The sequence below is a fragment of the Streptomyces sp. NPDC052040 genome (genome assembly GCF_044548405.1).
GTDB lineage: Bacteria > Actinomycetota > Actinomycetes > Streptomycetales > Streptomycetaceae > Streptomyces.
Window position 1 is genome coordinate 1 of sequence record NZ_JBIUBV010000008.1, and the last position, 55,197, is coordinate 55,197.

The window sequence follows — 55,197 nt, forward strand, 5'->3', positions numbered from 1 at the left end:
CATCGGCCAGGTCCGCTTCCCCGCCATCGGCGAACTCCCCTACCTCCTCACCCTCGCAGGCCACGGCTTCTACTGGTTCCGACTCCGCAAGGACGTCCCCCAGGCCACCAAGGTGAACCTGGTCGTGGCCCGTTGACCCATGGCCGCTGATCCCTCGGCCGCCCCGGACGGAAAGGACGCGACGCCATGACGAAGACCGGGACCGCAACGCTCCGCGCGGACCGCCTCGGCCCTGCCTCGCTGCTGCCCTCGCTGTCCGGTCTGCTGCGCGGCTGGCTGCCGCGGCAGCGCTGGTTCGCGGGCAAGGGACGCCCCGTCACGGACCTGGCACTGCTCTCGGTGACGCAACTGCGCCCCGGCTGCCTGCACCTGCTGGTCCGCGCCGAGTACCCGGAGCTGTCGGCGGGCGGCACCGCTCGCCCGGCCCCGGTCCGCGACTGCTACCAACTGTTGCTCGGGTTCGGTGAGTTCATACCCCGCAATCCCGCGGCCGTCCTCGGGCGCATCGCCGAAGGCCCCCTGGCCGGAATGCTGGTGTACGACGCCCTCCACGACCCCCGTTCCGCCTCCCTGCTGCTGGAACGGCTGCGCACACCGGGCACCGCGGGCGCCCTGCGCTTCGAACGCGACGGACGGGTGACCATCCCCCTCGACCTCGCGCCGCGCCTCCTCGAAGCCGAGCAGTCCAACTCCTCCCTGGTCTACGGGGACGCGTACATCCTCAAACTGTTCCGCCGGGTGCGGCCCGGCATCAATCCGGACCTGGAAGTGCCCTGGGCGCTGGCCCGGAAGGGCTGCACCCGGGTGCTCGCGCCGGTCGCCTGGTTCCGCACCTCCAGCCCGTGGGCCGCGACCCTCGGCGTGCTCCAGCCCTTTCTGCACGGCGCCGACGACGGCTGGACCCAGGCGCTGGCCGCGCTCACGGCCGGGCGGGAGTTCACCGAGGAAGCCCATGAGATGGGGCGGTCCACGGCCGAGGTGCATCTGGCCCTCGCCGCCGCGTTCCCCGTCGAGTCCCAGGGGCCACCGCACACTGAGCGCCTCGCTGCCGGGATGGTGGAGCGGCTGAGGAGCGCCCTGCACGCCGTACCGGAACTGCTGCCGTACGCCTCCGGGCTCCGGTCCGCCTTCACCGGTCTCGCGGCCCTGGACTCCCCCCGGCCCGCGCAGCGTATCCACGGGGATCTGCACCTGGGCCAGGTGCTGCGGGCCGAACGGCAGTGGCATCTCATCGACTTCGAGGGGGAGCCGACCCGTCCGCTGCCCGAACGGCGCCGGGTCCAGTCCCCGGTGCGCGATGTGGCGGGCATGCTCCGCTCCTTCGACTACGCCGCACACGCCCGCCGCCCCTGGAGTCCCGAGTGGGCGCACGGCTGCCGGGAGGCCTACTGCGCGGGCTACGCCGAGGCGGCGGGCTGGGACCCCCGCTCGGAACCGGAGCTGCTGCGCGCCTATGAGACCGACCGTGCCGTGTACGAGGTGCTGTACGAGGCCCGGCACCGCCCCGACTGGCTGCCCGTGCCGATGGCGGCGATCGCCCGACTCGCCGAACGCCCCGCCCTGAGGAGGCTGCCGTGACCGCCCCCACCGCATCCCCGCCGCCCGCCTGTTCACCGCAGCTGGGAGCGCCGGGCGCCGCACCGGCGGACCCCGGCGACCGGGAGCGCCTGCTCGCGGGCGCCCACCACGATCCGCACGCGGTACTGGGCGCCCACCCGGCCCCCGGCGGGATCGCCCTGCGGGTCCTCAAGCCCTCGGCGCTCTCGGTGACCGTGCTCCTCGACGGCGCCTGGGCGGAGCTGCACGACGACGGGGACGGCTTCTTCTCGGCACTGCTGCCACTGCCGGACCTCCCGGAGTACCGGCTCCTCGTGGCCTACGAGGACTCCGTGCTGGAGACCGACGACCCCTACCGCTTTCTGCCCGCGCTGGGCGAGCTGGATCTCCACCTCATCGGCGAAGGACGCCATGAACAGCTGTGGCGGGCCCTCGGCGCCCGTCCCCTGACACACGCGGGCGTCCAGGGCACCCGGTTCACGGTGTGGGCGCCGAACGCGCGCGGGGTGCGGGTCTGCGGGGACTTCTGCCACTGGAACGGCACGGCCCATCCGATGCGCTCGCTCGGCTCCTCCGGAGTGTGGGAGCTGTTCGTGCCGGGCGTCGGACCCGGAACGCCGTACAAGTTCGACATCACCCGCCCCGACGGAAGCCACACCGTCCGCGCCGACCCCATGGCCCGCCGCACGGAGGTGCCGCCCGCGACCGCCTCGATCGTCACCGAGTCCGCCTACCGCTGGGGCGACCGGGAGTGGATGGACCGGCGCGGTGACCGCCCGGTCCACGAGGCGCCGTTCTCGGTGTACGAGGTCCATCTGCCGTCCTGGCGGCCGGGCCTGACGTACCGTGAGCTGGCCCAGCAACTCCCGGCGTATGTGCAGGACCTGGGCTTCACCCATGTCGAGCTGATGCCGCTGGCCGAGCATCCCTTCGGCGGCTCCTGGGGGTACCAGGTCACCGGCTTCTACGCCCCCACGGCCCGGCTGGGCAGCCCCGACGACTTCAAGTACCTGGTCGACGCCCTGCACCAGGCGGGTATCGGGGTGCTGATGGACTGGGTCCCGGCGCACTTCCCGCGCGACGAGTGGGCCCTTGCCGAGTTCGACGGACGGCCGCTGTACGAGCCCGCGGACCCGCTGCGGGCGGCCCATCCGGACTGGGGCACCCTGGAGTTCGACTACGGGCGCCGCGAGGTGCGCAACTTCCTCGTCGCCAACGCCGTCTACTGGTGCGAGGAGTTCCACATCGACGGCCTGCGCGTGGACGCCGTAGCCTCCATGCTCTACCTCGACTACTCCCGCGAACCGGGCCAGTGGCGGCCCAACGAGCAGGGTGGGAACGAGAATCCGGACGCGGTCGCCTTCCTCCAGGAGATGAACGCCACCGTCTACCGCCGCTGCCCCGGAGTGGTCACGGTCGCCGAGGAGTCCACTGCCTGGGACGGCGTCACCCGGCCCACCGACCATGGCGGCCTGGGCTTCGGACTGAAGTGGAACATGGGCTGGATGCACGACTCCCTGGTCTATGTCTCCAAGGACCCCGTGCACCGCAGACACCACCACAACGAGATGACCTTCTCCATGGTGTACGCCTACAGCGAGAACTACATCCTGCCCATCTCCCACGACGAAGTGGTGCACGGCAAGCGGTCGCTGGTGTCGAAGATGCCCGGCGACTGGTGGCAGCAGCGCGCCAACCACCGCGCCTATCTGGCCTTCATGTGGTCCCACCCCGGCAAGCAACTCCTCTTCATGGGACAGGAGTTCGCCCAGGGCGACGAATGGTCCCAGGCCCACGGTCCCGACTGGTGGCTGCTGGAGCGGGGCTACGGCGCCGAGGCCGACCACCGGGGCGTGCGCGACCTGGTCCGGGACCTGAACACCCTCTATCTGCAAAACCCGGCCCTGTGGCAGTGCGACACCCGGCCCTCCGGCTTCCGCTGGGTGGTCTCCCATGCCGCCGACGACAATGTCTTCGCGTTCCTGCGCTTCGACGCCTCGGGCACCCCCCTGCTGGCCGTGTCCAACTTCTCGCCGGTCGTCCGCCACCACTACCGCCTGGACGTACCCGAGGACGTACCGGCCTGGGAGGAGGTCCTCAACACCGACGCGGCCCGTTACGGCGGCGGGGACGTCGGAAACTCCGACCCCGTGACACCCGGGACCGGCCCCGGTCACGGCATCCGCCTCACACTTCCCCCGCTCGCCACCCTCTGGCTGCGCCCGCTCGCCCATTCCGGGGCGGTTCCGCCGAATTCCCCGCCGCCCTTTCGGTGACGTTCCGAATTCATGGGGTTTCCATGAGTGACCTGCCAACCACGAAATGATTCTCGTGAATTGTTTGACGTCCGGAAAGTCGGGAATGGCTGGTATTGAGTGCTTCGGACAGGAGGCACCTCCGTGGAAACTGGCCCAGCAGATCCCGGGACGGTGACTCCCCGCGTGGTCCGTGAGTGCGGCCTCCCACGGTGACTGCCCAGTCAGCCCCTTGAGGGAGTTGAAAGCACGATGCCCATCACGGCCAAGACGAAGCAGCACCCCCACGACGACGCCCCCGACACCACCGACGCGTTCGCGCGGCTGCGCCGACTGCCCGAGGGGCCCGAACGCCACACGCTCCGCGACGACATCGTCCGGTCCTGGCTGCCGATGGCCGACCGGATCGCCCGGCGGTACCGGGGGAGGGGCGAGTCCGTCGAGGATCTCTGCCAGGTCGCGGCCCTGGGCCTGGTCAAGGCGGTCGACCGCTACGACCCGGCCCGCGGATACGCCTTCGAGAGCTACGCCATCCCCACCATCACCGGGGAGATCAAACGGCACTTCCGCGACCACATGTGGGTCCTGCACGTGCCCCGCCGGGTCCAGGACCTGCGCAACCGGGTCCGTACGGCCGTCAAGGAGATCTCCCAGGAGACACCCGGGCACGGCCCGACCGTCGCCGAGATCGCCGAACACGCCCATCTCGCCGAGGAGGACGTCCGGGTGGGCCTGGAGGCCATGGACAGCTTCACCGCCCTGTCCCTGGACGCGGAAGTGGCCGGCAGCGACGACGGATACGCGCTGGGTGACGCCCTCGGGGAGGCCGACTCCGGATACGACCTGATCGTCGACCGGGAGGCCGTCAAACCCTGTCTGCGGTCGCTTCCCGAACGTGAGCGCACCATTCTGTATCTGCGTTACTTCCGCGGAATGACCCAGAGTCGCATAGCGGACCAACTCGGCATTTCCCAGATGCATGTCTCACGTCTGCTCAGCGGATGCTGCGCCCGCGTTCGTGAAGAAGCACTCACCGATATCGCCTGACGCTCCGCCCTCCGCGGCGGAATCGCATCCGGCCGCCCGGCTCGGCGACTCGTCGACCGGACGGCCGTTTGCGGGCGGGCTCACTGCCGAACCCTCCCGGGAACGGCTTGGCAGTGCACCGCTCCTTCCGGACTATCCGTGAGGGGGCTTTTGAAACACGCGGCCCACAGGGGCGGCGAAGGGAGCGGACCCGGGCGGAAGCGGTCCCACGAGCGGCACCGATGGCTGCAACGGACGCGCCGCACCCCGTACGGGCCCCCACGACCTGCGCCTCTCCCCGCCCGCCGGATGCAATGGACCTGTGACCGCGCCCCCCGACGACTGTCTCGTCCGCAACGAGTGGATCTGCGGCGCCTATGTGCGCAGCCGCCGCCACATCCTGCTCGACGCGGTGGCCCAGCATCTGGAGCTGACCGCGGCCTCCGTGCTCATCGGTCTCGCCATCGCCCTGCCCCTGGCCCTGCTGGCGCGCCGCTGGGGCGGGATCGCCGGGCCCGTACTCGTCGGCACCACGATCCTCTACACCATTCCGTCCCTGGCGATGTTCTCACTGCTGCTGCCGCTGTACGGGCTGTCGCCCACCCTGGTGGTCGCCGGTCTCGTCCTCTACTCGCTCACCCTGCTCGTCCGCAACATCGTCGCCGGGCTGCGCGCCGTCCCCGAGGAGACCCGGCAGGCCGCCCACGGCATGGGATACGGGCCGGTCCGGCTGCTGCTCACGGTGGAACTCCCGCTCGCCCTGCCCACCGCCCTGGCCGGGCTCCGGATCGCCGCGGTCTCCGCCGTCTCCCTGGTCACCCTCGGCGCGATCGTGGGCTTCGGCGGCCTGGGGAACCTCATCTACGCGGGCATGAACACCTACTTCAAGGCCCAGGTGCTGACCGCGTCCGTGCTGTGCGTGCTGATCGCCGTGGCCGTCGATCTGCTGCTGCTCGGTGTGCAGCGGCTGATCACCCCCTGGGCCAGGGCGGCCCGCGGATGAGCGTCCCCGGCCAGGCCTGGCACTGGCTCACCGACCCGGCGCACTGGGCGGGCGACAACGGCATCGGGCACCGGCTGGTCCAACATGTCCTGCTCACCGTCTGCTGTCTCGTCATCAGCTGCGCCGTCGCCCTGCCGATCGCACTGGTCCTCGGCCATCTCGGCCGCGGCGGCGCCCTCGCCGTCAACATCTCCAACGCCGGACGCGCCGTCCCCACCTTCGCCGTCCTGGTGCTCCTGCTGCTCACCCCGCTCGGCCGCTGGGGAGAGGGACCCACCGTGGTGGCCCTCGTCCTGTTCGCCGTACCGCCCCTGATCACCAACGCCTACGTCGGTGTACGGGAAGTCGACCGCGGCGTGGTGCGGGCGGCGCGGGGCATGGGAATGACCGGGCGGCAGACGCTGCTCCGGGTGGAACTGCCCCTGTCCCTCCCGATGGTGCTCGGCGGGGTGCGGATCGCCGCCGTCCAACTCGTGGCGACCGCGACCATCGCCGCGCTCGCGGGCGGCGGGGGACTCGGCCGCATCATCACCGCCGGATTCAACCTGGCGAGCACCCCGCAGGTGGTGGCCGGGGCCATCCTGGTGGCGGCGCTGGCCCTGGCCGTGGAGGCGGTCTTCGAGGCCGTCGAACGACTGGTGCCGCGCCGGGCCGGAGGCACCCGATGAGGCGGTGGGCGGTGGCCGCGGCCCTGCTGCTGCTCGCCGGCTGCGCCACCGGCCCCTCTCTGGAGACCCGCGGCCGGGTCACCGCCTCGCCCGGCGACAGCAGACAACTCACCATCGGCTCGGCCGGCTTCACCGAGGGCGACCTGCTGTCCCAGATGTACGCGCTGCTGCTGAACCGGGCCGGGTACCGGACCTCCCTGATCGTCGTCGCCGACCGCGAACTGTACGAACCCGCCCTGGAGTCGGGGCAGATCGACGTCGTCCCCGAGTACGCGGCCACCTTCGCGGACTGGCTCAACGCCCGCGCCCACGGCCCCGACGCCCCTCCCGTCGGCTCCCCGGACCTCGACACCACCATGCGGGCCCTGCGGCGCCTCGCCGCGCCCCGCGGGCTCACCGTGCTCGCCCCCGGCCGGGCCGTCGTCCAGAACGCCTTCGCCGTGAGCGCCGCCTACGCCCGCGCACACCGCCTCCGCACGCTCAGCGACCTCGGCAGGTCCGGGCTGAAGGTCCGGCTCGCGGCGGGCGACGAGTGCGTACGGCGGCCGTACTGCGCGCCGGGGCTGCGCTCGGTGTACGGCATCGACGTCGTCGGCGTCGACCCCAAGGGCGTCGGCACCACCCAGGCCAAGCGGGCCGTGCAGAACGGGCAGGACCAGATGGTGCTGACCACCACCACGGACGCCATGCTCGGCACCTTCGGACTGGTGCTGCTGGAGGACGACCGGCACCTCCAGAACGCGGACGCCGTCGTCCCGGTCGTCAACCGCTCCCGCGCGGGCGGACCGCGCGTCGCCCGGGCTCTCGACGCTCTGGGCTCCGTACTGACCACCCGGGACCTGGCGTCGCTGAACGAGCAGGTCGACAGCTGGCGGCGGCTCCCCCAGGACGTGGCCCGCACCTACCTTCGGGACAAGGGGCTGCTGAAGTAGCCGGGGCCGCCCGAAGCCCCGCCCCCGGCCGCCCGGCGCGGGTGCTTCCGCCCGGGTCCCTTCCGCTCAGGCGTCGGCCACCGAGTCGTACGGCACCTCCCGGCGCGGAACGCCCCGCGCGTCCGCGTCCACCGAGCGGCGCAGGGCCTCATGGAGCCCGGCCGGGGTCAGCACCCCCAGAAAGCGGGTCCCGTCCAGCACCGCGACCCAGCCCGCGTCGTGCTGGAGCATCACCCCGAACGCCTGCTTGAGCGGAGCGCCCACCGGCACCCATGACGTCATCCGGTGCGCATGGTCGCGGACCAGTCCGCCCCCGGCCAGCTCCTCGACACCGGCCCAGCCGTGCAGATCGCCCGCCGAGTCGAGCACCACCGCCCAGCGGACGCCGTCCGCACGCAGCCGTGCCGCCGCCCGCCCGGCGGCGTCGTCGAGCCGGGCGACCGGCGGCTGCTCCAGATCACCCGGCTGGATCTCCGTCACCGACAGCCGCTTCAGCCCCCGGTCGGCGCCCACGAACTCGGCCACACACGGTGTGGCGGGCGCCCCCAGCACCGCCCCCGGCGTGTCGAACTGCTCGATGCGCCCCTGCCCGTACACCGCGATCCGGTCGCCGAGCCGGACCGCCTCCTCGATGTCATGGGTGACCAGCAGGACCGTCTTGCGGACGGCCGTCTGCATCCGCAGGAACTCCTCCTGCAACTGCTCCCGCACCACGGGGTCGACCGCCCCGAAGGGCTCGTCCATCAGCAGCACCGGCGGATCGGCGGCCAGGGCCCGCGCCACCCCCACCCGCTGCCGCTGGCCGCCGGACAGCTGCTCCGGATAGCGGGACCCGTAGGTCGTCGGGTCCAGGCCCACCAGGTCGAGCAGTTCGGCCGCGCGCGCCCGGGCCCGGGACCGCGTCCAGCCGAGCAGGCGGGGCACCGTCGCCGTGTTGTCGAGCACGGTCCGGTGCGGGAACAGCCCGACCTGCTGGATGACGTAGCCGATACGCCGCCGCAGCCGCACCGGATCGACGGTCGCGACATCCTCGCCGTCCACGAAGACCCGGCCCGAGGTGGGCTCGATCAGCCGGTTGACCATCATCATGGTGGTCGTCTTGCCGCAGCCGGACGGCCCCACGAGGGTGACCAGCTCACCCTCGCCGACCTCGAAGGACAGGCCGTGGACGGCCGTCGTGCCGTCCGGGTAGCGCTTGGTGACCTGATCGAACCGGATCATTCCCTCACGCTAGCGGCGCCGGTCACTCACCGCTCATCAGCACCACCTCCAGGGTGCGCGGACCGTGCACCCCCTCGACCCGGTCCAGTTCGATGTCACTGGTCGCGGACGGGCCGGAGATCCAGGTCAGCGGACGCCGGGGGTCGAGCCGCCGCAGGGCCTCGGGCACGGAGGACACCACCTGCTCCGGGACGCGTACGACACAGATGTGGTGGTCGGGCACGAGGGTGACACGGCGGCGGCCCTGGTCCGGCGAGCCGTCCAGCACCAGGGTCCCGGTCTCGGCGATCGCGACCGCGCAGCCGGTGACCACGCTGTCCACCCGGTCGAGGTCCCGCGCAGTGCTCTCCGCCCGGTCCGGAACCTGCTCGACCCCGGTGACCCAGTGCGAGGGCAGCCCCGGGGGCACCACCGCGGTCCGCGCGCCCCGTGCCGCGAGAAGCCGGGCCAGGAGCGCGGGCAGCCCCGCGGTGTCCGTGCGGTGCACGACCGCCCGGTAGTCCGCGAGGTTCTCCGCGAGCAGCTCCACCGTCTGCGCCGGGGTCCGCTCGCCGTGCCGCTCCCGGTAGTCCCGGGGCACGGACCGCTCATACGGTGTGTCGTCCGCGGGCACGTCCGCCAGCGCTCGCCGCACCCGGCCCAGGATCAGATCCCTGCTGCTCATGTCGTCTCCGTCCCTCCGTGCGTGCGCTGCCACCAGTCCCGGAACGGCTCGGGGGGCACCGTCGGCAGGTCCCGGCTCGCGCTCCACGCCCTCCCCGGGCCCGGCAGCGTCCGCGGCAGGAAGCGGCGTGAGCGCGACGCCAGGCGCTGGCCCGCACGCAGGACGCCGGGGTGCCCGAAGGCCCAGCCCGCCGCCCGCATCGCCGCCCGCTCCGCCGCGTGCCCCCGGGCGGGTTTGAGCACCACCTTGTTGCCCTCCCGGGTGGCGGGGCCGCCCTCGACCACCCGCTCCCGCAGATGCACCAGCACCTCGGGGATGTCGATGGCGACCGGGCAGACGTCGTAGCAGGCGCCGCACAGGGAGGAGGCGTAGGGCAGCGAGGCGTCGACCGGGTTGCCGGTGCCGCGGAGCTGGGGGCTGAGGACGGCGCCGATCGGTCCCGGGTAGACCGAGCCGTAGGCATGACCGCCCGCGCGCTCGTAGACCGGGCAGACGTTGAGGCACGCCGAGCAGCGGATGCAGCGCAGCACCTGGCGGCCGACGCGGTCGGCCAGGCTGTCGGTGCGCCCGTTGTCCAGCAGGACCAGATGGAAGGTCCGGGGGCCGTCCGCCGTGGCCGCGTCGGTGGTGCCCGTCCACATGCTCGTGTACGGGTTCATGCGCTCGGCGGTGGAGGAGCGGGGGAGTGTCTGGAGGAAGACCTCCAGGTCCCGCCAGGTCGGCACCAGCTTCTCGATGCCGACGACCGAGATCAGGGTCTCGGGGAGGGTGAGGCACATCCGGCCGTTGCCCTCGGACTCGACCACCACCAGGGTGCCCGTCTCCGCGACCATGAAGTTCGCCCCGGAGACGGCGACCTTGGCGCGCAGGAACTTCTCCCGCAGATGCAGCCGGGCCGCCTCGGCGAGTTCGGCGGGCGAGTCGGTGAGGTTCCCGGGGGCCGGACGGCCCCACGCCCCCATCTCGGAGCGGAAGATGTCCCGGATCTCCCCGCGGTTGCGATGGATCGCCGGGACCAGGATGTGCGAGGGCCGGTCCCGTCCCAACTGCACGATCAGTTCGGCGAGATCGGTCTCGTACGCCCGGATCCCCTCGGCCTCCAGGGCCTCGTTGAGGCCGATCTCCTGGGTGGCCATGGACTTGACCTTGACCACCTCCGACTCGCCGGTCTCCTTGACCAGTCGGGCGACGATCCGGTTGGCCTCCGCCGCGTCCGCCGCCCAGTGGACGGTGCCCCCGGCCGCGGTGACCGCCTCCTCCAACTGCACCAGATAGCGGTCGAGGTGACGCAGTGTGTGGTCCTTGATGCGGCGGCCCGCCTCCCGCAGCTCCGCCCAGTCGGACATCTCCGCGACGGCCTGGGCGCGCTTGGCGCGGATGGTGCCGGTGGCGTGCCGCAGATTGCCGCGCAGGGTGCTGTCGGCCACGGCCCGGCGCGCTGCCTCGGGGAAGGCCGGCATCCCGAGGAACGTCCCGCTCATGCGCCGCGCCCCTTCTCCTCGTTCTCCCAGGTCTCCTGGTTCTCCCGGGTCTCCCGGTCGACGGCCCTCATACCGGCGGCTCCTCCTCCGTACTCGCCAGGATCTCCGCGATGTGCACCGGCCGCATGCCGACGCGCAGCCGCGTCATCGTGCCGCCGAGGTGCAGCAGACAGGAGTTGTCGGCCGCGCAGAGCACCTCCGCGCCCGTCGACTCGGCGTTGCGCACCTTGTCGGCGCCCATGGCCGCCGAGACATCGGGGTTCTTCACGGCGAAGGTGCCGCCGAAGCCGCAGCACTCCTCGGCGCCGGGCAGCTCGATCAGCTCCAGCCCCCGCACGGCCTTCAGCAGCCGCGCCGGACGGTCGCCGAGCCTGAGGGCGCGCAGGCCGTGACAGGTCGGGTGGTAGGTCACCCGGTGCGGGTAGTACGCCCCCACGTCCGTCACCCCCAGCACATCGACCAGGAACTCCGTCAGCTCGTAGGTCTTCGGGACGACCGGTGCCAGCGTGGCCGCGAGGGCGTTGCCGCGGCCCTCGGCCCGCGCCCGCTCGCCCAGCCGCGGATACAGCTCCCGCACCATCGCCCCGCAGGACCCGGACGGGGTCACGACGGCCTCGTAGTCCCGGAACACATCGGCGTACCGCACCGCCAGCGGCTCGGCCTCGTGCCGGTAACCGGTGTTGTAGTGGGCCTGCCCGCAACAGGTCTGCGCCGGGGGGAAGTCGACGTCGACGCCCAGTCTGGTCAGCAATCTCACCACGGCGCGGCCGGTGTCCGGATAGAGCGTGTCGTTGACGCAGGTCAGGAACAGAGCGACACGCATCGCGGCTCCTCGGGGTCGGTCGTGACGATGATCGCAGGGTAATCCGCGCATCCGGCAGGGGGGAGATCCCGTCGTGCGGCGTGGCGGTCGTACGACGACTGCTGTACCGCCCGCTGCGGACCGTCGTATTCCGGTATGACCGAGCCGTCCGGGCCGGGCGGAAGTGGGGTGGCATGCAGGTAATGTGAGGAATTCCCGCCGTCCTCGTCCCTGGAGGTTCCCGCTCGATGGCCCAGTCGGTGGGTATCAAGGATGTCGCCCGCGCCGCAGGAGTCTCTGTGGGCACGGTCTCGAACGTCATCAACCGTCCCGCCTCCGTCGCCGCGGAGACCCGCGCCCGGGTGCAGTCCGTCATCGAACGGCTCGGCTATGTCCGCAGCGAGTCGGCGCGGCAGTTACGGGCCGGGCGCAGCCGCATCGTGGGTCTGCTCGTCCTCGACATGGGCAACCCGTTCTTCGTGGACGTGGCCCGCGGCGCCGAACGCGCCGTCCGGCAGGCCGGTCTCGGTGTGATGGTCTGCAACAGCGCGCAGGACCCCGCGGAGGAGGCCGAGTACCTCTCGCTCTTCGCCGAGCAGCGGGTGCGCGGTGTGCTGCTGAGTCCGGCCGACGCGACGGGCGGCACCATCGAGGCGTTCCGCCGCCACGGCATCCCGTTCGTGCTGGTCGACCGGGTCGCCGACGGCACCACGGAGTGCTCGGTGTCGGTGGACGACGTGGCGGGCGGCGCCCTGGCCGTGCGGCATCTGCTCGACGCCGGGCACCGTTCCCTCGCCTTCGTCAGCGGCCCGCCGGGACTCACCCAGGTCAGGGACCGCCGCATCGGCGCCCTGAACGCCCTGGCGGAGGCCGGTCTCGGCCCCGGGGCACTGCGGGAGTTGCCCACCGGGCGCCTGGACGTCGCCGCGGGACGGGACGCCGGGGCCAGGCTGCTCGGGCTCGCCGACCGGCCGACGGCCGTCTTCTGCGCCAACGACCTGCTCGCGCTCGGGGTCCTCCAGGCGCTCTACGCGGCCGGGGTGAAGGTCCCCGAGGACCTCGCCCTGGTCGGCTACGACGACATCGAGTTCGCGGCGGCCGCCGCCGTACCCCTCACCTCTGTACGGCAGCCCGCTGCCACCCTGGGCGCGCTCGCCGCGCGGCTGCTCCTTGAGGAGACCGGGACGGGACCGGACGCCGGCCAGCACGAGCACCGGCGGATCGTGCTCCAGCCGGAACTGGTGGTCCGCCGCTCCAGCCTGACGGCACACTGACCCTCCGCCGTGGTTCTTTCCGCCGTGCGGTTGCCCTCTGCTGCGCGGGGGGCCTCTGGCGTGCGGTTGCCCTCTGCCGTCCGGCGGGCCCCTGGCTTCTGGTTGCCCTCTGCCGTGCTGCGACCTGCCGTGGTGCGACCCGGGCCGCAGCGTGGGCGGCTGCCCCCGCTGAACGACCGGTCAGCAACACGGCGCAGGTCCCCGGCCATGCATCGCCGCCCCGCCATGTGCTGAACTGGCCCCTGTCCTGGATCCGTCCGTCTCGGGAGCCCCCTTGAGCCTCAGCTACCGCCAGCCCGGTGTCGTCCTCACCGACCGGTACTTCACCGTGCCCCTGGACCACGACACCCCCGGCGGCGAGACGATCGAGCTGTACGCGCGCGAGGTCGTCGCCGCCGAGAAGGCGGACGCCGAGCTGCCCTGGCTGGTCTATCTCCAGGGCGGTCCCGGCTTCGGGGCGAACCGTTTCATCGGAAAGCAGGCATGGCTGGGCCGGGCCCTGGAGGAGTACCGCGTGCTCCTCCTCGACCAGCGCGGCACCGGCGCCTCCACGCCCGCCAACCGCCAGACCCTCCCGCTGCGCGGCGGCCCCCGGGAACAGGCCGACTATCTGACCCGCTTCCGTGCCGACTCCATCGTCCGCGACTGTGAGGCCATCCGCCCGCAGCTCACCGGGGGCGCCCCCTGGACCGTCCTCGGCCAGAGCTTCGGCGGCTTCTGCACCGTCGCCTACCTCTCCACGGCCCCCGAGGGACTGCGGACCGCCCTGATCACCGGCGGGCTGCCCGCCCTGGACGCACACGCCGACGACGTCTACCGGGCCGCCTACCCCCGCATCGAACGCAAGGTCGCCGCCCACTACGCCCGCTACCCGCAGGACGTCGAGCGCGCCCGCCGTATCGCCGAGTACGTGCTGCGGCACGAGCCCGTCCTCGGCAACGGCTACCGGCTCACCGTCGAGGCGTTCCAGTCCCTCGGCATCCTCCTCGGCGGCGGCGAGGGCAGCCACCGCCTCCACTTCCTCCTGGAGAACGCCTTTGTGCGCACCGCGGGAGGCCATGTGCTCTCCGACGCCTTCCAGGAGGAGGCGGGAGCCCTCCTCTCGTACGCGAGCCACCCCCTGTACGCGCTGGTCCACGAGGCGATCTACGGCCAGGACGACCGCCCCACCGGCTGGGCGGCGGAGCGGACGCGGGCGGAGTTCCCCCAGTTCGACGCGGCGAAGGCGCTGGCGGGCGACGGACCGGTGCTGTTCACGGGCGAGTCCGTGCACCCCTGGATGTTCGACACCGACCCGGCCCTGCGCCCGCTGCGCGACACCGCACACCTGCTCGCCGAGCACACCGACTGGACCCCGCTCTACGACCCCGCCCGCCTGGCCGCCAACGAGGTCCCGACAGCCGCGGCGATCTACCACGACGACATGTACGTCGACACCGGCCACGCCCTGCACACGGCACGCACCATCCGCGGCCTGCGCACCTGGGTCACCGACGAGTTCGAACACGACGGCGTCCGCGCAAGCGGCCCCCGCGTCCTGGACCGCCTGCTCTCCCTGACCCGGGACGAGGCCTGACACCCGCCCACCCCGACCAACGGAAGCCGCCGCCCCACACGGGCGGCGGGGCGGCGGCCCCCGCGGCTGCGAGAGGGAGTTGACCTTCGCCGGGTACACCAACTACTTCCTGCGGCTGGAGCAGGCCCGGTTCGGCACGGCGCTGCGCCGGAAGGCCGCCGGTGGGTGCCGAGTGCGATTCCTCGTCGGCGAGCCCGACAGTGAAGCGACGCGGTCCCGCGAGGAGGACGAGGGCGTCGCTCTGACCCTGTCCACCCGGATCCGTGTGACTCTCGCCGAGTTGGAGAAGATCCGCGCCCAGCCAGGTATCGGTCGAGGTTCAGTGCGGGACACGCCCACCTGTCCGTGTTCCGCTTCGACGATGACATGATCGTGACTCCGCTGCTGCCGCACTCGGTCGGTCACGACGCCCCGACCCTGCATCTGCACCGGCACCAGCCGGACGGCATGTTCGACCGTTTCGCGTCGCACATCGACGAGCTGTGGGGCCGGGGCAGGCCGGTGTGGGAGGAGAGCGATGGGACGTCGTGACTACGAGGACGATCCGGAGGCGCCGGCGGCCAACAGTCTCGTTCCCGCGGCGTCCGCCGTCGTGGTGGACGGCGCGGGTCGCGTCCTCCTCCAGCGCCGTGCCGACAACGGTATGTGGGCGTTGCCCGGGGGCGCCATGAACATCGGTGAGTCCCTGCCGGACTGCGCCGTGCGCGAGACCCGTGAGGAGACCGGCTATGAGGTGGAGGTGACCGGGATCGTCGGTACGTACAGCAACCCCGGCCATGTCTTCGCGTACGACGACGGTGAGGTCCGGCAGGAGTTCTCCGTCTGCTTTCTCGCCCGGCCCGTCTCCGGCCGCCCGGCCGTGTCGGACGAGTCCACGGACGTGCGCTGGTTCGACCCGTCGGAGGTGGACGGCCTGCCCATGGTGGCGAGCATCCGCAAGCGGGTGGACGACTGGCGCAACGGACGTATGCCCGCCTGTCGTTGATCCGGGGGTGGACGGTCCATGGCCGGGGGCGGCCCGTGCTGGCCCGGTGAGGGGTCGTGCAACTGTGCTGTTTAGCATGGGTTGTATGTCCATCACCCCGACCGGCTCCTCCGAACTGAGTGCCGACTGCGGTCGTTGCTTCGCGCTCTGTTGTGTGGCCCTTCCCTTTGCGCGGTCCGCGGACTTCGCGGCCGACAAGGGGGCCGGTACGCCCTGTCGTAATCTGCAAGACGACTTCCGCTGCGGGATCCACGCCGGGCTGCGGTCCCGCGGATACGCCGGATGCACGGTCTACGACTGCTTCGGGGCGGGGCAGAAGGTCTCCCAGGTCACCTTCGGCGGCCGGGACTGGCGGTCGGGGGACGACGGGCACGCCCGACGGATGTTCGACGTGTTCCCGGTGATGCGTCAACTCCATGAGCTGCTGCGGTATCTGACGGAAGGTCTGTCACTGGCCGCTGCGCGTCCGGTCCACGCGGAGCTGCGGCGCATGCTGGAGGAGACCGAGCGGCTGACGCTTGGCACGCCCGGGGAACTGGGGGAGCTGGACGTGGGAGCACACCGGGCGCGGGTCAATGTGCTGCTGCTGCGCACCAGTGAGCTGGTCCGGGCGGGGGCCGGGGGCCGTCGCAGGAGCCGACGGGGTGCCGATCTCGTCGGGGCCCGGCTCACGGGGGCCGATCTCCGCGGGGCCGACCTGCGCGGGGCCTGCCTCATAGCCGCCGACCTCAGGGGCGCCGATCTGCGGGACGCGGATCTGATCGGTGCCGACCTGCGCGACGCGGACCTCACCGACGCCGATCTGACCGGCGCCTTCTTTCTGACGCAGCCTCAGGTCAACTCGGCCCGGGGCGGCCAGGGCACCCGGCTGCCCGCCTCAGTCGCCCGCCCCGGTCACTGGACACCGGGACCCTGAGGGCGCGGGCGGCGGTTCCTCCCCGGCCGTGGGCGCGGGCCGGTCGAGGGGCCGCCGGTCGAGGTGCAGCCGCAGCCCCTCCGGGATCACGGTCAACCGCTCCGCCACCCGCAGCCGGTAGCCCGGGTCGGGCCGCAGCGCGTAGCGGCGCAGCAGGAGCCCGAGGACCAGCGTCGCCTCGTGCAGCGCGAACTGCCGTCCGATGCAGGCCCGGGCCCCCGTGCCGAACGGCTTGAAGGCATGCGCCGGGCGCCCTCGTGCCGCGCCCGCCGTGAAGCGGTCCGGGTCGAAGTCCTCCGCGTCGGCGCCCCACACCTCCGGATCCCGGTGCAGCAGGGGCGTCAGCACCAGCGCCCAGGCACCCCTGCGCATCGGATGGACGCCGTCCAGCAGCGTGTCCTGCCGGGCCTCCCGCGCGTAGGCGGGAGCGGTCGGCCACAGTCGCAGCGACTCGTCCAGAACCCGGCGCACATACCGCAGCCTGGCCACCTGCTCGTAGCCGGGCCGGGCGGTGCCGCCCCAGACCCGGTCCACCTCCTCCCGGGCGCGCCCGGCGATGTCCGGGTGCCGGGAGAGATAGTGCAGGGCGAAGGAGAGCGCCCCCGAGGTGGTCTCATGGCCCGCCGCCAGGAAGGTGATCACCTGGCGGCGGATGTTCTCGGGGGCGAGCCGCTCCCCGGTCTCCGGATGCGTGGTCTCCAGCATCAGGTCGAGCAGATCGCCGCTGCCGCCGGGGCCGGTGCGCCGCGCCCGGACGACCTCGTCCACCGTGCGGTTCAGATACGCCCGGTCCGCCTCGTTGCGCCGGGCCGCGTCCCGCAGCAGCAGTGAACTCAGCGATCCCGGGGCGACATTGCGGCGCTGGGCGAAGGTCAGCGCGCCGACCATGGCGGTCACAAAGGGATGCGGCCGGGACCGCTCGAAGGAGCCGAAGTCATGGCCGAAGCCGGTCCGCGCGATCGTCTCCAGGGTCAGCTTGGTCATGTCCCCGGGGACGTCCACGGCCCGCCCCGCCGCCTGCTCCATGTCCCAGCGTTCCAGCAGCCGTTCGGCCACGTCCAGCATCATCGGGTGGTATCCCGCCATCGCCTCCCGGCTGAAACCGGGCGCCAGGATGTCGTGCGCCAGCTGCCAGTTGGGCTCGTCGTTGTACGCCGTGAACAGCCCGTCACCGGCGATCGGCCGCAGATTGGCGACCCCGAGGCCCACATGCTTGGCGAAGCGCGACTCGTCGGAGAGGTCGGCCGCCAGGCGGCCGCCCCAGACGAAGACGATCTCCCGGCCGAAGTACTTGAGCCGGAAGACGGGGCCGAGCAGGCGGCCGCGGCGCATCGAGTCCTGCAACGGTCTGCGGTGGTCCGCGCCGAGCAGATCCCCGGCGAACGGGAGCCGGTGCGGGGGATGCGGGATGCGGTCCAGCTCCGGCCAGCCCAGTTCCGCTCCGCGGAAGCCCCTGGGAAGCGCGGTAGTCGTCGTCCGGGCCATGCTGCCATCTCCCTTGAGCAACGGGCACCGGACCCGGGCGCAGCGGGGTCCGGCATGCTTGTTGTACGTCGGTTCAATAGCGCTTTCAGTCTCGTCCCGCCGCTGAAGCGGCGTCAAGTACAGTGCGGGCATGGCCGCGAACCAGGGGGAGCGCACGCGCCGTCGGCTCAGCACCGGGGAACGCAGGGAGCAGCTCCTCACGGTCGGCGCCCGGCTGTTCTCGGAGAATCCCTACGACGAGGTCTGGATCGAGCAGGTCGCCGAGATCGCCGGGGTGTCGCGCGGTCTGCTCTACCACTACTTCCCGACCAAGCGGGACTTCTTCACGGCGGTGGTGGAGCGTGAGAGTGAGCGGCTGCTCCGGATGACGGAAGCGGTCCCCGGGATTCCGGTGCGCGACCAGCTTGCCGCCTCGCTGGACACCTTCCTCGCCCAGGTGGAGGAGCACGCGCACGGCTTCCGCGCTTTCCACCGCGCCGACGCGGCGGGGGACCAGACGGTGCGCAGGGTCTACCGGCGGTCGCTGGCGGCGCAGGAGCGGCAGATCCTGGCGGCGCTCGCGGGTGATCCCGAATTCGGTCCGGCCGTGGGGGAGCGGCCCGAGCTGAGGATCGCCGTCCGCGGCTGGCTGGCCTTCACCACCGCCGTGTGCCTGGAGTGGCTCCGGGGGGCCGACCTCTCCCGGGAGCAGGTGCGCGAGCTGTGCGCCCGGGCGCTGTGGGGCGTGGTGACCCGCTGACGGGTTTCTTCGTGGTGGTCTTCGTGGTGGCCCTCCGGTGGTTGGCTCTCCCCTCGATCTCCGATAGCTTAGGCAAGGCTTACCTAAGGAGGTTGAGGAATGGCTGACCGTCATGCCTGGACGGCGGCGCCCGCCGCGGCGGAGCGTGCCCGCTCGGTGCTGGCCGCCGCATGGTCCTGCGCGGTGACCACGGAGGGCGGCCGGGAGGAACTCGTCGGGGCGCACACCGCCATGGCGGACGGCCGGGTCCTGGTGCAGCTGCCCGAGGACAGCATGCTCCACGCGATCGCCCTGTGCGCACCGCGCGGAGAGCCCTCCGCGGTCCTGGAATTCGCCGATGTCGCGCCCGTCCCCGTACGGTCCCGGATCCGCGCCCGGCTGTGGCTCGCCGGTTCTCTCGCGCCCGAAGAGGGGAACCTCGTACTGCGCCCCATGCGCATCGCGCTTCACCGGTCGAACGGGGTGACCGCCGTCGACCCCGGTGAGTACGCGGCCGCCGAGCCCGATCCGCTCGCCGCGGCCGAGGCCAAGCTGCTCACCCACCTCGCCGACGCCCACCCCGACGCGGTCGAACGGCTCACCCGCCTTGTCGAGCCCGACAGCATGCACGGGGCCGTCAACGTCCTGCCGCTCGCCGTCGACCGCCACGGGCTGACCCTGCGCATCGAACGCAGCCGCGGCCACGGCGACGTACGCCTGACCTTCCACCGGCCCGCCGACGACGTGTCCGAGCTGACCGAGCGCATGCATGTCCTGCTCGCCCAGGCCGCGCGCGCCGCCTGCCCCCGGACGCTACAGCGGCAGCACACAGACGGCGACGGGTGAGGTGAACGGCTGGCCCGCCGGGCGCAGCGCGCCGCTCGCGGGGTCGACCCGGAAGACGCTGCCCGTGCCGGACCGCTGGTTCGCCGTGAACAGCAGCCGGCCGTCGTAGGCCGCGAGACCGATGCCCGGCCGCCGGCCGCCACCGAGGTGTAGGTGCCGATGCACAGGGGGCGCGGGCCGCTCGGGCGGGGCGGGGCGCGGCCGCCCCGCCCCGCCCGGGGCGGGCCGAGACGCGTCGGGGGTCTGCCCGGGCACCGCGGGTGCGGGGATCGCGGCCACTGCGGTCGTGGCGGTGGCGGCGCCGAGGAAGCGGCGCCTGCTCCAGCGGGCACCGGACGAGGCCCGTGCCGGTTCCGCACCGCTGTTCATCCCGCACCTCGGATGTCGACTGTTCCTCCCGCGTCAGCCACCATGGCCCGCGCCCGCCGTCCCGTGCAAGGCGGGCAACGGCGGTGCGGATCATGCAATGCCCGTATCGGTGGCCGTATCGATGCCCGTACCGCATGCCGGTGGCTGCCGCCGGAGGTGCCCGCCGCGGGCCGCCCGGTGCGTCATCCGGAACGGCCGGGCGGCCGGGGGCGGTTCCGGCCCCGGTCCCGGCGGGCTCGGCGCAGCCGGGACAGTCCGGGCCGGAGCACATTGTCCTGGAACCTGGTCAGAAGGGGGTTCCGCTCGCGCTGCTCGGCGGCGCAGCGGTCCAGCTCCTCCAGCAGACGGCGGGTGCGGTGCTCGGTGTCCAGCTCGTCCAGGATGCGGTTGACCTCCGTCAGCATGGCGCCCTGGAACTGCCACTGCCGGGTGTCCCGCTGGACCCCTTCAAGGAGCAGCTGGGCCAGCTTGTCGCGGGTGGCGCCCGCCGTCACCAGCTCCTCGGCGAGCCGGGTCTCCGCGGACTCGGCGCTGCGGCTGACATCGGTGGTGACCAGCACCGCGAAGCTGACCACGGCATCGCCGATCTCGGACAGCAGACGCTCCACCGCCGCCCCGGTCTCCGCCTCGAACAGGGGCTCGGGATCGCGTTCCTTCGCCAGGTCGGCCAGGGTCCGGGCGATCACCCGGAGCACCACCGTGCAGATCTCCAGGGTGTCCAGACCGGTGCGCAGCACGATCCGGTGCAGCAGGCCCTCGCGGACCCGGGGGTTGAGTTTCAGGCTGTCCTCGGCCTGCCGCAGCGCCGCGTCCACCTGGACGATGTCATGGTCCAGCCGACGTGCCTCGTACAGCCGTACGGTCGCCAGGGCGGCCGGGACCCGGCCCGCCGCCTGCTCGCCGACCCGCAGCATCAGCTGGCGCATCCGGCGCGCCAGGTCCTCGATGGACTGCCCGGCGGGGCCCACCCACACCGGGGGAGCGAAGAACAGATTGGTCAGCAGACCGACCACCGCGCCGATCAGGGTCTCCAGGACCCGGGCCCACGCCGTGCTGCCGACCTGGGTCACCCCGAGGACCAGCATGGCGCTGATCGCGACCTCGGGGACGTACTCGCTGACCCGGACGAAGTGGCCGATCGTCAGCGACGCGATGATGATCAGGGCCAGGCTCCACCAGGTCAGGCCGACCAGGACGCTGAAGCCGATGGCGATGACCACGCCCGTCACCACCGAGTTCACCCGGCGCACACTGTTGGTGATCGTCGCGTACAGCGTCACCTGGACCACGAGCAGGGCCGTCAGGGGCGCGGTGAGCGGGGCGGGCTCGGGGCTGAGGCGCACGGCGACCACATACGCGATGGTCGCGGCCGCGGTCGAACGGACCGCCTGGACGGCCTCGGGCACCTGCCGCAGTTTCACGATCCGGGCGCTGACCCTCGCCCATGTCTCACGCACATCTCGCATCCCTATGGCTCTTCCCGCTCCACCTGGGCATCGAACGTACAGATGGGAAGCGTCACCGTGTGCGGAGAGCGGGAGCGGGCCGGGTCCCGCCCCGGCTCAGGCTTCCAGCTTGTCCAGGAAGGCCGAGAGGTTGCCGGTCATCCGGGCGAGCTGCTGCTCCACGGTGAGGCTCTCCTCGAAGCGGGCCCCGCCTCCGGGCGACTTCCTGCCGCGTATGTACAGGGGGCAGGCGAGGTCCGTGCACATATAGATCCCGACCGAGTTCCCCTCGCGTCCCGCCGTGCCCGCCTTGCGCGCGGTCATCAGGGAGACGCCGTTGCCCGGGTGGGTGGTCAGACAGAGCGAGCACATGCTCCGGTGCAGAAAGCCGCGCTGAGAGGACGGGAAGCGCAGGGTGACGCCCACCGGCCCGCCCGCCCGCTCAACGACCAGATAGCTGCGGTCCGGCGCCCCGGGGTCCCGCCAGCCCAGGAAGTCCAGGTCGTCCCAGGGGCGTTCGTCCAGGTCACGCGGGATCGCCAGCCGCTTGGCCTCGCCCTTGGAGCAGTTGATGAAGGAAGAGCGGATGTCCTGCTCGGTGAGCGGTCTCATGGGGAGTCCTTCTGCGGTACGGCGCCGGAACCGGGAGCCACGGAGAAACCTAAGGCTTATAGGTTTCAACCTAAGGTAGCAAGGTGGATCCGGCGGGCACCACTGAATTTCCGCGGCACTCCGGGGCTCCGCGCGGGACGGACCGGTGGCGGATCGGTGGCGGGCCGGTGGGCGGGTCGATGGGCGGGTCGATGGGCGGGCCGGGCGGCGGACATGCTCCCCGCCCGGCAGCTTCGGGCCCCTGCTCGGGGCCCGAAGCTACGTACACGCGCTCACGTTTCCTCGCTCCCGGCTCTGGTGAGGTCGGCCACCGCCGGCGGCCACGCCCCGGGAACGAGCACGCCCAGCGCATAGGCGCGCGCCACCAGTTCCGTACGGTTCGACGCGCCCCAGCGCTCGGACAGGCGCCGCAGATGGTAGGTCACCCCGTCGGTGGTGAGTCCGGTCTCCCGCGCGGCCCGGGCGGTGGTCGCGCCTCCCGCCAGCAGCGCCAGGATCCGGGCCTCGGCGGGGCTCGCCGAGAGGGAGCCGGGCGGCGCCCCCGGCGCGGAACACTCGCCCAGCACCCGCACCTGGACCAGCAGCGTGGTGGTGGCCTCGGCGGAGTCGCTCACCGGATCCGCGGTCAGCTCCCCCCGCCTCGGCACACCGCCGGGCCCGTCCCAGCGCACCGAGACCGGATAGCGGGAGCGGTGCCGCAGCCGCAGCGCGTGGGCGATCCGCTCGATCTGGGTGGGTTCCTGCGGCCGGAACAGATCCAGCACGTTGCGCCCCCGCAGACTGCCGGGCGTGGCCCCCCACTCGGCCGCCATCGCCGGATTGGCCAGCACCACCGCCCCGTGGACATCGCACACCGCGACCGGCATCGGAATCCGGTCGAAGAGTTTCAGGGCCCGGTTCCGCCACACCACGTCGGGCGCCTGCTCCGGCTCCATCCTGCACCCCTTCCAGCTCGTCCGGGCAACGATAGACGCCCAGGTCCGGGCCCTCGACGGGGCGGACGGCGCCCTCATCCAGGAACGGTCGCCCCTGGCCGCCGGGGCCCGTGGCGGCCCCTGGATCCCGGTGCGGCCGGGGGGCCGTTGTCGGACCCCCTCTCTAGGGTGACCCCATGGACACCACGGACGCCATGAACGCCGGGCAGGTGCGGCTGGAGCCCTGGGCCGAGGGCGACTTCTGGCTGCTGGAGCGGACGAACAGCCCCGAGATGACCGGGCACCTGGGCGGGCCCGAGACGGAGGAGCAACTCGTGGCGCGCCACGCGCGCTATCTCGCCGTGGCCCCCGGGCGGATGTACCGGGTCACGCTGTCCGGCACGGGCGAGACGGTGGGGTCGATCGGCTTCTGGGAGCGGTCCTGGCGGGACGCGACCGTATGGGAGACCGGGTGGGGGATCCTGCCCGAGTTCCAGCGGCGGGGCCTTGCCGTACGGGCCGCGCGGGCGGTCGTCGAGGCGGCCCGCGCCACCCGTGCGCACCGGTATCTGCACGCCTTCCCGGGCGTCGGCCATGCCGCGTCCAACGCGGTCTGCCGCGGGGCGGGCTTCGAGCTGCTGGGGCAGGCCGACTTCGAGTACCCGAAGGGCCGGTGGATGACCTCCAACGACTGGCGCCTGGACCTCGGCCCGGTCGGGGGGACGGAGCCCCCGGGCCGTCCGCGGTGACCCACCGGAGCGCGGGCGGCCCCGCCCGCGCCCGTAGGCCGTCCGTCAGGCGTTCTCCTCCGGCACGCCCGCCTGCGCCCGCGCCTCGGTCTCGACGTCGCTGCGGGTCCTGCCGTGCTCCTTCGCGTACGCGCTGATCGCGATCTGGAGATCACGGTCGAGGTCCCGCCAGGCGCGCAGCGCCGTCTCGTACAGATCGGACTGCCGCTTGCTCCACGGTGCCGCGGTGGGGGGTCCGTACATCTCGCGCAGACCGGCCGCCTTCGTCTCCGCCTCGCTCGCCGCCCGCTGCATCTCCACGATCTCTTCAAAGGTCTTCGCCACGGCCCCGGATCCTAGGCGGGCCTGCGGAAACCCGGTTCCACGACCCGCGCGGCAGGCGCGGAGATCGACCGGTCGGCCCTGGCGCACCGGCCAGGGCCGCGCCCGCCCGGGCCGCCGTCCCCGCCTGTTCCGGCCCCTTGCGCGCCCCGCCCGGCTTGGCAAGGGGTACCGCGCGGATTCCACTGCATATTCGTGTAGTGTCGGGCCGCGGACCGGCCGCAGCGCGGGCCCACGCTGGGAGCAGCAGTCCCGTACGGCGAAAGGAAGTTGTCGCCCATGGCCCCCACCCCGCTCCCGCACACCCCCCGCACCGAGCACGGCCTCCCGGTGGTCGATGTCTCCGGCGACGGCCCGCGGCGCGACCCCATCCAGCAGAGCATGGAGCTGATGCGCCGGCACGGCCCGGTGTTCGTCCGTCGGCTGCACGGGCTGGACACCCTGTTCGTGGGCGATCCCGGCCTGGTCGCCGACCTCGCCGACGAGACCCGCTTCGCCAAGTCCGTCGGGCCCGCCCTGGAGAACGTCCGCGAACTCACCGCGGACGGCCTCTTCACGGCGTACAACGACGAACCCAACTGGGCCAGGGCCCACGACATCCTGATGCCCGCCTTCGCCCTCGGGTCGATGCGCGCCTACCACCCCGTGATGGTGCGGGTCGCCCGCCGCCTCGTGGAGTGCTGGGACCGCGCGGCCCGGGAGGGCCGTGCGGTGAACGTCGCCGACGACATGACGCGCATGACCCTGGACACCATCGGGCTCGCCGGGTTCGGCTACGACTTCGGCTCCTTCACCCGGGACGAACCGCACCCCTTCGTCGCCTCGATGGTCCGCTGCCTGGAGTGGAGCATGACCCGGCTGGGCCGGACCCCGGGCGAGGACACCGCCGACGAGGACGCGGCCTTCCGCGCGGACGCCGCGTATCTCGCGGAGGTCGTCGACGAGGTGATCTCCGCACGGGTGGCGGACGGGGGAGGGGCCGACGCCGACGACCTGCTGGGTCTGATGCTCACCGCCCGGCACCCCGCCGACGGCACCGCCCTCGACACCGCGAACATCCGCCACCAGGTGATCACGTTCCTGATCGCCGGGCACGAGACCACCTCCGGCGCGATGTCCTTCGCCCTCCACTACCTGGTCAAGAACCCCGCCGTGCTGCATCTCGTCCAGCGGGAGGCCGACGCGCTGTGGGGCGACACCCCCGACCCCGCACCCGCCTACGAGGAGGTCGGCAGGCTCTCCTACACCCGGCAGGTGCTCAACGAGGCACTCCGGCTGTGGCCGACCGCCGCCGCGTTCGGCCGCCAGGCCCGCGAGGACACCCTGCTCGGCGGCCGCATCCCGCTGCGCGCCGGACAGTCCGCCATCGTGCTCACCCCGATGCTGCACCGGCAGCCGCTGTGGGGCGACAACCCCGAGCTGTTCGACCCCTCCCGCTTCACCCCCGAGGCGGAGGCGGCTCGCTCGCCGCACGCCTTCAAGCCCTTCGGCACCGGTGAACGCGCCTGCATCGGGCGGCAGTTCGCGCTGCACGAGGCGACCATGCTGCTGGCGATGCTGGTCCACCGCTACCGGCTCCACGACCATGCCGACTACCGGCTCACGATCAAGGAGACCCTCACCCTCAAGCCCGAGGGCTTCACCCTCACCCTGTCCCCGCGCACCGCCGCGGACCGGGAGCACGAGCCCCTGCCCGGCGCCCTCCCGGCCGCCGCGGAAGCCCCGGCCGACACCGCCCTGCCCGCCCGGGTGCGGCCCGGCACCCGCGCCCTCTTCCTGCACGGCAGCAACTACGGCACCTGCCGCTCCTTCGCCGCGCAACTCGCCGACGAGGCAGCCGCACTGGGCTGCGACACGGAGGTCGCGCCCCTGGACGCCTACGCCGACGGGCTCCCCGCCGACCGCCCCGTCGTGATCACCGCCGCGTCCTACAACGGGCAGCCCACCGACGACGCCACCGCCTTCGCCGCCTGGCTGTCCGAGGACTCCTCGACCGCGGCCGACGTCACCTACGCGGTCCTCGGCGTCGGCGACCGCAACTGGGCCGCCACCTACCAGCACGTCCCGGCCCGGATCGACGAGCGCCTGGCCCGGCTCGGCGGCACCCGTCTGCTGGAGCGCACCGCGGCCGACGCCTCCGGAGACCTCGGCGGCTCCGTGCGCGCCTTCACCGCACGGCTGCGCACCGCCCTCCTGGAGCGCTACGGCGACCCCGACGCCACCACCGGCCCCGAGGAGGAACCCGCCCACGCCTATGAGGTCCGGGTCCTCACCGGCGGGCCCCTCGACGCGCTCGCCGAGCAGCACGGCCTGGTCCCGATGACCGTCACCGACGCCCATGACCTCACCGCCCCCGGCCATCCGCGCCTCAAGCGGTTCGTGCGCCTCGCGCTGCCCGCGGGGACGTCCTACCGGACCGGCGACCACGTCACCGTGCTCCCCGTCAACGACAAGGCACTCGTGGAGCGGGCGGCCGAAGCGCTCGGGGTGGACCCGGACACCGTGCTGGACATCCGCGCGGCCCGCCCACGCCGGGGCGGCCTGGCCGTCGACCGCCCCTTGACGGTACGTCAACTACTCTCACATCACGTCGAGTTGCAGCAGCGCCCCACGCCGGACCAGCTGGCGCTGCTGGCCGCCGCCAACCCCTGCCCGCCCGAACGTGCCCACCTGGCCGCCCTCACCGACGACCCGCGCACCCTGGTCGAGATCGTCGAGGCCCATCCCGCGCTGCGCGGCGCCCTGGACTGGCCGACGCTGCTCGATCTGTTCACCCCGCTGCGCCCGCGGCACTACTCGGTGTCCTCGTCCCCGGCGGCCGACCCCGGTCATGTGGACCTCATGGTGTCCCTGCTCCAGGCCCCGGCCCGGTCCGGCAACGGCACCTACCGGGGTGTCGGCTCCGGTCATCTCGCGGCGGTCCAGCGCGGCGACACCGTCCTGGCGCGCGTCCAGCCCTGCCGGGACGCCTTCCGGGTGGACCACTCGGCCCCGGCCATCATGATCGCCGCGGGTACCGGACTCGCCCCCTTCCGCGGCGCCGTCGCGGACCGGGTGCAGGCGCTGAACAAGGGTGCCCGACTCCCCTCCGCCCTCTGCTACTTCGGCTGCGACGCGCCGGACGCGGACTTCCTGCACGCCGAGGAGCTGCGGGCCGCCGAAGCCGTCGGCGCCGTCTCGCTGCGGCCCGCGTTCAGCGCGGCGCCCGTCGACGGTGTCTCCTTCGTACAGCACCGCATCGCCGCCGAGGCGGACGAGGTCTGGCGGCTGCTCGACGAGGGGGCCCGGGTCTATGTGTGCGGCGACGGCTCCCGTATGGCACCCGGTGTGCGGGAGGCGTTCCGGACGCTGTACGCCGAACGCGCCCCCGGCGAGGACTCCGGGCGCTGGCTCGACGAACTGGTCGCGGCGGGCCGTTACATCGAGGACGTGTACGCGGCCGGGTGACGCCCGCGCGCCCGGTGGGCGCCCCCACAGGGTCAGCTCTTAAATTAGGTCCTGATTTAAGATCGTGTCCTGGGCGCGCCCGCTGCACGGCGCGACGGTATCGTGCAGGCCGGGCAGGGCCGGAGGGAGTCAGCATGACGGGGCGGAACGGGCGCACGGTACGCGACCTGCGCCGGGGCAATCGCGCCGAGGTGCTGCGGCGGCTTTACTTCGACGGGCCGCTGAGCCGCTTCGAGCTGGGCCCGGCGACCGGCCTGAGTTCCGGCTCCATCAGCAATGTGGTCGCCGAACTGGTCGCGGACGGACTGGTGGAGGAGGCCGGCAGCGTCGACTCCGACGGCGGCCGCCCGCGCACCCTGCTGCGGGTGGCACCCGCCAGCGGGCACATGATCGGCGTCGACGTCGGCGAAACCCGGGTCCGGGTCGAGCTGTTCGACCTGGCCCTCACCGAACTCGCCCGCTCCGACAGGCCGTTGGAGCACCAGCGCTACGACGTCGAGACGGTCGTAGGGCATCTCCGTGACGGCATCGCGCAGGTGCTGGCCACGGCAGGTCTCGCTCCGGGACGGCTCCTGGGTGTCGGTATCGGTGTCCCCGGCATCGTGGCCCGCACCCCGGACCGGGGGGCCGTCGTGCACGGCCAGACCATCGGCTGGGACGCCGTGCCGTTGGAATCGCTGCTCCGCGACACGTGCGATCTCCCGGACACCGTCCCCTACTTCATCGACAACGGCGCCAGGACCCTCGGTCAGGCCGAGATGTGGTTCGGTGCCGGACGCGGCGCCCACAGCGCGGTCGTGGTCCTCTTCGGCTCCGGTGTCGGGGCCTGTCTGGTCACCGAGGAGGCGGGCAGCGGGCGGGCCGTGGAGTGGGGGCATCTGACGGTACGGGTGCGGGGCCGCCGCTGCCGGTGCGGCGCCCTCGGCTGCCTGGAGGCGTACGCGGGCGCGGAGGCGCTCATCGAGCGCTGGCGGGAACAGGGCGGCCGGCCGCCCGAGCACGCCGACGAGGAGAGGGCGCTGACCGCCCTGCTGGCCGCCGCCTATCCGCCCGAGGGCGGCACGGCCGACCCGGTGGCGCTCGCCGTCCTGGAGGAGACCGCCGAGTACCTGGGCGCGGGCCTGTCCGATCTGATCAACCTCTTCCAGCCCGAGCGGATCCTCATCGGCGGCTGGGCGGGGCTGCAACTCGGCTCGCGTTTCCTGTCGTCGGTGCGCCGCCACGCGAGGGCCTACGCCCTGCGGTATCCGGCCGATCGGGTCTCCATCGAGCTGGGCAGGCTCGGTCCGGACGCGGTCACGGTCGGGGCGGCCGTCCTGCCGCTCGCGGACTTCTTCGCCCGCGGCGGGCGGCGCGCCGAACCCGCCCACGAGGACCGGTTGCCCGCCTGGCAAACCGCGCTGGAGGAGCGGGCACCCCGCTGACCGGCGCCGCCGACCGGCAGTCCCGTTTCCGGCGGTGCCCGCCGGGGTACCCGGGCAGCGCCCGGCAAGGGGCCCGCGTTCCGTTCGAGGGTCCCCTCGGCCCGGCCGAACCACGCACGCCGAGCAAGGACGAGCAAGGAACGGAGTAGCGCCGTGACCGAAGAACGGCACGAGGGTCCCGGCGAGAAGCCCCGCCCCATCCCGCGGGACATGCCGGACCAGCAGGCCCGCCCCACCGACGACCCGTGGGACATCCGCACCCGGCGGGAGGAGCGCCCCCGGACCGGGGAGGAATCCGCCCGGACCGCGGACGACGTACCCGACACGGACGAGGCGGGCACCGGCAGGCGCGGCGCCGCCAACAGGGGCACGGTCCATCCCGAGCACCCCGCCCCGGACGAGCCCGCGGACTGATCCGAGCCCGCGGACGCCCAGGGCGAGCCCGCGGACCCCTCCGCGTGGAACGCGTCCGCCGTCCGCGCAGAGCCCGCGCAAGGAACCGTAGGAACCCGTGAAAAGAGCCCGCGAGGGGACCGGGGCCGGCCGTACACCGGCCGGCCCCGGGTCACGGATCCCCCGGGCCGCTCAGGCGCGCGCCGCGAAGGCGTCGACGCCGGTGAGTTCCGCGGACAGCGCCCACAGCCGGGCGGCCTGCTCCGGGTCCGTCGCCCACTCCTTGACGCCGCCGAGCCTGCCGTCCTCCGGCGCGGGCTCCGCGATGTCGCAGTCCTCGCAGTACACCCCGCCCATGCCGGTCAGCTGCGGGGAGGTCGCGGCCCACACCTGGGTCGCGGCGCCCTGCTCCGGGGTCTTGAAGGCGTCGGGGGCCACCAGCGCGCCGGTCTCGTCGACCCAGCCGCGCTCGACCATCTCCGCCCGGGTCAGGTGCCGCTGCAACGGAGTGAGGATCCCGCCGGGGTGCAGGGAGAAGGCGCGCACCCCGTGCTCCCGGCCGAGCCGGTCCAGCTCCACCGCGAACAGGGCGTTCGCCGTCTTGGCCTGCCCGTACGCCGCCCACTTGTCGTAGTCCCGCGTCCAGTGCGGGTCCTCCCAGCGGATCGGGGAGCGGTGGTGGCCCGCGGACGAGACGGACACGACCCGCGCGCCGCCCGGCTCGATGGCCGGCCACAGCCGGTTGACGAGCGCGTAGTGGCCCAGGTGGTTGGTGGCGAACTGAGCCTCCCAGCCGGGGCCCACCCGGGTCTCCGGACAGGCCATCACAGCGGCGTTGCCGATCACCAGGTCGAGGGTGCGGCCGGAGGCGAGGAAACGCTCGGCGAAGGCCCGTACGCTCTCCAGGTCGCCGAGGTCCAGCTCGTCCACCTCCACCCGGTCGAGGCCCGCGAGTGCGGCCTCGGCCGCGGCGCGGCGCCGGGCCGGGACGACGACCCGGGCGCCCGCCGAGGCCAGGGCCTTCGTGGTCTCCAGGCCGAGCCCGGAGTAGCCGCCGGTCACGAGCGCGATCCTGCCGGAGAGGTCGATGCCCTTCAGGACGTCCTGCGTGGTGCTCCGGGCGCCGAAGCCCGACCCGATTCTGTGCTGTGCAGTGCTCATGTTCCGCACGCTACGGATTGGAGCGCGCTCCAAGTCAACCCGGCGTCAACCCGGCCGGGCGCGGTGCCCACCGGGCCCCGGGGAAGAGAAGGGCCCCGACCGGATGGGGGGATCGCGGTCGGGGCCGTCTGTGGTGGGCGCGAACGGCGGTCGCCTCTCGGCGAGAGGCTCCACAGGGCTTCAGCCGGACGATCGTCCCTGTGGGCGTGAGATGAGGCCCGGGGACACAGTCCCGTTCGCTCCCACGAGTGGTTCAACGAGAAATTACCGGTTGGTGTTCCGGAAAAGTGGCCCGCCCGGAGTGATCTGCGTCACGCAGTCGTCGGTGCTGCCCCGCCCCGGTGTCCGTCACACCCGTGCGGGCACCGTCCGCTCCCGGGTCCAGGCCAGCAGTTCGTCCGCGCTCCAGGTGGTCACCACGCGCTCGGCGGGCACCCCGCACTCCTCGGCCCGGGCGCAGCCGTACGACTGCCAGTCGAGCTGACCCGGCGCATGCGCGTCGGTGTCGACCGAGAACAGCACCCCCGCCTCCACCGCCCGGCGCAGCAGCCGCCGCGGCGGGTCCAGCCGCTCGGGCCTGCTGTTGATCTCCACCGCCGTACCGGACTCGGCGCAGGCGGCGAACACCGCGTCCGCGTCGAACTCCGACTCGAGCCGCCCGCGTCCGGTGATCAGCCGCCCCGTGCAGTGCCCCAGCACATCGGCCCGCGGATTGCGGACGGCCGCGATCATCCGGCGGGTCATCGAGCGGGCGTCCATCCGCAGTTTGGAGTGCACCGACACCACCACGACGTCCAGCCGGTCCAGCAGCTCCGGCTCCTGGTCCAGCGCGCCGTCGTCGAGGATGTCGCACTCGATACCGGTGAGCAGCCGGAAGGGCGCCCACCGCTCGTTGAGCGAGGCGACCACGTCCAACTGCTCCCGCAGCCGCTCGGCGGACAGCCCGCGTGCGACGGTGAGCCGCGGCGAGTGGTCGGTGAGCACCGCCCACTCGTGGCCGAGCTGTGCGGCCGTCCGGCCCATCACCTCGATCGGGCTGCCGCCGTCCGACCAGTCGGAGTGCAGATGGCAGTCGCCGCGCAGCAGCGCCCGCAGCCGTTCGCCGCCCCGCACCGGCGGCTCCTCGCCCTCCTGCTCCAACTGCTCCAGATAGCCCGGGACCCGGCCGTCCAGCGCCTCCCGCACCACCTGGGCGGTCTTGGGGCCGATCCCGCGCAGCGACTGAAGCGTCCCGGCTGCCGCCCGCTCGGCGATCTCACCCTCGGGCAGTGCGTCGAGCACGGCGGCAGCGGTACGGAAGGCCTTGACCCGATACGTCGGCGCCCCGGCGCGCTCCAGCAGGAAGGCGATCCGCTCCAGCGCTGCGACGGGGCCCATCGGCACCTCCTCACCCCCCCAGCCTTGCCCACCCGGGTCCCGTGCGCACGGCGGCCACGCGCCGCGCGTACGGCGGAACCCTCGAAGGGCTGCGTCCGGGAGGGCGCTCTACGATCTATGCATGACCGAAATCGCGAGCCCCCACATCTCCCATCCGCGGATCATGGTGCTCGGCGTCCAGCCGGGCAACCCGCCGTTCCGGATCGTGGAGATCGACGGCCAGATGGTCGCCGAGGCGAGATCGCTCACCGATGTGCTGGCGGTCGCCGCCGAGGCCGGAATCCCGGTCCACGACCTCGACGACCCCGATGTGGTCCGGTGGGTGGGCGGCGACAAGCTGACCTGGACCCTGCACCGCCGCTAGCGGCGGGTCCCGCGCCGCCGCACGGCACCGGACCCGTCCGGTGCGTGAGGGCTTTCCGTGCGGGCGGGCACCCGCGCACCGCACCGGCGCCCGCCCCGGAGTCCGTCCCGGCTTCCGTCGTACGGCCCGCGAGGGTCAGCCGACCGTCCACTTCTGGTTGGCGTTGCCGGAGCAGGACCAGATCTGCAACCGGGTGCTGTTCGCCGGATTGTTGTCCGTGACGTCCAGGCACTTGTTCGCCTGGGGGTTCACGATGTCGTGGGCCGCGGTGACCGTCCACTTCTGGTTGGGGCCGCCGGTGCAGTCCCACAGCTGGACCTTGGAGCCGTCCGCCGTGCCGTTGCCCACCACGTCCAGGCACTTGCCGAGCGCCCGCAGGGTGCCGTCCGAGGCCACCGTCCACTTCTGGGCAGGCGTGCCGTTGCAGTCGTAGAGCTGGACCGGGGTGCCGTTGGCGGGGTTCGCGCCCGCCACATCCACGCACTTGCCCGCGAGTCCGGTGATCGCGGAGCCGGTGCCGCCGGGGCTGTCGCCCGTCGTCACGCTCACCGAGTCCACGACCAACTGCTGCGGGAAGGCCGTGGAGCCGTCGGGGTCGCCCGGCCAGTAACCGCCCACCGCGAGATTGAGGATGAGGAAGAACGGCTTGTTGAACACCCAGGTGTTGCCGCCCAGATCGGCCGGGGTGCGGCGCTGGTAGACCGTGCCGTCCACGGACCAGCTGATCGAGTCGGGGGCCCAGTCCACGGCGAAGGTGTGGAAGGCGTCCGCGAACGCCTGGCCGTTCGGCAGGGAGTAGGGGGCGCCGATCCCAGCCGATCCCGAGTAGCCGGGCCCGTGGATGGTGCCGTGGACGGTCCCGGGCTCGAAGCCGACGTTCTCCATCACGTCGATCTCACCGCTGCCGGGCCAGCCGACCTGGCCGATGTCATTGCCGAGCATCCAGAAGGCCGGCCACATGCCCTGCCCCCGCGGAATCTTCATCCGCGCCTCGACACGGCCGTACTGCGCGGTGAACCTCCCGGAGGTGTTCAGCCGGGCCGAGGTGTACTGGCAGGTGCCGTACCAGCACTGGTAGTTGGCCGGGTTCTCGCGCCGGGCCGTGATCACCAGATGTCCCTGGCCGTCCAGCGCCGCGTTCCTGTTGCCCGGCGTGTAGTACTCCCGCTCGTGGTTGCTGACGTTGTCGCCGGTCTCCGTCTGCCACTTGGCGGAGTCGGGGGCGGCACCGGCGGGACCGTCGAAGGTGTCGGAGAAGACGGTGGACTGTGCTGCCAGCGGGGCCTTCGCGGTTTGCGGGGCACCGTGGGCGGCGGGGGTGAAGACGGACGTGGCGAGCACCGCGGAGAGCGCGGCGAGGAGGCATCTGCGGAGCAGGCGTGGGGAGTCCATGGCGCTCCCTTTCCGTACGGCGGCCCGTCCACGGGCGGGCCGACTGGTGGGGGTGGGTGACGCGACCGGAGCTGACGGGGCGCACCCGTGGGGGAGTCGATTCAACTCTTGATTCAAGAGATGAACTAAGGGACCGTCAAGTACTTGGTACGGACCGGTGGTTGGAGGGCGGTGGTCGGCGGACGGTGGTCGGAGGAGCGGGCTCGCGGGCGGACATACGGAAGCGGAGGCGCGCCCGGAGCGCACCTCCGCCTCTCCACTCCCCGCGGTACTCCCTGCGGTCCGCTCAGTCCTTCTCGGCGCGCGGTGCCCGCGCGTGCACGGCCCGCCCCAGCCTCCGCCCGAGCAGCAGATAACCGATCAGCGCACCGGTCGTGTTGAGGATGACATCGTCGATGTCGAACGCGCGGCCGGTGATCAGCGCCCCCTGGGCCAGCTCGACCAGCAGCATCACCACCGCGGTGATGAGCCCCACCCGCAGCACACCCCGGGTGCCCGGCGCCAGCACCGGCAGCAGGACCCCGAACGGCACACCGAGCACGATGTTGCCGCCGATCTGCTTGACCGCGTCCCGGGTCGCGGGCTGGTCCAGATAGGCGCGCAGTGAACGCCCCGGGTGCAGATTGCTGTGGACCAGGGCCTGTGACGCGGGTGACGGCTCCAGCGTCATCCGGGCCAGTGCCGCGGCGAACGCGACCATCGCGACAAAGGCGAGGGTCATGACCAGCAGCCGGACGGGCAGCGGGAGCGGCCGCCGCTCCCGTCGTGCCTCAACCGTCCGGCGGCGACCGAATCTCACGGTGTGCGCGCCCAACGCCGTGCGTGCCATCCCACCCTCCCGACCGACAGCCTCTTCCTGGGTAGAGCCTGCTACCCCCGATGGGCCCGCTGATGCCGGGCCCCGGCCGTATGACACTCGGTACTCAGGTGCCGTAGGACACCTTCACGTCCTTGAAGCCGAGGGACTTCAGCAGACCGTCCAGCATGGTGGTGGTGTTCGTCTCGGCGCGGGAGGTCAGTTCGCTCTCCTTCGCGGCCTCGCCGATGTGCTGGACCGCCAGCTTCTGCACGGCACGTTCGCTGTTGGGGTTGTCCGAGAAGAGGTCGCCGAGACGGTCCAGCAGGCCCCGCTGCTTGGACACGGCGTAGGAGCGGTCGGCGTCGAGCGCGGGCTTGCCCAGCACCGCGTGCGGCAGCCGAAGGGCAGCGGACGTGCGGTCGCCGTTGACGGTTACGTCCTGTCGGCCCACCCGGCCGAGGTCGACATAGGCGTCGACGGTGCCCGCGCCCACGTACAGCGTGCGGGTCCCGCGGATCGCGGACGGCAGATACTTCGAGTCCTTCTCCAGGTCCACGACCACCTGGAAGTTGCCCGAGGCGGCCTCGTAACGGCTCATGTCCTGGATGGAGGTGAGGAGCGCGGGCCCCGAACGGTCGTGTGTGTCGAGGCCGAACAGGTCGCGCAGGCCGGGCAGTACGCTCAGCCGCAGCCCGGCGAAAAGCACCGCGAGCACCACCACGAGGGCGATGACCGCCTTGACCCAGCCCGGCATCCGCCGCTGGACGGTGGCCGGTTCGGGCCTCTGCTTCGTGGACGTCGTCATCTCGACAGTCCTCCCTTCTGCACGCCGGTTTCCCGCCACATGCCCTCTCGGAACACGGAGCGGCAGACTGCGGTCCCGGCGACTTCACATCACGCGGTGACGGCATGGGAACGCTGTGAATTCGTGGGGCGTTTGAACACTCGCGGGGCGAACTGCGTACTGGGTGGGGGGATTTCCGTCCCCGGCCAGCCCTGACGTGGAGGAGTACTCCCTTGAGACGCAATTCGCGCAGACGCCCCACCGGCGCACGGCGCGCGACCCTTGCCGCAGTCGCGCTGATCCTGGGCGGAGGAGGGCTGGTGGCCGTGAACGTCTACGCCTCGGCCAGTGAGGGCGGCTGGGGCGGCACCTCCGGACAGGGCGGCGACCAGACCCTGGCGGCGCGCACGGTCACTCTCGACTGCCCCGACATCGGCCAGCAGCTGACCGGGATACCCGGTGGCGCGAGACAGCGGGTCGACGGCGAACTGGCCGCCCTCGACCGGCAGATCACCCAGGCCTACGACCGCCTGGGCTCGACACGCCAGGAGCAGGCGAACGACGGGAGCTATGTCCAGAACGCGATCCTCGGACCGCTGAAGGACAAGCGCGCCGCGGTGATCGACCGGATCAAGGACGACTACCGCAGCTCCGGCGCCGCCGCCCCCGGCGCGATCGACGGCATGGCCCCCTGCACCGGGATCCCCGCCGACCAGGGCCAGCCCCCGGCCGACGGCCAGAGCGGAAGCGGCAAGAACGGTGCCGGGCAGAGCGCGGGCGGCCAGAACGGCAGCGGGCAGAACGGCAACGGCCAGAGCGGTCAGCAGCAGAGTCCCGCACCGGGGACCGCCGCCGGTCCCGTCGCCTCGGACTTCGAGGACATCCGGGCCGTGCAGCCGAACGCCGCCGCGCCCGCCCGGCAGGCCGGGGCCTCGACCGGTTCGTTCGAGACCAAGTGCGGTGTCAATGCCAACGGCGATCACAACACGGACAATGTGATCGTGGCGCCGGGCGTCAAGAACGGCGCCCACCATCTGCACGACTACGTCGGCAATCAGTCGAACGACGCCTTCGCCACCAACGACACCTTCGCCGCGGCCCAGACGAGCTGCGAGAACCAGCAGGACAAGTCGTCGTACTACTGGCCGGTGCTCCGGGTGCAGGACGGCACCCAGGACTTCGACCAGAACAACGACGGCGGCGGAAAGGAAGGCAACGTCGGCCGGATCCTGGTGGCCAAGCAGGCCCGGATCACCTTCGTCGGCAGCCCGACGGGCAAAGTCGTCGCGATGCCCCGGTTCCTGCGGATCATCACCGGTGACGCCAAGGCGTTCACCAACGGCCCGGCCAACGCCAACGCCCACTGGAGCTGCACGGGCTTCGAGGACCGCCAGCTGACCGACAAGTACCCGATCTGCCCCTCCGGCAGCAGCGTGGTGCGCACCTTCGCCTTCCAGAGCTGCTGGGACGGCCAGAACATCGACAGCGCCAACCACCGCACCCATGTGGCCTTCGCCGACGCGAGCGGCAACTGCCAGAACGGCTTCAAGGCGATCCCGCAGCTGACGATGCGTCTGGTCTACGACGTACCGCCGCCGGTGGTCGAGAACGGCCAGGTCAAGAACCCCTACGCGGTGGACGGCTTCCCCGAGCAGCTGCACAAGGCGATCACCGACCACGACGACTTCATCAACGTCATGACCGACGGGCTGATGGGCCAGGTGGTCGACTGCATCAACAGTGGCCACCGGTGCGGCGGCGACGCGGGCGACCCGTCGCAGGGCACCTCGTCACCGTCTCCCGCCCCGACCTCCGGCGGCACCTCCGGTTCGGGCCAGGGCTCCTCGTCCGGCGGGGACACGGCCACCGCCCCGGCCACCCCGCCCACCGGCGAGCCGGGTGCCGGTGCGGGCTCTTCGACGGGCGGCGGGTCGGACCAGAACTCCGGGTCGGGTGCTTCCGGCGGCGGTGACCAGGGTTCGGGATCCGCGACCGGCGACAACTCCGCCTCCGACGGCGGCCACACGGCACCGCCGACGTCCGCTGCGACGGAGGCTTCCGGCAACAGCAACAGCAACAGCAACAGCAACAGCAACAGCAACAACAGCAAGGGCAGCGGCACCGGCTCGGGCGGCGGCAGCGGTGCCGCGCCGAGGGTGTTCGCGTCGTCCTCCCCGGCGCGCGGTGACTCCTCCGCCGCGCCCGCGAGCGGCTCGGACGGCAGTGGCAGCGGGACCGGTGCCGCGCAGCCCGCGGCACCGTCCGCAGCGGGCGCTGCCGCTCCGGCCACCGTGCCCCAGGTGCCGCAGCCCCAGGCCCAGGCGGCCACCGGCGGACTGGCCGAGACCGGCGCCCATCTGTGGCCGGCCGCGGCCGGATCGGTCCTGGTGATCGCGGGCCTGGTACTGCTGCGCCGCAGGGGACGCAGGTCCTTCTGATCCCACCCGCGCCCACCCATGGAGGCGGCGGACCTGCCCGGCAGGTCCGCCGCCTCCATGCGTTGGGACTCGTCGGGTCCCGCCAGCACCCCGTCGGGACGGTGTCGAGCCCGGCGGCCGGAGTGCGACCGTCCGTCAGTCCATCACCAGCACCAGCTTGCCCGTGGTCCGGCCCGCGTCGCCGATCTCATGCGCCTTGGCCGCCTCGGCCAGCGGGAAGGCCCCGGCGATCGTCGGCCGCAGCTTGCCCTCCTCGACAAGACGGGCCACGGCCGTCATCCCGTGGTGGTCGGCGTCGACCAGCATCTCGGTGGCGCGGACCCCGAGCTTCTCGGCCTCCAGGGGAAGTTCCTTCGATCCCCGCGGCAGGATGGTGACCAGGATGCCGCCCGGGCGCAGCACGCTCAGCGAACGCCGGGTGTAGTCGCCGCCGACCGTGTCCAGGACCACATCCACGTCCCGTACCGCCTCGGTGAAGTCCGTCTCCCGGTAGTCGATCACCTCGTCCGCGCCGAGTCCGCGCACAAAGTCGTGCTTGCCCGCGCTGGCCGTTCCGATGACATACGCGCCCCGCGCCTTGGCGATCTGCACCGCCGCATGCCCGACCCCGCCCGCGGCCGCGTGGATCAGCACCCGCTGGCCCGGCTGGAGGTCCGCCGTGTCCACCAGGGCCTGCCAGGAGGTCAGCGAGACCAGCGGCAGGGCACCGGCCTGGGTGTGGTCGATCACCGACGGCTTGCGGGTGAGGGCATGGGCCGGGACGGTCACGTACTCGGCGTGCGACCCGTGGCCGAAGGGGTACGGCAGCATCCCGAAGACCTCGTCACCGGCCTTGAAGAGGGCGACTCCGATGCCGGTCTCCTCGATCACGCCGGAGAGGTCCCAGCCGAGGACGAACGGCGGCTTGCCGAGGAAACCGCCGTTGGCGCGGTGCTTCCAGTCGGTCGGGTTGAGTCCGGCCGCGTGTACGCGGACCAGTACCTCGTTGGGTCGCGGGGAGGGGCGCTCCAGCCGTACTTCCTGAAGGACCTCGGGACCGCCGAGGACGTCCTGACGAATGGCGCGCATGGTGTTCTCTGTGCTCATGCCGTCCAGCCTGCCGTGATCCGGACGACGAGGAAATGGCATGATGGCCATCCTTCGATAAGATCGTGCCATGCGGCATACGGAACGGATCGTGGTCCTGGCGCTGGACGGCGTCTATCCCTTCGAGCTGGGCATCCCCAGCCGGATCTTCGGCGCGGCCGAGGGCCGGTACGAGGTGCTGACCTGTTCGGTGGACGGACGGCCGGTGCGCAGCAACGCGGACTTCTCCATCGCCGTGGAGCACGGAGCGGAGATCCTGGCCACGGCCGACACGGTGGTGGTCGCCTCCGTCACGCCCTCCGCCCTGACCCCGGAGCTTCCCGAGGAGGTCGCGGCCGCCCTCGGGTACATCCGTCCCGACGCCCGGATCGTCTCCATCTGCACGGCAGCCTTCGTCCTCGCGGCGGCCGGACTGCTCGACGGGCGGAAGGCGACCACCCACTGGCAGGTCGTCGACCAGTTCCGCGAGATGTTCCCGCAGGTGGAACTCGACCCCGATGTCCTCTTCGTCGACGACGGGCGGGTGCTCACCTCCGCCGGGGCAGCCTCCGGGGTCGATGTCTGTCTGCACATCGTGCGCTCGGACCACGGCAGCGAGGTGGCCAATGCGGTGGCCCGCCGGTGTGTGGTGCCGCCGTTCCGGGACGGCGGCCAGGCGCAGTACATCGAGCAGCCCGTCCCCCCGCGCGGAGCGGCGGGCACCGCCGGTGCCCGCGCCTGGGCCCTCGAACACCTCGATGAGTCCCTGGCGCTGGCCGATCTCGCCCGCCACGCCGGGATGAGCCTGCGCACCTTCGCCCGCCGCTTCCAGGAGGAGGTGGGCATGAGCCCGGGCCGCTGGCTCATTCAGCAGCGGGTCGTCCGTGCCCGTCATCTGCTGGAGTCCACCGATCTGTCGGTGGACCAGATCGCGGGCGAGGTCGGTTTCGCCACCGGCGCCTCGCTGCGGCAGCATCTGCACGCGGCGATCGGTGTGACACCGGTGGCCTACCGGCGCACCTTCCAGGCGGCCCACTGACGCAGGAGTCCGGTCACCGGCTGCGGTGCAGGGCGACCAGCAACTGCCAGCACTGGTCGGCGATCTGACGTGGTGTCGCCTCGATGAGACCGTGCAGCCAGTCCGCCAGTACGCCGGCGAAGGCCGCGGCCACGGCGGACGCCACCAGGGGCGCGTCCGCCGCGCCCGCGAGTTCCCGTTCCGCGAGGCTGCGGGCGCGCAGGTCCCGGTGCAGGACCCGGCCGAGCGGTCCGCCGCCGCCCGGGGTGAGCAGCGCCCGGTAGAGCGCGGTGTGCGGGGCGAGCCCGGTGAAGAAGTCGTGCAGCGCCGCCGGGGCGTGCACCGGGTCCGGAGTGCCGCGCCAGGCGTGCAGCGCGTCCACCGCCGCGCGTACGACATCGGCGCAGGCGTCGACCGCCAGCGCCTCCAGATCCGCGTAGTGCACATAGAAGGTGGCGCGCCCGACCCCCGCACGGCGCACCAGTGCCGCGACGCCGATCTCCTCCAGGGGGCGTTCGGCGCACTCGCGCAGCAGGGCCTCCCGCAGCCGGGCACGGGTGCGGGAGGCCCGGGGGTCCGCCGCCTCCGCGGTCATCGCGCCACCAGTACGGCGGCCAGGGCGAGTGCGCCGGGCAGCGCCTGGGCGACCAGGATCCGCCGGTTGGCGGTGGCCGCCCCGTAGAGGCCCGCGATCACCACGCAGACCAGGAAGAAGACACGCACCCGGAAGCCGGTCGGATCGGCGGCGAGCAGCCCCCACACCAGACCGGCCGCCAGAAATCCGTTGTACAGCCCCTGGTTGGCGGCCAGCGGCGCGGTGGCGCGGGCCATCTCGGGCGACAGCCCGTGCAGTCCCCGGCCCGGCTTGCGTTCCCAGAGGAACATCTCCAGCACCAGGATGTACGCATGGAGCAGGGCCACCAGCCCCACCAGCACTTTCGCCGCAATCTCCATCATCGGTCGGCCCACCCCTGAGACATGTGAGAACCCCTGAACCTGGACAGGTGTCCACTATAACTGGACAGGTGTCTCGGAAGTCCACCGCATGGATCGATCGGCTAGGCGTCCGGTGCCGCGAAGACACGTTCGCCTCCGACATAGGTCAGCGCCACGCCCGTGCCGCCGATCGCCTCGGGCGGGCCCGCGTAGGGGTCGCGGTCGAGTACCACCAGGTCCGCCAGGGTCCCGGGGCGTACCGCGCCGGTCTCGTCGAGGTGGTTCGCGTACGCCGATCCCGCCGTGTACGCCGTCAGGGCCGCCGTGAGGCCGATGCGCTCCGCGGGCAGGAACACCGGCCCGGTGCCGCCCGGCAGGACCCGGTTCACCGCGACATGGATCCCCTCCAGCGGATCGGGGCTGCTGACCGGCCAGTCGCTGCCTGCCGCGAGCATCGCCCCGGACCGCAGCAGCGCGCCGAACGGATACTGCCGGGCGGCCCGTTCGGGTCCGAGGAAGGGGATGGTCAGCTCGTCCATCTGCGGCTCGTGGGCGGCCCACAACGGCTGGATGTTCGCTGTTGCGCCGAGCCGGGCGAAGCGGGGGACGTCGTCCGGGTGCACGATCTGGAGATGGGCCAGCTGCGGCCGGGTGTCGCTCGGCCCGTTGGTGCGGCGGGCCGCCGCCACGGCGTCCAGCGCGTCGCGCACCGCACGGTCGCCCAGTGCGTGGAAGTGGCACTGGAAGCCGAGCGCGTCCAGCTCGGTCACCTGGGACGGAAGGGCGGCCGGGTCCAGGAAGCTGGTGCCGTGGGACCCGGTGGGGCAGCCGCACCGGTCGAGGTACGGGTCCAGCAGCGCTGCCGTACCGGTCTCGGCGATCCCGTCCAGCATCAGCTTGACGCTGCCCGCCCGGAACCGGCCCCGGCTCAACGCCGCACGGCACTCCACGAGTTCGGGGATCTGCTCGGCGCCGCGCTCGCGGTCCCACCACAGGGCGCCCACCACCCGCGCGGTCAGCGAACCGTCGCGGGCCGCCGTCAGATACGCGTCCGACGGATCGTCCATCCCCAGGAACTCCCCGACCAGCGCGTCCTGCCAGGCCGTGACACCCAGCGCGTGCAGATGGCGCTGGGCGTGCAGCAGCGCGGCGAGCCGGTCGGCGGCCGTGGCCGCGGGCGCGAGCCGGCCGACCCGGTGCATGGCTCCCTCCTGGAGCATGCCCGTGGGCTCCCCGGAGGCGTCGCGCTCGAAGCGTCCGTCCGCCGGGTCGGGGGTGTCCCGGGTGATGCCCGCGAGCCGGAGGGCCCGGCTGTTCACCCAGGCACCGTGATGGTCACGATTGGGCAGATAGACCGGCCGGTCCGGGACCACCGCGTCCAGCAGCTCCTTCGTCGGCGCCCCGCCCTCGAAGGCCTCCAGGGACCAGCCGCCACCGGTGATCCACTCCCGCTCCGGGTGCGCCTGTGCGTAGGCGCGGACGACGGCGAGGGTCGCCTCGGCGGTCCGGGCGCCGGTCAGATCGCACTGGGCGAGTTCGAGTCCGGCGGCGATCGGGTGGACATGCGCGTCCTGGAAGCCCGGCAGCAGCAGCCGACCCGCCAGGGGGACCACCTCGGTCCGCGGACCGGCCAGTTCGCGGGCCGCGCCGTCGCCGACAGCGGTGATCCGGTCACCCACGACCGCGACCGAGGTGGTGCGGGGACCGTCCGGGGTGAGGACGGGACCGCCGGTGAAGAGGAGATCGGCCTGCATGGTGTTCCGTTCGGTCAAGGGTGCCAAGAGGGTTGCGCGAGAGCCGATGTGATGATGCGTCAGAGGAGCTCCGAATGTGGGAACGGGCCGACTGAACGCGGGTGAGGGGGATATCCGGAGAGGGATGCGGGCGGGGTGCCGCCCGCCCCGGACGCGTACGGAGGAAGCATGTCAGCGATAGTGGCGGGCGTCGTGGTCCTGGACTGCGCCGAGCCCGAGAAGCTCGCCGTCTTCTACAAGGAACTGCTCGACGCCGAGGAGACCGACGCCACCGCCAACCGGGTGGAGATCCGCAGCCCGGACGGGATGCGGATGGCGTTCCGCCGCGACACCAACGCCACCCCGCCGAGCTGGCCCCGCCCCGAGAACTCCCTCCAGGCCCATCTGGACTTCCTGGTGGACGACCTCGACGACGCCGAGCGGGCGGTGGTCGCACTGGGCGGCCGCCCGCTGGAGGCCAAGGACGCGGCGGGGCCGTTCGAGGAGCGCGGCTACTCCGATCCCGCCGGGCACTCCTTCACCCTGCGCCTGACGAGGGGTACGGCACCGAAGCAGGGCTGACACCGCGCACGGCCGGGCGGCGGCACGGGAGCCCTCAGTCCCGGCCGCCCTTGGCCGTCGCGGGCCAGACACCCGTGGACCGCTCGATCGCCTTCGCCCCGGCGCGGTCCGCCGCGCTGCGGGCCACCGCGAACAACGCGCCCTGGACGGCGGCGGCGAGCAGGATCTCGCCCCAGCCGCGGTCCTGGTCCAGCGCGTCGGGCGCGTCGTCCTCGTGGCGGAACGCCTTCCACGCCTTGCGGAAGGCGACCCCCGCCAGGGCGCCGCTCGCCCAGCCGAAGGCGAACCCCACCGGCTTGTAGACCAGCGGAAGCTTGGCCTTCCCCTTCGTGCCCTTGGCCACGTCCTTCTCCTTTACGACGTTGACGACCTGTACGACCTGTGTTGCTGATGAGCTGCCTTGCGTCGTGCCCCGTGGCCGCCGTCCCGAACCTCCTCGGGGCCGCCCGGCGGGAGATCTCGGGGCCGCCCGGGGGAGACGGGGGAGGGCCTCCTCGCCCGTCCGCACCGGCCCCTCCTCACACGGGCGTTCACCGCAGGGGAGTTGCGTTCCCCGTTGCGCGTCCCGGTATTGCGTCCCGGCACCGTGTGAGATTCCCGGCCGGGGGCAGTCGGGCGGGGTGAGCGGGACATCTTCCAACGCGGACAACACCACCAACGCGGACAGCACGACGCGCGTCACGGTGCTCGTGGCACTCGGTGCGAATCTGGTGATCGCCGTGGCCAAGGCCGTCGGCGGCCTCTTCGCGGGCTCGCCCGCTCTGCTGTCGGAGGCCGCGCACTCCGTGGCCGACAGCTTCAACGAGATCTTCCTGCTGGCCGCCCTGCGCCGCAGCCGCCGCCCGGCCGACCGCCGCCACCCTTTCGGCTACGGAAAGGAGCGGTTCTTCTGGTCGCTGCTCGCGGCCGTCGGCATCTTTGTGATGGGCGGCTGCTTCTCCGTCTTCCAGGGGCTGGAGGCCCTCAAGGGCGGCGCGAAGGAGTCCCACAGCGGCTATGTGGCGGGGCTCGTCGTGCTCGGGGTCGCGCTGGTGTCCGAGGGCGCCTCGCTGCTGCGGGCCGTGCACCAGGTGCGTCGGCAGGGCACGGCGGCGCAAGGACTGCGTGACCCCGCACTGCGCACGGTGCTCGCCGAGGACAGCACGGCGGTGCTCGGTGTGCTGCTCGCGATCGCCGGTATGACGCTGCACATGGTCACCGGGAACGTCGTCTGGGAGGCCTCCGCCTCCCTCGCCATCGGAGTGCTCCTCGTCTACGTCGCCTACCGGCTCGGCCGGGACGCCCGCGACCAGCTGATCGGCCGGGCGGCCGATCCGGAGCTGAGCGACCGGATCCACGCACTGCTGGACGCACAGCCCGAGATCGACAGTGTGGAGGCGCTGCTCACCATGCAGCTCGGCCTGGGATCGATCCTGGTGGCCGCGCGCGTCGACCTGGTCCCCGGGATGGACAGCGAGGAGGTCGAGGACGCCGCGATCCGGATCAAGCGTTCGATAACGCATACCGTCCCGGAGGCCGACCGGATCTTCCTCGACATCACGGACGCCGAGACCCAGGAGGCCGAGCGGCAGGCCGACGGCACGGCGGGCTCCGCCGTGGCGGAGGGGCGCGGCGGGGCCTGACGGGCGCCGGGCCGGTCCCTGAACCCACCGGGGCCCCCGAGTCGACCGGGTGGAATCAGTGGGCGGAGGTCTCGGCGCTCTCCCTGCCTGGTTCCACGCGGTGAGCGACTTCAGGAAGAACCGGGGTGCGTCGGCGAGCGAACGGACCTCCAGACGGGAGGCCATCACGACGGCCTCGCCGTCCGGAGGGGGAGTGCTGACGGTGATCCAGCGGTGTGCGGGCACGGCGCGGCCTTCTTCCGGGAGGCGGGAGGCTCGATTGGATACCTCCACTGTCCAATTAGACAGTGGAGGTATCCAATGACCGGAGTGGAGCCGTCCCGATGCGCCTGTCCGAACTGAGCCGCCGCAGCGGTGTCTCCGTCACCACGATCAAGTACTACCTGCGCGAGGGGCTGCTCCCGCCGGGCCGTCAACTGTCCGCGACCCAGGCCGAGTACGACGACGGCCATCTGCGACGGCTGCGCCTGGTGCGGGCGCTCACCGGCCTGCGCGGGCTGTCCGTCAGCACCACCCGGGACCTGCTGGGCGCACTGGAGGAGCACACCGGCGACCTCCATCTGCTGCTCGGCCTGTCCCTGGGCTCGGTCGGACCGGCCGGGGGGACCGGTGGCGACGCCCCGGAGGGCTCCCCGGAGCGGGCCGAAGTCGACGCGCTCGTGGAGGAGTTGGGCTGGGCGGTGCATGCAGCGGCACCGGCGAGGGTTGCCCTCGCCGAGACCCTGGCCGCACTACGCGCGCTCGGCGCCCCGCTCGACCGGGAGACCCTGCTGCCGTATGCCCGTCTGGCGGAGCGCACCGCGGTGCTCGACCTCGGCCAACTCGACGGAATCGACGACTCCATGGAGGTCATGGAGCGCGCACTGCTGCTGACCGTACTGCTGGAGCCCGCCCTGCTCGCCCTGCGGCGCCTGGCCCAGGAGAACGAGTCGGCCCGCCGCCACGCCGACGGCTGACCGGACGCCGGGCCCCCGGGGCGAGAACCGAGCAAGCCCGGCCGCCCCCGTATGTCCGCCGCCCCACCGCCGTAGGCCCGGCTCCGCCCCACCGCGGACACCCGCCGACTACCGTCCGTGCCCCCGTACGACCACACCGCACCCCGCGCCCGTCCGCCCGCCCCGCGCCCACCCGCCGCGCCCCCCGCGCGATCACCGTTCCCGTACCGCCCGCCGGGTTGAGGCAATGTCCGGCAGGGATCATTCTGGACGCTATGGAGGTAGTCGCCGCTGCGGCGACCGTCGATGCCCGGGGCACGGTGACGGGATGGAGCGAGGGTGCCCGACGTCTGACGGGATACCCGGCCGAGGAGGTCGTGGGACGCGCGGCGCAGGAACTGCTCGCCGACCACGCGCCCCCGCCCGGACCCGGCACCGTCGTCCTGCGGCACCGGGACGGTCATCCCCTCACGCTGCACGTCAGCGCGTACCCCCTGATGGGCCGCGACGGCGAGCCGCAGGGCTATGCGGTGACCACGGTGCCCGACCCGGCCGAGTCGGCGGTGGTGGCCCAGGCCTTCAAGCAGGCACCGGTCGCGCTCTCCGTCTACGACACCCAGCTGCGCTATCTGCACGCCAACGACCGGGCCGCCACGCTCCTGGAGATCGACGGTGCCGCACTGGTGGGGCGGCGCTTCGTCGACACCCTGTCCGAGGACGACGAATCCGGCCACCGCTTCCACCGCTATCTGCGCCAGGTCGCCGAGACCGGACGTCCCGTGCACTACGAGAACCACACCCGGCTCGCCTCCCAGCGCCGGGACCATGCCTGGACCATCGACATGTGGCCGGTGCAGGGCAGGTCCGGTGAGGTGACCGCGGTCGCCATCGCGGCCGTCGACGAGAGCGAGCAGTACTGGGCCCGCCGTCGTCTGATGCTGCTGAACGAGGCCGCGGCCGCCATCGGCACCACCCTCGATGTTCCCCGTACCGCAGAGGAACTGCTCGAAGTCGTCGTCCCGCGGTTCGCCGACTTCGCCAGCGTGGAGCTGCTCGGCTGGGTCCTCGGCGAGGAGGAGCGGTCCACGGAACGCGACGGCCTGGTCATGCGCCGGATCGCCCACCGGTCCGTCACCGAGGGCACCCCCGAGGCCGCCGTCGCGCTGGGGGAGAACGAGACCTACCGGCCGCACTCGCCCGCCGCCGTCGCCCTGCGGGAGAGCCGGGCGGTGCTGTGCCGGGCGGGTGAGGCCGACTTCGACCGCTGGCTGGCGGAGCGCGACGAGCGGGGGATCGGTGATCCCGGGGCCCGGGCGGGCGCGCACTCCCTGCTGGCGGTGCCGCTCCGGGCCCGCGACACCAGCCTGGGCGTCGCGGTCTTCGTACGCATCGGCGACCCCGACCCGTACGCGGCCGACGACACCGTCCTCGCGGAGGAACTGGCGAGCCGGGCGGCCATCTGCATCGACAACGCCCGCCGCTTCGCCCGTGAGCGGTCGACCGCGCTCGCCCTCCAGCACAGCCTGCTGCCGCGCGGACTGCCCGGGCCGGTCGCCCTGGAGGTGGCGCACCGCTATGTACCGTCCGGGTCGACGGCCGGTTTCGGCGGGGACTGGTTCGATGTGATCCAGCTGTCCGGCAGCCGGGTCGCCCTGGTCGTCGGGGATGTGATCGGCCACGGGATCCGCTCCTCCGCGACCATGGGCAGGCTGCGCACGGCGGTCCGCACCCTCGCCGATGTCGATCTGGCGCCCGACGAACTCCTCACCCACCTCGACGACCTGGTCTCCCACCTCGCGTCGGAGGGAGCCGGTGAGGAGGTCGCGGAATTCGGCGCGACCTGCCTCTACGCCGTCTACGACCCTGTCTCGCGCCGTCTGGACCTGGCGTCCGCCGGACACCCGGCCCCGGCCGTGCTGTGGCCCGACGGCAGTGCCCGGCTCGTCACCATGTCGGCGGGGCCGCCCCTGGGCGTCGGCGGCCTGCCCTTCGAGTCGATGGAGCTGGAACTGCCGGAGGGAGCGCTGATCGCCCTGTACACCAACGGGCTGATCAGGGGCCGCTGGCGCGACATGGACCGGGGCGCGGCCGCGCTGTGCCATGCGCTCCAGGCCCCGAAGGATTCCCTGGACGCCCTGTGCGACACGGTGCTGAAGGCGGTGCTCCCCGAGGAGCCCGGCGACGATGTGGCCCTGCTGCTGGCCCGCACCCGGGCGCTGGGCGCCGACCGGGTGGCCACCTGGGACGTCCCGAGGGACCCGGCGTATGTGGCCACCGCCCGGCAGCACGCCGTGGAGCGGCTGCTCGAATGGGGCCTGGAGGAGATCGCGTTCGTCACCGAACTGGTGGTCAGCGAGTTGGTGACCAATGCGATCCGGTACGGCGGACCGCCCATCCAGCTACGGCTGATCCGCGACCGCTCGCTGATCTGCGAGGTCTCCGACGGCAGTTCCACCTCGCCGCATCTGCGCCGGGCGCACGCCTTCGACGAGGGCGGCCGGGGGCTGCTGCTGGTGGCCCAGCTCACCGAGCGCTGGGGCAGCCGCCAGACCGACGAGGGCAAGACCATCTGGGCCGAACAGCCGCTCTCCGGATGACAGTTGAGCAACTGACACAGTGCCAGGAGGCGGACGTCGCCCGCTCGGCCGGGGCGCCGCGCGGCACCCCGGCCCCCGCGCTCACGCCCCGGTCGGCTCCAGCACGAAGACGGGGATCTCCCGGTCCGTCTTCTCCTGGTAGTCGGCGTACGGCGGGAACGCGGCGACCGCCCGCTCCCACCACCGCGACTTCTCCTCGCCCGTCACCTCACGGGCCGTCATCTCCCGGCGCACCGGCCCGTCCTGGAGCTCCACCGTGGGGTTCTCCGTCACGTTGAAGTACCAGACGGGGTGCTTGGGGGCGCCGCCCATCGAGGCCACCACCGCGTACCGGCCGTCGTGCTCGACACGCATCAGGGGAGTCTTGCGGATCTTGCCGCTTCTGGCCCCCAGGGTCGTGAGGACGACCACGGGCTGCCCGGTGTCCCGGAGCGTGGTCCCCTCGGTGCCGCCCGAACTCTCGTACAGCTCCACCTGTTCGCGTACCCACTGCGTCGGGCTGGGTTCGTACTCGCCCTCAAGAGGCATGTGCTTCCGTCCCATCGTCGCGTACGGCTGTTGTGCGATCCGTCGCGCCGCGGCCGCGCCGCCGTGCGGCCCTGCCGCGGGGCGCGGCGCACCACATTCAACACCGGGGGTGCCCGCTTTCATCCTCACCACGCTTCCGACGCGGTCCCGGGCCCGGCACCGACCGCGCGACACGGGCCGCCGGTCCCGGGGCGGGGAGCGGCGGACGTCCGGGGCGGCGAATTACGATGGTCTGTGCGGGGCGCGGGCGACAGGCTTCGGCCACATACGGCATCCCGGCGGATCTGGCCGAATCTTCGGGTGGCAACCTAGATGCCTCGGGCATCTAATTGATGATGATCGGCAAGAGCGAATCTTCGCGTGCGAGGTCCTACCGTGCGAGGTCACCCATGACGAAACCCGCTGCGACCCAGTCAGAACCCGTCGCCTTCCCCCAGGACCGGAACTGTCCCTACCACCCGCCCGCCGCCTACGACGCGCTGCGTGAGGCGCGGCCCCTGAGCCGCGTCACCCTCTACGACGGGCGCGACGTATGGGTGGTCACCGGCCACTCCGCGGCCCGGGCGCTCCTCGCGGACCCGCGTCTGTCCTCCAACCGCCACCGGGACACCTTCCCGGCGACCAACCCCCGCTTCGCCGCCGTCCGCAATCGCAGGCTGACCCTGCTGGGGGTGGACGACCCCCAGCACCGCACCCAGCGCCGGATGCTGGTCCCGAGCTTCACCCTCAAACGGACCAATGCGCTGCGTCCGCGTATCCAGGAGACCGTCGACCGGCTGCTGGACGGCGTGGAGGCCGCCGGCCGGCCCGCCGAGCTGGTGGGCGCCTTCGCCCTGCCCCTGCCGTCGATGGTGATCTGCGCCCTGCTCGGCGTCCCCTACGCCGACCACGAGTTCTTCGAGGAGCAGTCCCGCAAGCTGCTGCGCGGCCCGACCATGGCCGACACCCAGGACGCCCGGGACCGGATGGACGCCTACTTCGAAGGGCTGATCGACGCCAAGCACAAGGAGCCGGGGGACGGGCTGCTGGACGAGCTGATCCAGGAGCAGCTGCGCGACGGCGAGCTGGACCGGGAGGAGCTGGTCGCCATGGCCACGCTGCTGCTGGTCGCCGGGCACGAGACCACCGCGAACATGATCTCCCTCGGCACCTTCACCCTGCTCAGGCACCCCGAGCAGCTCGACGAGCTGCGCGCCGACCCGGGTCTCTTCTCCGCCGCGGTCGAGGAGCTGCTGCGCTTCCTGTCCATCGCCGACGGACTGCTGCGGGTGGCCGACGAGGACATCGAGGTCGAGGGCTGCACCATCCGCGCCGACGAGGGCGTGCTCTTCTCCACGTCGGTCATCAACCGCGACACGGCCGCCTTCCCGGAGCCGGACCGGCTGGACTGGCACCGTACCGCCCGCCACCATGTCGCCTTCGGGTTCGGCATCCACCAGTGCCTCGGACAGAACCTGGCCCGCGCCGAGCTGGAACTCGCGCTCAAGAGCCTGTTCGAGAGGTTCCCCGGGCTGCGGCTCGCGGCCCCCGCTGAGGAGATCCCCTTCAAACCGGGCGACACGATCCAGGGGATGCTGGAACTCCCCGTGACCTGGTAAGAGGCTGACGACCATGACCGATGACATCTCCATCTCCATCGACAGGGACGTCTGTATCGGCGCGGGCCAGTGCGCCCTGACCGCTCCCGGCGTCTTCACCCAGGACGACGACGGCTTCAGCGAACTCCTGCCCGGCAAGGAGGACGGCGCGGGCGACCCGCTGGTACGGGAGGCGGCGCGCGCCTGCCCGGTGAGCGCCATCACCATCAGCGAGAAAGGGGTCCAGGCCTCCAGGGCGGGCTGACACCGCACCACGGCCGAGTACGACGAGGGCGCCCCCGGGTCCCCGGCCCCGGGCCGTCCCCGTCGGCCCGGGAGTGCCCCCCGATCAGCCTCGCCGATGGGCCGCCAGCAGCAGTTCCGCGGCCCGGGCCGCGGAGTCGGCGGCCTCGGTGCCGCCCTCCAGGCCCGCGGTCACCATGGCACCCTCGGCCAGCAGGAACAGCTGGCCGCCCAGGGACCCGGGCAGTCCGGCGTCCGACACCAGCCCGGCCAGATACGCCCGGAACGCCTGCTTGTGGGCGCGTGCCAGGGCCAGTACCCGGGGGGACGTGGCGCCGAGTTCGCCGGAGGAGTTGATCCAGGCGCACCCCCGGAAGCCGGGCTCCCCGAACCACTCGCGCAGCCATGCGAACACCGCCAGCACGCGCTCCAGGGGGTCCGTGTGCCGGTCCACATGGTCCGCCAGACCCTGCCGCCAGCGCACGTCGCGCCGCTCCAGATAGGCCACGACCAGCAGCTCCTTGGCGGGAAAGAGCTGGTACAGCCGCTTGAGGGAGACCCCCGAGGCACCGCGGATGTCATCCATCCCGACGGTCTGTATGCCGCGGCCGTAGAACAGCTCCTCGGCGGCGTCCAGCGCCCGCGCCCGGGCGACTTCGCTGTCCATCTCCGACTTCCTCCTGCGGGTCCCGGCCAAGAGAACCGACGTTCTCCAGGGTAGCAGCGGCTCCGCTGGTGGTGCCCCCAGGGTCTTTCGTTCGGATCGGGCCGGATCAGGGAGCCCGGCATGATCCAAACGACAGACCCTGGAGTGCAGCCGTGACCCAGGACGCCTCGGACGCCTCGAAACCCTTCCTGTATGTCGTCGTCTGTGCCGCGGGCATCGCCCAGGACGTCGGGAGACTGATCACGGCCGCCCTGGCGGACGGCTGGGAGGTGGGTGTCATCGCCACCCCGCTCGCCCTCCGCTTCTTCGACACCGCCGAGGTGGAGGCGCGCACCGGCCGCCCCATCCGGTCAGCCTGGCGCGCCCCGGGTGACCCCCGGCCCTTCCCCGCCCCGGACGCCGTCGTGGTGGCCCCCGCCACCTTCAACACCGTCAACAAGTGGGCCGCGGGCATCTCCGACACCCTCGCCCTGGGCACCCTGTGCGAGGCCCCCGGGCTCGGAGTGCCGATCGCTGTGCTGCCCTGTGTGGGCGAGGCGCTGGCGGCCCACCCCGCCTACCGCGCCAGTCTCGAACGGCTGGCCGGGATGGGGGTCCGGTTCGGGGACCCCTACGCCGGCGGGACGGCCGAGGACGGCGGACGCCCCGAGTTCGGCTGGCGGCGCGCCCTGGAGCTGCTCCCGCCGCGCTGACGGCCGGGGCACGGGGTCCCGCACGCCACCGGCGGCCGGGCCGGGGGTGTCTCATTCTCCCGCCCCCGAACCGTGCACCTGTTCGGAGAGCGGCCCGGTCCTTCCGGTCGGCGAAGGCACCCTGCGGCGCCCGCTCCCCGCATATCGCCAGGGATTTCGGGGGCGACCGCGCTTCCGGCCGAGCCTGCGGGACGCCCTTGCGCCGCATGCATTTACGGACGGGCGTCCGGAGCGACCGGCAATTCCCGGCCTGCCCGGCGGCGACTGAATTTCTGTCAACTGGCCGACTGAATTTCTGTCAACTAATCCGCGGTGCACCGGATCGGTAAAGCGGGGGACTTCTACCCGATAATCTCCAGGGGTACTTCCCGGGTGCGGTCGGTTCGGTCGGGCGGTGTCTCGATCGGTCCGTACCGGACAACGTTCGTATCGGCTCTGGAGGAACGTGGACGCGCAAGACGGGGTGCGGCGGAATTCCCCGGCCCTCCTCCCCGCATACGGAGTGACGGACCAGCAGCTCGCCGCGGAGCTGAGGCGCGCCGCCGGACGCAGGCCCGTACACCGTCCGGTCGAGGAACTGCTCGCCCGCCACTGGGAGCCCGTCTGCTCCTACGCCCGGCTGTGCACCGACGGGCCCCACCCCGCAGGGATGCTCACCACGGCTGCCTTCACCAGGCTCTTCGAGTACTCCGCGCGGCAGAGCGGCCCCACCGCCGCCTGGCGGCCCCAAGCGCTGGTCGCCGTCCGGGAACTCGCCGCGGAGTGGGACACCGACCACCGGCGCGCCCTGCTGCACCCCGCCCTCCGCTCCGCCCCCGGAAGCGCCGGGGGTGCCGCCGCGCGGCTGTTGCCGCCCGACACCCGGCGGCTGGTGTCCCGCGCCTTCCAGCGGCTCTCCGAACCGGCCTGCTGCCTGCTGTGGCACACCGAGGTCGAACGCGAGGAACTCGCCGTCCCGGCAGCCCTGTTGGGCATGGGGGCCGGAGAGGCTGCGGTACGGCTGGACCGGGCGCGCGAGCAACTGCGCCGGGCGTGCCTGGACATCCACCGGGAGACCGCCCCGGACGAGCAGTGCCGCCGCTACGCGGGTCTGCTGGACGTCTCCCTGCGCCGCGAGGCCGGTGTCCTGGACCCCGACCTGCGCCGCCATGTGGACGGCTGCGCCCACTGCCGCCAGGCGGCCGAGCAGTTGGAGGGATTCGACCGCCGCCTTCCGCTGCTGCTGGCGGAGGGCGTGCTCGGCTGGGGAGCCGGGGCCTATCCGGGGCCGAGGGACCAGCCCGGACACCGGCCGGGGGACCGGCCGCAGCGGACGGCCGCGGTACCGGCGCCGCCCGTGCCGCCCGTCGGCGGCGAGCCGCTGATCGACCCGGCCGACGTACGCCCCCGGTCCCCGGCCGAGGACGTCACCACCCCCGGCACGGCGGCCGCCCGGGCAGAGGCCCGTCCCGTACCGCCCGCCCCGGGTCCGCGCGCGGCCACCGGGCACCGCGCGGGCCGCCGCACCCCGGACACCCGCCATGTCGCCCTCGCCGCGGCCGCGGTGGGCCTCCTCGTCCTGATCGCCCTGGCCCTGTGGTCCGGCGGCGCCACCGCCGGGGAGGGCGCACCGCCGTCCGGTGAACCCCGCCAGGGAGGGACCGGGGGATCCGGGCCGCCCTCCGTCGTCGGCGCCGCCGCCGATCTGCCCCCCGGCGCCTTCGAGGGCCGCCTGCGCAACGAGGGCAGCGGGCTGTGCATGGGCCTGGACCGGGAGAAGGCGGCCGTCGGCGCCGAGGCCGTCCTCGTCCCCTGCGACTCCTCCGCGACCCAGCAGTGGTCCTACGCGGCGGGCGGACTGCTGCGCAGCGCCGCCGCGCCGGACCTGTGCCTCGACTCCCACCTCGGCTACTCCGTCCAACTGGCCGCCTGCACCGGGGCGTCGGGGCCCGGGGCGCGGAACGTCCGCTACGACCTCACCCCGCAGGGCGTGTTCGTACCGCGCTGGGACGAGGACCTGGCCCTGGCCCCCGCGTCCGCCGCGCAGGGAGAGTCACTCGTGGCCAAGCCCCGGACGAAGGACGGCATCCAGCGCTGGCACGCCGACACCGCCGCCGCGCCGGGCAGCCGGCCGGGCGCGGACCGGACCGCGCCCGGGAGCCGGGGCGCCGGGGACTGACCGGGGCCTCACTCCTCAAGGCTCAGCTCGGCCCAGATCACCTTGCCCTCAGGGGTGTGACGGCTGCCCCAGCGCTGGGCCAGGCGGGCCACCAGCAGCAGACCGCGGCCGCCCTCGTCGTAGGTCCGGGCCCGGCGCAGATGCGGGGCGGTGAGACTGCCGTCGGAGACCTCGCAGATCAGCATGGTGTCGTCATGGATCATCCGCAGCCGGATCGGCGGTTCGCCGTAGCGGATCGCGTTGGTGACCAGCTCGCTGACCACCAGTTCGGCGATGAAGGCGGCATCGCTGAGCCGCCACACCTCCAGCTGCCCCACGGCCTGCTTGCGGACCGCCGCGACCGCCGCCGGATCGGCGGGGACGTCCCAGGCCGCGATCTGGGCGGGGGGCAGCCCATGGGTGCGGGCCAGCAGCAGGGCTACGTCGTCCGGTACGCCCCCCGCGGGCAGCAGGGAGTGCAGGAGCCGGTCGCAGGCCTCGTCCAGCGAGCCCCGACCGTCCAGGGACCCGGCGAGGACCGAGCACAGCAGCCGGTGGTTGGCGTCGATGTCGCGCTCCCGGCTCTCGATCAGACCGTCGGTGTACAGACCGAGCACCGTGCCCTCGGCCAGTCCGATCTCGGCCGACTCGAAGGGCAGCCCGCCCAGCCCCAGGGGCGGCCCCCCGGGCAGCTCGATCTGCTCGGCCTGGCCGCCCGGCGGCACCATCACCGGGGCCGGATGACCCGCCCGGGCGAGCGTGCACCGACGCGAGACCGGGTCGTAGACGGCGTAGAGACAGGTGGCACCCACCTCGCCCGTCGCGCCTTCGAGGCCCGCCTCCTGGGACATGCGGATGACGAGGTCGTCGAGGTGGGTGAGCAGCTCCTCCGGGGCCAGATCGAGGTCGGCGAGAGTCTGTACCGCGGTGCGCAGCCGCCCCATGGTGGCGGAGGCCTGGACACCGTGCCCCACCACATCGCCGACGACCATGGCGACCCGCATGCCCGACAGCGGGATCACATCGAACCAGTCGCCGCCCACCCCGGCGCGGGCCGCGGGCAGATAGCGGGAGGCCGCCTCCAGCGCGGCGGTGCGCGGCAGACTGCGCGGCAGCAGGCTGCGCTGGAGCGCCAGCGCCGTCTCGCGCTCGCGGGCGAACCGCCGGGCGTTGTCGATGCAGACGGCGGCCCGGGCGGTGATCTCCTCGGCGAGCAGGACGTCGTCCGGGGTGAAGGGGTCCGACCGCCGGAACCGTCGCAGGACCGCCACCCCGAAGGTCCCGCCGCGGGCCTGGATGGGCACCGACATGGTGGAGTGCACGCCCAGTTCGCGGACCCGCTCGCCACGGGCCCGGTCCCACTCCAGCCATTCGGTGAGCGAGGTCGCGAGGTTGGTGGCGACCATCGTCCGGCCCGCCACCAGGGAGGACGCCTGCGGCGACGAGGCGGGGTAGCGGCCGACGTCG

At 72.7% G+C, this 55,197-nt stretch carries 51 protein-coding genes and 2 pseudogenes (1 of these 53 only partly in view); 29 read left to right on the plus strand and 24 right to left on the minus strand.

Annotated features, from left to right (window positions below):
- Window positions 1-186: 186 nt before the first annotated feature.
- The 6 genes from ACIHAA_RS17705 to ACIHAA_RS17730 all read left to right on the plus strand — a co-directional run bounded on the left by ACIHAA_RS17705 (window position 187) and on the right by ACIHAA_RS17730 (window position 7,441).
- Window positions 187-1,578 (plus strand): maltokinase, encoded by a 1,392-nt coding sequence (locus tag ACIHAA_RS17705; RefSeq protein WP_399818035.1) that lies wholly within the window; start codon window positions 187-189, stop codon window positions 1,576-1,578.
- Window positions 1,579-1,619: 41 nt separating this feature from the next.
- A complete protein-coding gene (glgB, locus tag ACIHAA_RS17710; protein WP_399818552.1) occupies window positions 1,620-3,833 on the plus strand; it encodes a 1,4-alpha-glucan branching enzyme in 2,214 nt (737 codons plus the stop codon).
- Between the two features lie 231 nt (window positions 3,834-4,064).
- Window positions 4,065-4,859 carry a SigB/SigF/SigG family RNA polymerase sigma factor gene (locus ACIHAA_RS17715; protein ID WP_399818037.1) on the plus strand — a complete coding sequence of 265 codons (795 nt, stop codon included), beginning with the start codon at window positions 4,065-4,067 and terminating at the stop codon, window positions 4,857-4,859.
- Window positions 4,860-5,160: 301 nt separating this feature from the next.
- On the plus strand, window positions 5,161-5,841 hold the full coding sequence (locus tag ACIHAA_RS17720) for an ABC transporter permease (RefSeq protein WP_399818040.1): 681 nt from the start codon (window positions 5,161-5,163) through the stop codon (window positions 5,839-5,841).
- Window positions 5,838-6,509 carry an ABC transporter permease gene (locus tag ACIHAA_RS17725; protein WP_399818043.1) on the plus strand — a complete coding sequence of 224 codons (672 nt, stop codon included), beginning with the start codon at window positions 5,838-5,840 and terminating at the stop codon, window positions 6,507-6,509. The genes ACIHAA_RS17720 and ACIHAA_RS17725 overlap by 4 nt, the downstream gene beginning before the upstream one ends.
- Window positions 6,506-7,441 (plus strand): ABC transporter substrate-binding protein, encoded by a 936-nt coding sequence (locus ACIHAA_RS17730; protein WP_399818045.1) that lies wholly within the window; start codon window positions 6,506-6,508, stop codon window positions 7,439-7,441. Before ACIHAA_RS17725 ends, ACIHAA_RS17730 begins: the two co-directional genes overlap by 4 nt.
- 66 nt (window positions 7,442-7,507) lie before the next feature.
- Here ACIHAA_RS17730 and ACIHAA_RS17735 read toward each other — a convergent pair whose 3' ends face one another.
- The 4 genes from ACIHAA_RS17735 to ACIHAA_RS17750 all read right to left on the minus strand — a co-directional run bounded on the left by ACIHAA_RS17735 (window position 7,508) and on the right by ACIHAA_RS17750 (window position 11,630).
- Window positions 7,508-8,662 (minus strand): ABC transporter ATP-binding protein, encoded by a 1,155-nt coding sequence (locus tag ACIHAA_RS17735; RefSeq protein ID WP_399818047.1) that lies wholly within the window; start codon window positions 8,660-8,662, stop codon window positions 7,508-7,510.
- 22 nt (window positions 8,663-8,684) lie between these two features.
- Entirely contained in the window at window positions 8,685-9,326 is a 642-nt protein-coding gene (locus ACIHAA_RS17740; RefSeq protein WP_399818049.1) for a lactate utilization protein C, read from the minus strand.
- The gene (locus ACIHAA_RS17745; protein WP_399818052.1) at window positions 9,323-10,807 is read right to left on the minus strand and encodes a LutB/LldF family L-lactate oxidation iron-sulfur protein; all 1,485 of its coding nucleotides are present in this window, start codon (window positions 10,805-10,807) and stop codon (window positions 9,323-9,325) included. Before ACIHAA_RS17745 ends, ACIHAA_RS17740 begins: the two co-directional genes overlap by 4 nt.
- Window positions 10,808-10,874: 67 nt before the next feature.
- Window positions 10,875-11,630: a (Fe-S)-binding protein gene (locus ACIHAA_RS17750; protein ID WP_399818055.1), complete on the minus strand. Its 756-nt coding sequence runs from the start codon at window positions 11,628-11,630 to the stop codon at window positions 10,875-10,877.
- Between the two features lie 227 nt (window positions 11,631-11,857).
- On the opposite strand from ACIHAA_RS17750, the gene ACIHAA_RS17755 reads away from it, so the two are divergent.
- The 6 genes from ACIHAA_RS17755 to ACIHAA_RS17780 all read left to right on the plus strand — a co-directional run bounded on the left by ACIHAA_RS17755 (window position 11,858) and on the right by ACIHAA_RS17780 (window position 16,360).
- Complete coding sequence (locus ACIHAA_RS17755) at window positions 11,858-12,883, plus strand: LacI family DNA-binding transcriptional regulator (protein WP_399818058.1); 1,026 nt, start codon at window positions 11,858-11,860, stop codon at window positions 12,881-12,883.
- A gap of 274 nt (window positions 12,884-13,157) precedes the next feature.
- Window positions 13,158-14,459 (plus strand): alpha/beta fold hydrolase, encoded by a 1,302-nt coding sequence (locus tag ACIHAA_RS17760; protein ID WP_399818060.1) that lies wholly within the window; start codon window positions 13,158-13,160, stop codon window positions 14,457-14,459.
- Between the two features lie 79 nt (window positions 14,460-14,538).
- Window positions 14,539-14,829: a DUF5919 domain-containing protein gene (locus ACIHAA_RS17765; RefSeq protein WP_399818062.1), complete on the plus strand. Its 291-nt coding sequence runs from the start codon at window positions 14,539-14,541 to the stop codon at window positions 14,827-14,829.
- Window positions 14,826-14,990, plus strand: a complete 165-nt coding sequence (locus ACIHAA_RS17770) for a hypothetical protein (protein ID WP_399818065.1) — start codon at window positions 14,826-14,828, stop codon at window positions 14,988-14,990. Before ACIHAA_RS17765 ends, ACIHAA_RS17770 begins: the two co-directional genes overlap by 4 nt.
- Entirely contained in the window at window positions 14,977-15,444 is a 468-nt protein-coding gene (locus tag ACIHAA_RS17775) for an NUDIX hydrolase (protein ID WP_399818067.1), read from the plus strand. The genes ACIHAA_RS17770 and ACIHAA_RS17775 overlap by 14 nt, the downstream gene beginning before the upstream one ends.
- 85 nt (window positions 15,445-15,529) lie before the next feature.
- A complete protein-coding gene (locus tag ACIHAA_RS17780; protein ID WP_399818068.1) occupies window positions 15,530-16,360 on the plus strand; it encodes a pentapeptide repeat-containing protein in 831 nt (276 codons plus the stop codon).
- On the opposite strand, the gene ACIHAA_RS17785 is transcribed toward ACIHAA_RS17780, so the two are convergent.
- On the minus strand, window positions 16,322-17,845 hold the full coding sequence (locus tag ACIHAA_RS17785; protein WP_399818070.1) for a cytochrome P450: 1,524 nt from the start codon (window positions 17,843-17,845) through the stop codon (window positions 16,322-16,324). The two genes, ACIHAA_RS17780 and ACIHAA_RS17785, sit on opposite strands and share 39 nt — an antisense overlap.
- 130 nt (window positions 17,846-17,975) lie before the next feature.
- Between ACIHAA_RS17785 and ACIHAA_RS17790 the strand changes: the two genes are divergently transcribed.
- The gene (locus ACIHAA_RS17790; RefSeq protein ID WP_399818072.1) at window positions 17,976-18,584 is read left to right on the plus strand and encodes a TetR/AcrR family transcriptional regulator; all 609 of its coding nucleotides are present in this window, start codon (window positions 17,976-17,978) and stop codon (window positions 18,582-18,584) included.
- Between the two features lie 99 nt (window positions 18,585-18,683).
- Window positions 18,684-19,409, plus strand: coding sequence for a DUF2470 domain-containing protein (locus tag ACIHAA_RS17795; RefSeq protein ID WP_399818074.1), 726 nt, complete (start codon window positions 18,684-18,686; stop codon window positions 19,407-19,409).
- On the opposite strand, the pseudogene ACIHAA_RS17800 reads toward ACIHAA_RS17795, so the two are convergent.
- The 5 genes and pseudogenes from ACIHAA_RS17800 to ACIHAA_RS17820 all read right to left on the minus strand — a co-directional run.
- Window positions 19,377-19,514, minus strand: a pseudogene (locus tag ACIHAA_RS17800) (beta-propeller fold lactonase family protein); the annotation flags it as partial. The gene ACIHAA_RS17795 and the pseudogene ACIHAA_RS17800 sit on opposite strands and share 33 nt — an antisense overlap.
- A 159-nt stretch (window positions 19,515-19,673) precedes the next feature.
- A pseudogene (locus ACIHAA_RS17805) lies at window positions 19,674-19,778 on the minus strand (twin-arginine translocation signal domain-containing protein); the annotation flags it as partial.
- A 182-nt stretch (window positions 19,779-19,960) separates the two neighbouring features.
- Window positions 19,961-21,244 carry an aromatic acid exporter family protein gene (locus ACIHAA_RS17810; RefSeq protein WP_399818076.1) on the minus strand — a complete coding sequence of 428 codons (1,284 nt, stop codon included), beginning with the start codon at window positions 21,242-21,244 and terminating at the stop codon, window positions 19,961-19,963.
- A 96-nt stretch (window positions 21,245-21,340) separates the two neighbouring features.
- Window positions 21,341-21,835, minus strand: a complete 495-nt coding sequence (locus ACIHAA_RS17815) for an FBP domain-containing protein (RefSeq protein ID WP_399818077.1) — start codon at window positions 21,833-21,835, stop codon at window positions 21,341-21,343.
- 272 nt (window positions 21,836-22,107) lie between these two features.
- Window positions 22,108-22,770, minus strand: a complete 663-nt coding sequence (locus ACIHAA_RS17820; RefSeq protein ID WP_399818078.1) for a PAS domain-containing protein — start codon at window positions 22,768-22,770, stop codon at window positions 22,108-22,110.
- Between the two features lie 176 nt (window positions 22,771-22,946).
- Here ACIHAA_RS17820 and ACIHAA_RS17825 point away from each other — a divergent pair, with 176 nt between their 5' ends.
- Complete coding sequence (locus ACIHAA_RS17825; RefSeq protein WP_399818080.1) at window positions 22,947-23,498, plus strand: GNAT family N-acetyltransferase; 552 nt, start codon at window positions 22,947-22,949, stop codon at window positions 23,496-23,498.
- A 45-nt stretch (window positions 23,499-23,543) separates the two neighbouring features.
- Here the strand turns inward: ACIHAA_RS17825 and ACIHAA_RS17830 are convergent, their stop codons facing one another.
- Window positions 23,544-23,822, minus strand: a complete 279-nt coding sequence (locus ACIHAA_RS17830; protein ID WP_399818082.1) for a hypothetical protein — start codon at window positions 23,820-23,822, stop codon at window positions 23,544-23,546.
- Window positions 23,823-24,098: 276 nt separating this feature from the next.
- Here ACIHAA_RS17830 and ACIHAA_RS17835 point away from each other — a divergent pair, with 276 nt between their 5' ends.
- From ACIHAA_RS17835 to ACIHAA_RS17845, 3 genes are all read left to right on the plus strand, one after another.
- A complete protein-coding gene (locus ACIHAA_RS17835; protein WP_399818084.1) occupies window positions 24,099-27,266 on the plus strand; it encodes a cytochrome P450 in 3,168 nt (1,055 codons plus the stop codon).
- A 134-nt stretch (window positions 27,267-27,400) separates the two neighbouring features.
- Entirely contained in the window at window positions 27,401-28,690 is a 1,290-nt protein-coding gene (locus tag ACIHAA_RS17840) for an ROK family protein (protein ID WP_399818086.1), read from the plus strand.
- A 153-nt stretch (window positions 28,691-28,843) separates the two neighbouring features.
- Window positions 28,844-29,104, plus strand: coding sequence for a hypothetical protein (locus tag ACIHAA_RS17845; RefSeq protein WP_399818089.1), 261 nt, complete (start codon window positions 28,844-28,846; stop codon window positions 29,102-29,104).
- A 171-nt stretch (window positions 29,105-29,275) separates the two neighbouring features.
- Here ACIHAA_RS17845 and ACIHAA_RS17850 read toward each other — a convergent pair whose 3' ends face one another.
- The gene (locus tag ACIHAA_RS17850; RefSeq protein ID WP_399818091.1) at window positions 29,276-30,244 is read right to left on the minus strand and encodes an SDR family NAD(P)-dependent oxidoreductase; all 969 of its coding nucleotides are present in this window, start codon (window positions 30,242-30,244) and stop codon (window positions 29,276-29,278) included.
- A gap of 348 nt (window positions 30,245-30,592) precedes the next feature.
- A complete protein-coding gene (locus tag ACIHAA_RS17855) occupies window positions 30,593-31,621 on the minus strand; it encodes a PHP domain-containing protein (protein WP_399818093.1) in 1,029 nt (342 codons plus the stop codon).
- Window positions 31,622-31,742: 121 nt separating this feature from the next.
- On the opposite strand from ACIHAA_RS17855, the gene ACIHAA_RS17860 reads away from it, so the two are divergent.
- Window positions 31,743-31,985: a hypothetical protein gene (locus ACIHAA_RS17860; RefSeq protein WP_399818095.1), complete on the plus strand. Its 243-nt coding sequence runs from the start codon at window positions 31,743-31,745 to the stop codon at window positions 31,983-31,985.
- Window positions 31,986-32,120: 135 nt separating this feature from the next.
- Here the strand turns inward: ACIHAA_RS17860 and ACIHAA_RS17865 are convergent, their stop codons facing one another.
- From ACIHAA_RS17865 to ACIHAA_RS17875, 3 genes are all read right to left on the minus strand, one after another.
- The gene (locus ACIHAA_RS17865) at window positions 32,121-33,377 is read right to left on the minus strand and encodes a ricin-type beta-trefoil lectin domain protein (protein WP_399818097.1); all 1,257 of its coding nucleotides are present in this window, start codon (window positions 33,375-33,377) and stop codon (window positions 32,121-32,123) included.
- A gap of 286 nt (window positions 33,378-33,663) precedes the next feature.
- Window positions 33,664-34,206 carry a VanZ family protein gene (locus ACIHAA_RS17870; protein ID WP_399818099.1) on the minus strand — a complete coding sequence of 181 codons (543 nt, stop codon included), beginning with the start codon at window positions 34,204-34,206 and terminating at the stop codon, window positions 33,664-33,666.
- A gap of 94 nt (window positions 34,207-34,300) precedes the next feature.
- Window positions 34,301-34,981, minus strand: a complete 681-nt coding sequence (locus ACIHAA_RS17875) for a DUF4230 domain-containing protein (protein ID WP_399818101.1) — start codon at window positions 34,979-34,981, stop codon at window positions 34,301-34,303.
- Between the two features lie 212 nt (window positions 34,982-35,193).
- Here ACIHAA_RS17875 and ACIHAA_RS17880 point away from each other — a divergent pair, with 212 nt between their 5' ends.
- The gene (locus ACIHAA_RS17880; RefSeq protein ID WP_399818102.1) at window positions 35,194-37,398 is read left to right on the plus strand and encodes a DUF1996 domain-containing protein; all 2,205 of its coding nucleotides are present in this window, start codon (window positions 35,194-35,196) and stop codon (window positions 37,396-37,398) included.
- Between the two features lie 135 nt (window positions 37,399-37,533).
- On the opposite strand, the gene ACIHAA_RS17885 is transcribed toward ACIHAA_RS17880, so the two are convergent.
- A complete protein-coding gene (locus ACIHAA_RS17885) occupies window positions 37,534-38,484 on the minus strand; it encodes an NADP-dependent oxidoreductase (protein WP_399818104.1) in 951 nt (316 codons plus the stop codon).
- Between the two features lie 70 nt (window positions 38,485-38,554).
- On the opposite strand from ACIHAA_RS17885, the gene ACIHAA_RS17890 reads away from it, so the two are divergent.
- Entirely contained in the window at window positions 38,555-39,502 is a 948-nt protein-coding gene (locus tag ACIHAA_RS17890; RefSeq protein ID WP_399818105.1) for a GlxA family transcriptional regulator, read from the plus strand.
- A gap of 13 nt (window positions 39,503-39,515) precedes the next feature.
- Here ACIHAA_RS17890 and ACIHAA_RS17895 read toward each other — a convergent pair whose 3' ends face one another.
- The 3 genes from ACIHAA_RS17895 to ACIHAA_RS17905 form a co-directional block, all read right to left on the minus strand.
- Window positions 39,516-40,076: a TetR/AcrR family transcriptional regulator gene (locus ACIHAA_RS17895; protein ID WP_399818107.1), complete on the minus strand. Its 561-nt coding sequence runs from the start codon at window positions 40,074-40,076 to the stop codon at window positions 39,516-39,518.
- Window positions 40,073-40,435 carry a DUF1304 domain-containing protein gene (locus ACIHAA_RS17900; RefSeq protein ID WP_399818554.1) on the minus strand — a complete coding sequence of 121 codons (363 nt, stop codon included), beginning with the start codon at window positions 40,433-40,435 and terminating at the stop codon, window positions 40,073-40,075. The genes ACIHAA_RS17895 and ACIHAA_RS17900 overlap by 4 nt, the downstream gene beginning before the upstream one ends.
- 104 nt (window positions 40,436-40,539) lie before the next feature.
- On the minus strand, window positions 40,540-42,171 hold the full coding sequence (locus ACIHAA_RS17905; protein WP_399818556.1) for an amidohydrolase: 1,632 nt from the start codon (window positions 42,169-42,171) through the stop codon (window positions 40,540-40,542).
- 168 nt (window positions 42,172-42,339) lie between these two features.
- Between ACIHAA_RS17905 and ACIHAA_RS17910 the strand changes: the two genes are divergently transcribed.
- Window positions 42,340-42,732: a VOC family protein gene (locus ACIHAA_RS17910; protein WP_399818109.1), complete on the plus strand. Its 393-nt coding sequence runs from the start codon at window positions 42,340-42,342 to the stop codon at window positions 42,730-42,732.
- Window positions 42,733-42,766: 34 nt separating this feature from the next.
- Here ACIHAA_RS17910 and ACIHAA_RS17915 read toward each other — a convergent pair whose 3' ends face one another.
- The gene (locus ACIHAA_RS17915) at window positions 42,767-43,075 is read right to left on the minus strand and encodes a DUF4235 domain-containing protein (RefSeq protein ID WP_399818110.1); all 309 of its coding nucleotides are present in this window, start codon (window positions 43,073-43,075) and stop codon (window positions 42,767-42,769) included.
- A 277-nt stretch (window positions 43,076-43,352) separates the two neighbouring features.
- Between ACIHAA_RS17915 and ACIHAA_RS17920 the strand changes: the two genes are divergently transcribed.
- From ACIHAA_RS17920 to ACIHAA_RS17930, 3 genes are all read left to right on the plus strand, one after another.
- Complete coding sequence (locus ACIHAA_RS17920) at window positions 43,353-44,354, plus strand: cation diffusion facilitator family transporter (protein WP_399818112.1); 1,002 nt, start codon at window positions 43,353-43,355, stop codon at window positions 44,352-44,354.
- Between the two features lie 323 nt (window positions 44,355-44,677).
- Window positions 44,678-45,310: a MerR family transcriptional regulator gene (locus ACIHAA_RS17925; RefSeq protein WP_399818114.1), complete on the plus strand. Its 633-nt coding sequence runs from the start codon at window positions 44,678-44,680 to the stop codon at window positions 45,308-45,310.
- Between the two features lie 254 nt (window positions 45,311-45,564).
- Window positions 45,565-47,886: a SpoIIE family protein phosphatase gene (locus ACIHAA_RS17930; protein WP_399818116.1), complete on the plus strand. Its 2,322-nt coding sequence runs from the start codon at window positions 45,565-45,567 to the stop codon at window positions 47,884-47,886.
- 81 nt (window positions 47,887-47,967) lie between these two features.
- Here ACIHAA_RS17930 and ACIHAA_RS17935 read toward each other — a convergent pair whose 3' ends face one another.
- Window positions 47,968-48,414, minus strand: coding sequence for a nitroreductase family deazaflavin-dependent oxidoreductase (locus ACIHAA_RS17935; RefSeq protein WP_399818118.1), 447 nt, complete (start codon window positions 48,412-48,414; stop codon window positions 47,968-47,970).
- A 389-nt stretch (window positions 48,415-48,803) separates the two neighbouring features.
- On the opposite strand from ACIHAA_RS17935, the gene ACIHAA_RS17940 reads away from it, so the two are divergent.
- Window positions 48,804-50,012, plus strand: coding sequence for a cytochrome P450 (locus tag ACIHAA_RS17940; protein ID WP_399818120.1), 1,209 nt, complete (start codon window positions 48,804-48,806; stop codon window positions 50,010-50,012).
- A 25-nt stretch (window positions 50,013-50,037) separates the two neighbouring features.
- Window positions 50,038-50,256, plus strand: coding sequence for a ferredoxin (locus tag ACIHAA_RS17945; protein ID WP_399818558.1), 219 nt, complete (start codon window positions 50,038-50,040; stop codon window positions 50,254-50,256).
- A gap of 84 nt (window positions 50,257-50,340) precedes the next feature.
- On the opposite strand, the gene ACIHAA_RS17950 is transcribed toward ACIHAA_RS17945, so the two are convergent.
- On the minus strand, window positions 50,341-50,901 hold the full coding sequence (locus ACIHAA_RS17950; RefSeq protein WP_399818122.1) for a TetR/AcrR family transcriptional regulator: 561 nt from the start codon (window positions 50,899-50,901) through the stop codon (window positions 50,341-50,343).
- A gap of 152 nt (window positions 50,902-51,053) precedes the next feature.
- Here ACIHAA_RS17950 and ACIHAA_RS17955 point away from each other — a divergent pair, with 152 nt between their 5' ends.
- Together ACIHAA_RS17955 and ACIHAA_RS17960 are read left to right on the plus strand one after the other, a co-directional pair.
- Window positions 51,054-51,593 carry a flavoprotein gene (locus tag ACIHAA_RS17955; protein ID WP_399818124.1) on the plus strand — a complete coding sequence of 180 codons (540 nt, stop codon included), beginning with the start codon at window positions 51,054-51,056 and terminating at the stop codon, window positions 51,591-51,593.
- Window positions 51,594-52,038: 445 nt separating this feature from the next.
- Entirely contained in the window at window positions 52,039-53,751 is a 1,713-nt protein-coding gene (locus ACIHAA_RS17960; protein WP_399818125.1) for a ricin-type beta-trefoil lectin domain protein, read from the plus strand.
- An 8-nt stretch (window positions 53,752-53,759) separates the two neighbouring features.
- Here the strand turns inward: ACIHAA_RS17960 and ACIHAA_RS17965 are convergent, their stop codons facing one another.
- On the minus strand, window positions 53,760-55,197 hold the 3' portion of the coding sequence (locus ACIHAA_RS17965) for a SpoIIE family protein phosphatase (protein ID WP_399818127.1). 944 nt of this gene lie beyond the right edge of the window; the window shows 1,438 of its 2,382 coding nt (coding positions 945-2,382); its start codon lies off the right edge, out of view; its stop codon occupies window positions 53,760-53,762.

Excerpts from the sequence above, each read along its gene's own strand:
- ACIHAA_RS17705 (WP_399818035.1), top strand. The coding sequence starts at position 187 with ATGACGAAGACCGGGACCGCAACGCTCCGCGCGGACCGCCTCGGCCCT.
- ACIHAA_RS17715 (WP_399818037.1), top strand. The coding sequence starts at position 4,065 with ATGCCCATCACGGCCAAGACGAAGCAGCACCCCCACGACGACGCCCCC.
- ACIHAA_RS17725 (WP_399818043.1), top strand. The coding sequence starts at position 5,838 with ATGAGCGTCCCCGGCCAGGCCTGGCACTGGCTCACCGACCCGGCGCAC.
- ACIHAA_RS17730 (WP_399818045.1), top strand. The coding sequence starts at position 6,506 with ATGAGGCGGTGGGCGGTGGCCGCGGCCCTGCTGCTGCTCGCCGGCTGC.
- ACIHAA_RS17735 (WP_399818047.1), bottom strand. The coding sequence starts at position 8,662 with ATGATCCGGTTCGATCAGGTCACCAAGCGCTACCCGGACGGCACGACG.
- ACIHAA_RS17740 (WP_399818049.1), bottom strand. The coding sequence starts at position 9,326 with ATGAGCAGCAGGGATCTGATCCTGGGCCGGGTGCGGCGAGCGCTGGCG.
- ACIHAA_RS17745 (WP_399818052.1), bottom strand. The coding sequence starts at position 10,807 with ATGAGCGGGACGTTCCTCGGGATGCCGGCCTTCCCCGAGGCAGCGCGC.
- ACIHAA_RS17750 (WP_399818055.1), bottom strand. The coding sequence starts at position 11,630 with ATGCGTGTCGCTCTGTTCCTGACCTGCGTCAACGACACGCTCTATCCG.
- ACIHAA_RS17755 (WP_399818058.1), top strand. The coding sequence starts at position 11,858 with ATGGCCCAGTCGGTGGGTATCAAGGATGTCGCCCGCGCCGCAGGAGTC.
- ACIHAA_RS17770 (WP_399818065.1), top strand. The coding sequence starts at position 14,826 with ATGATCGTGACTCCGCTGCTGCCGCACTCGGTCGGTCACGACGCCCCG.
- ACIHAA_RS17775 (WP_399818067.1), top strand. The coding sequence starts at position 14,977 with ATGGGACGTCGTGACTACGAGGACGATCCGGAGGCGCCGGCGGCCAAC.
- ACIHAA_RS17780 (WP_399818068.1), top strand. The coding sequence starts at position 15,530 with ATGTCCATCACCCCGACCGGCTCCTCCGAACTGAGTGCCGACTGCGGT.
- ACIHAA_RS17785 (WP_399818070.1), bottom strand. The coding sequence starts at position 17,845 with ATGGCCCGGACGACGACTACCGCGCTTCCCAGGGGCTTCCGCGGAGCG.
- ACIHAA_RS17790 (WP_399818072.1), top strand. The coding sequence starts at position 17,976 with ATGGCCGCGAACCAGGGGGAGCGCACGCGCCGTCGGCTCAGCACCGGG.
- ACIHAA_RS17795 (WP_399818074.1), top strand. The coding sequence starts at position 18,684 with ATGGCTGACCGTCATGCCTGGACGGCGGCGCCCGCCGCGGCGGAGCGT.
- ACIHAA_RS17810 (WP_399818076.1), bottom strand. The coding sequence starts at position 21,244 with ATGCGAGATGTGCGTGAGACATGGGCGAGGGTCAGCGCCCGGATCGTG.
- ACIHAA_RS17815 (WP_399818077.1), bottom strand. The coding sequence starts at position 21,835 with ATGAGACCGCTCACCGAGCAGGACATCCGCTCTTCCTTCATCAACTGC.
- ACIHAA_RS17820 (WP_399818078.1), bottom strand. The coding sequence starts at position 22,770 with ATGGAGCCGGAGCAGGCGCCCGACGTGGTGTGGCGGAACCGGGCCCTG.
- ACIHAA_RS17825 (WP_399818080.1), top strand. The coding sequence starts at position 22,947 with ATGGACACCACGGACGCCATGAACGCCGGGCAGGTGCGGCTGGAGCCC.
- ACIHAA_RS17835 (WP_399818084.1), top strand. The coding sequence starts at position 24,099 with ATGGCCCCCACCCCGCTCCCGCACACCCCCCGCACCGAGCACGGCCTC.
- ACIHAA_RS17840 (WP_399818086.1), top strand. The coding sequence starts at position 27,401 with ATGACGGGGCGGAACGGGCGCACGGTACGCGACCTGCGCCGGGGCAAT.
- ACIHAA_RS17850 (WP_399818091.1), bottom strand. The coding sequence starts at position 30,244 with ATGAGCACTGCACAGCACAGAATCGGGTCGGGCTTCGGCGCCCGGAGC.
- ACIHAA_RS17855 (WP_399818093.1), bottom strand. The coding sequence starts at position 31,621 with ATGGGCCCCGTCGCAGCGCTGGAGCGGATCGCCTTCCTGCTGGAGCGC.
- ACIHAA_RS17860 (WP_399818095.1), top strand. The coding sequence starts at position 31,743 with ATGACCGAAATCGCGAGCCCCCACATCTCCCATCCGCGGATCATGGTG.
- ACIHAA_RS17865 (WP_399818097.1), bottom strand. The coding sequence starts at position 33,377 with ATGGACTCCCCACGCCTGCTCCGCAGATGCCTCCTCGCCGCGCTCTCC.
- ACIHAA_RS17870 (WP_399818099.1), bottom strand. The coding sequence starts at position 34,206 with ATGGCACGCACGGCGTTGGGCGCGCACACCGTGAGATTCGGTCGCCGC.
- ACIHAA_RS17875 (WP_399818101.1), bottom strand. The coding sequence starts at position 34,981 with ATGACGACGTCCACGAAGCAGAGGCCCGAACCGGCCACCGTCCAGCGG.
- ACIHAA_RS17885 (WP_399818104.1), bottom strand. The coding sequence starts at position 38,484 with ATGAGCACAGAGAACACCATGCGCGCCATTCGTCAGGACGTCCTCGGC.
- ACIHAA_RS17890 (WP_399818105.1), top strand. The coding sequence starts at position 38,555 with ATGCGGCATACGGAACGGATCGTGGTCCTGGCGCTGGACGGCGTCTAT.
- ACIHAA_RS17895 (WP_399818107.1), bottom strand. The coding sequence starts at position 40,076 with ATGACCGCGGAGGCGGCGGACCCCCGGGCCTCCCGCACCCGTGCCCGG.
- ACIHAA_RS17900 (WP_399818554.1), bottom strand. The coding sequence starts at position 40,435 with ATGGAGATTGCGGCGAAAGTGCTGGTGGGGCTGGTGGCCCTGCTCCAT.
- ACIHAA_RS17905 (WP_399818556.1), bottom strand. The coding sequence starts at position 42,171 with ATGCAGGCCGATCTCCTCTTCACCGGCGGTCCCGTCCTCACCCCGGAC.
- ACIHAA_RS17910 (WP_399818109.1), top strand. The coding sequence starts at position 42,340 with ATGTCAGCGATAGTGGCGGGCGTCGTGGTCCTGGACTGCGCCGAGCCC.
- ACIHAA_RS17925 (WP_399818114.1), top strand. The coding sequence starts at position 44,678 with ATGCGCCTGTCCGAACTGAGCCGCCGCAGCGGTGTCTCCGTCACCACG.
- ACIHAA_RS17930 (WP_399818116.1), top strand. The coding sequence starts at position 45,565 with ATGGAGGTAGTCGCCGCTGCGGCGACCGTCGATGCCCGGGGCACGGTG.
- ACIHAA_RS17935 (WP_399818118.1), bottom strand. The coding sequence starts at position 48,414 with ATGCCTCTTGAGGGCGAGTACGAACCCAGCCCGACGCAGTGGGTACGC.
- ACIHAA_RS17940 (WP_399818120.1), top strand. The coding sequence starts at position 48,804 with ATGACGAAACCCGCTGCGACCCAGTCAGAACCCGTCGCCTTCCCCCAG.
- ACIHAA_RS17950 (WP_399818122.1), bottom strand. The coding sequence starts at position 50,901 with ATGGACAGCGAAGTCGCCCGGGCGCGGGCGCTGGACGCCGCCGAGGAG.